Below are 57,671 nucleotides of genomic sequence, written 5' to 3' on the forward strand. Positions count from 1 at the left end.
CGAGAGGCGGCTCTGCGGAGCCGCACGCTCCTCGAATTCCCGATTCTCCACGTCGAGCCAGCCCCCGTTTCCGTCGACTGAATGGACCCTATCGAAAGGCTGTGAGGGTGAGGGCGGGTGGTACGGAGAACGCAATACAGGCGTCCGGAGCCGCAAGCGGCGGAGGGTTCGGAGCTCCCGTCGCCGCCCCAGGAGAAACGCAGCGCCTGCTCGGCTGGATCACGAAGCGGGCCCTGCCACGTCGGCGACGTCGTAGAACGCGATCGGCTGCCCGGGGCCCAGCGCCGCGAAGCCATCGAGACCGGTGTTCGCGTACATGCGCAGGGATGCCGCGCCACGAAAGCCCGCCATCGGTCCGAGTTCGTTCCCGAAGGCGACATCCATGTGTGCACCGTCGGGGTGAATCCGGCTCACCTGACCCGGGACATTCACCTCCGCGACTGACCCGCGGCGGCTGAGGCTCGCCGGATCCGACTGCTTCTCTCACGGCCATCCAGACGGCACCGACAACGTCTTGGACCACCGTGACGACGAGCGAGGCCCCGATCGCGCACCCACGCCTCGAAGGCGAGAGTCTCGATTAGGTGCCGCCGACCGGAGCGGGATTACCTGACTGGATCAGCGGCGATAAGCGTCGCGACGATGAACGACGGAGACGGCCTCGATGATCAGGCGCTCATCGACGATCCGATAGAGCACTCTGTATTCGCCCCGGCGAGCCGAGTAAAGCGGCGCCAAGGGTTCCCGGAGCGGCTTCCCTACTCGTCGCGGGTTTTCGCAGAGCGCGCCGACGATGAACTCGAAAGCCGCAGCCGCCACCTTCTCGAGAAGGTCGTGCTCGAGCGCGTGACGGGCGCTCCGAGTGAAGACGACCTCGCAACCGTCGCTCATGCAGAAAGGCGACCTCGCGCGCGCATCGCAGCACGCACCTCCGCAGCCGAGAAGACGTCTCCAGCCTCGAACTCGGCGAGACCACGCCTGATTGCATCGACCTCGTCAGGGCGACTCAGGACATCGACCGTCTCGAGCAGCGCGTCGTAGTCGTCCGCGCTCAAGAGAACGGCGACTCGGTCTCCGTTCTTGGTCACGTCGAAGCGCTCGTGGGTCGTCCGCGCCGACTCGACCAGCTTCGAGAGGTTGGCGCGTGCGTCGGCCAGCGAGAGCGTAGTCATGTACAGAATTATAGCGCACTCGCTTCGCGCCGCTGGGGTTGGGCGATGTTCCGCGCACGGGACGGCCGTCCATATCAACCGAGACACGCCCGGCGCCCCCGACGACCGCGGCCTCCCGCTCAGCCAGCCATAACGACGGAAGCGGCCCCCTGCGGGAGCCGCTTGCGTCGTTGCGGAGGGTGTGGGATTCTCCCCACCGCCCCTCCACGCGCCGCTGTGCGACGCGCGGAGCCTCCGGCGGCGTGGGCCCAACTCCGTTCGCCTCCCGCTCAGCCAGCCATAACGACGGAAGCGGCCCCCTGCGGGAGCCGCTTGCGTCGTTGCGGAGGCCACGCAATGGCTTTCGAACCCCTCCTGGGAGACAAAGCGGTTGCTCGACTGGATCGACTCCCGATCCGCTCGCTAGCCCCAGCGAAGGACTCCTAGGGGGTGTTTAGTGATCATGTAGACGCCTCGCCCTCAGATAATGGAGACTCGGCCCATGGAAAGCCTGAGCGTGCCGCGACCGCTATACATCGTCGCCTGCGATCTACCGGGCGCAATGGACCGACCACGCCAGCCCCTGCTGCTGACGGGCGAGGGGACACCGCTACTCGACGCCGCCGGAGTGTTCGATGAGGAACTCCTACCGGCACTCGTCGGCATCCGCTATGCGCTGCACCTTCCGAAGACGCGCTTCGAGACGCTCGACCTGCCACTCGCCGCTATCCAGGAAACCCGGGCCACCGCTGCCAAGCACCTCATTCTGCTCGCCCCGACGGAGCTTCTCGCCATCGATGACCACCTGGCAGCCCTGGCACAGCTTTACGACCTCGTCCTCACGATCTGCCCCCCTGAGGCTTTGACCGTGGCCCAAGAAGCTCATAGCAAGTTCACTTTCACTCTGCCACCTGTCGCGTTCGACCAGATATCTCAGGCCTCTCTCGACCAGCACTGGCTCGACCTGACCGATCGCTGGAAAGGCGAGTGGCCCGTGGGAGCGCCTCTGGACCCCGCAGCCCCAAGGTGGATGGAAGTGCCACTCACAGGCGGGTCGGACCTCTCATACAAGCGGCTCGCCCGACTAATGGGACATCCACACACGCAACCGGAGATGTACGACGACGTTAGTGCTGGCGCCCTCGATCTCCTCACGTTGAAAACCCGACTTCGAGCACTCGTTGAGCTTGAAGACGTCGAATTCGACCCGAAGGACCTTGCAACTCTGCTTCCCCAGACCGCGCGGAAGTTGGCCCCGTCGATGAGGTCGCAGCTATCCCTCGCGGCGCCTGGTGTAGCACCCGGTTACCGGAAGAAGATGATCGCGAACGCCAGCCGCCCGCCTGGCGACGGCGTATGGGACAAGGATCAGGAGGAGGTGTTCAGCCTGCTTGTCGCTCACGACGCCACCGCGACCGACGCCATGGGGGTGGTCTTGCCTCCGCTCAATGACGCCTTGTTCCATGGGCTTGCCGCATTGGAAAAGCACTGGGTCGAAGGGGCTCGTCCCACCGCCGTGAAGGCCCTAATGCGAAAGCTCAACACCGCGGCCGCCGACCTATGGTCTGGCTCGCTTCCCACGGTGCTAGCGCGCGCATCCGATATCCACGCGTTCACAAATTTCCCCCTTGGCCTCCTAACTCTCCCCGGTGACACCGCCCCGCTTGCGACGATCACACCGATCGCCTACCGGCCGATCAACCCGCTGACCCGGGCTCTGCAGGTCGAACTGAGCCCAGATGCCGAGGTCCTGATGGACGGCAAATTGCGAGTCCTAATTGCAGAATGCATCCCCGACGACGACCCGGTCGGCGCGGTGTCACGTCGCGCATGGGCCTTTACGGCGACCACGCTCTCCTCAAACGACATCGAGATTGACGTGAGGGAGACGCTGAATGCCAGGGCGCTTCGCGAGGCGATCGCAGAGGTGAGGCCCTCTGTGCTTGTCATCAGTGCCCACGGCTTCCAGCAGCCCGACGCGAACATTGCGGGCCTGATGATTGGCAACGAGCCGGTCATTGGACTGGAACTTGGCCAGATGCCCCCGCTAGTCATCCTCAGCGCCTGCCACACCGGTCCGCGTGGCGGCGGAGTGGTGGCGGTATCTGACATGATCGTCGCGTCCGGCGCCACGGCTGTCCTGAGCACCCTCGTACCGGTCGACGTATTTCATAACTCGACTTTTACGATGCGCTTCCTGTTGTACCTCGCAATGGCTGCCGCCGGCGAGGAACCGCAAACGAACGTACTGGAGGTCTGGCATCGGGTGCAGGCCAACTCAGTCATCCAGGACATCGCTTATGGCAACGACCAGCTCCGGGAATGGGCGCACCGGAAGGTGGGAGAGAAGTCTCCCATCGAGGAGTTCATGAGCGACGCTTCGCGGGGGCGGCTCCGTCGAGGTCATTCTTACCAGGACGCAGAAACAGTCATCTCTGAGATCGCAGATCGCCAGGGAGACGGCCAGAAAGTCCGTGCGTGGCTTAAAACCCCCGGGTACCTGCCCGAAACCATCATGTACACCCTGGTCGGCTACCCCGAGCTGATTCGCCTACAACCCGAGCACAGCGAAGACTAGTTGAGAGGGTAAAGATTCCACCCTTCGGACCTTCGGAAAGCTAGCCGAAGGGAGTGAAAATTCAAGCCTGAATCCAATCTAATTCGAGCGAAAAGACATGGGAACGAGCCAAACCATGTGAAGTTTCTGGGCTGTACTTCGTGGTGTATGGAAACAGCATGCTCGTCGGCTGATACCGTTCATCAGTCAGAAAGTACCAACCAAACCCAAGGACCTGCGTTTTAGGTCCGACGGGTGCCAGATAAAGATTGACCGGCCGGAGACTACGTTCGTCGCGCACGATATCCCGCAATGTCGCGGCCGTAACCCACGGATCGCTAGCCGCACAGTAGACGAAAGATCGGTCACTCAGCCGGGTTAACGATTCGTCAACCTCAGCCACTCGAAGTTGACTCTCTTGGTACATCTGAGGTTGCAGCCCAGGGAGCCCGAGAAGAATCTTGTGTTTCGCTCGCGCCCGACTCTTCGCCAGTTCCGCCACTAAGCGAGAGTCGTAACCGGCACCAATGATTAGCACTTCATCTGGAATACGCGCGTCGTGCGCACCCTCGAGGGCTGGCACCTGCGCCACCAAACACGCAGGTGGCCGGATGGGCGGGAAAGAACGCATGATCCCGAGCGCGAGCTACTCGTTAGGCGACCGCGCGCGGTGCCGATGGGGCCGCGGATGATCGCATAGTGGCTCTTCGCAAGACCCTTCTCAGCGTGAGCAACTCGCGCCGTTTGACAAACGCCAACTTGAGCTGTGCATGACTCTGAATCTCCGGCCCTCGGCTGCGAGCGAGAAGAACCACCCGCGACGAAGAGCGCATGACGATCGCGACCTTGTTCACCGCCTCCGCGAGCCCCAGCAGTTCGATGCCTGCCGCTAGGGGTCATCGCCCTCAACCACTACAAGGTCTACGAGTGGATGGAGGACTACTGCGACGAGTCTGTCCCCGCACCCGTGAAGATAACCCGCCATGAGCGCACCGAGCGCCACCCGGTCATGACACCGCGCCGCCGGAACAAGGGCATGAGAGCCGGCATTGGCATACTGATGCTGATGAACAAGCGTCTGGTCGCCGTGCTTCACAGCCTGCCCGTGACAGCAGGAGCCCGCACCTTGGACCGTGTTGATCTGGCCCGGCGCACACTCGGCTGCAGCACGGCAATCGTCGCCAACCTTTACCCCGCCACGCTCCGAAATGTTGGAGCGCTGCACGGGATCACTGCGAACGAGAAGGTGTGGCAGACAGGCAGGAGCGACATCCTCAACGCGCTGAACGGTGAGGCAACAGACGTCCTCTTGGGTTTCGGAGTTCAACTGCCAACCGGGCAGAACCGCGCCCTGTTCAAAGAGCAGCTTTATTGGCTGAGCACCGAGCTGGCGACCCGCGAGCTACGCGTGTGGGGCTTCGGTCGTCGGCCAAGTCATCCCTCTCGTTGGCAGCGACTGGTTCACCGGGAGCAGCCGGGAGGATCACTGGACGAGTTTGCTCACCAACTGCTCCAACCTCTGGCTACGGCGGACTATCTGCCTGCACGGCACGGCAGAGCTGCCCCAGGCGTGATAGGAATCACGTGAGAGCGCCGTCCCGCGAGAAGAGCACCGTGCAACCAGAACCCACCATGAACGTCGACAATGTGGAATCGGGCACCACCATGCACTTCGACGTACACCCGTCCGTACTGTTCAAACTCGGCGAAGACCTCATCACAGATGACGCCCAGGCACTGTCGGAGCTCATCAAGAACTCCTACGACGCGGATGCCCGCACGGTGCGCGTGACCATCGACACTCTCAACTGGTACTCGCTGGACACGGGAGAAGTCGTTGAGGACGGCGACAGCCCGAATGCGGTCCTGGGCATGCTGCGCGTGACGGATAACGGCACCGGTATGACGCTTGACGCCATTCGAGACGGTTGGTTGACTGTCTCGTACAGCCAGAAACGGGAGTTGAAGGCCGCCGGCGGGAAGACCCGCGGCACCCGCGTCCCCCTCGGAGACAAAGGCCTGGGCAGGCTCGGCGTCCAGCGCCTCGGACGAGCGGTGATGCTCGACACCGTCCCAGCCAGCCGCTACGACGACCCAGCCAAGCCCGGGGCCGTCGCGCAGGGATACGGCCGGGAACACCACCGGTTAATCATCGACTGGCACCGTTTCGCGCAGGCACAGACGCTCGGCAGCGTCAGCCTCGGCGTAGAGACGGAATTTTCCGACGAGCTGCCCTCAGGCAGCACAATTACGGTCCTCGGACTGGCCAGCCGTGGGTACTGGACGAGCCAGGCCGACGCCGACTTGCAGCGCGAGTTGGCGACCGTAATCTCCCCCTACCGCGGCGCGGCGGACCTCACTGTCAGCGTCAGCCGCGACAAGCGGGCCCTCGACGTGCGGCAGCAGGCTGAGGAGGTGCTGAGCAACGCGCCCTGGCACATGACGTTCTTCTACAACGCTGGCGCGCTGACCGTTCGAAGCGAGATGCGTCACTCCGTCCTCGGCGGCCGTAACGCCGCGGAACGGCGTGCGTATCGTGAACTCATCGTCGCTGACGGCGGCTTCTCCTTCGCCGAATCACTCCGCGCCACCAAGCCGAAACGCGCCGCCGAAGTCGGGCTGATGCTAGGCGATGACGAATACTTCCTGCGTTTTGAGAGGACCATCCAGCTCGCCGACGTGGCTCCCCAGGCATCGTTCGCAGACCCAGGACCGTTTCACGGGGAGATCAGCTCCTACTCACTCAGTGAAGGTAGCGCCGCGGAAGACCTCGACGGGCAGCCAAGCTTCACCCGCGCCGACTGGGCGGAGTTCGGGGCTGCGCTCAGCGGCATACGCGTGTTCCGCGACGGCTTCGGAATCCGGCTGCCACAGGACTGGTTGAACCTCTCCGCTCAACAGACGTCGGGGTCATCGTTCTATGGCCTGCGCCCCAAGAACACTGCCGGTTACGTGAACCTCACAGTCGAGCACAACTCCGGACTCGAGGAGACCAGCAACCGAGAGTCCTTCCGCGACACCCCCGCATGGCGGGCGTTCTTCGCCTTGATGACGGCCGTGACCAACGAAGCGCGCCGCTGCTTCGACTTGGTCCGCCGCGAGTGGAATGAACGCCGCCGCGACTACCTCACGCCCGCGCAGGTACCCGAATCGTCCACCCCGGCTGAGATCGTCGAGCACATCGAGCGTCAGCTGGTCGCCGCTCAGGGCGCACGACAGGCGAGCACGGGCGCCCGGGAGAGCGTGACCGCGCTGGCGAAGACCGTGGACCGGCTGGTCGCCTCCAGCAGAGAGTCCGAGGACTCGTTATGGGCGGATAGCGCGCTGCGCGGTGCCGTCGAACTGGTAGCCCAGGAGGTTCAGGGCGCCCGGGAACGCATCGACGCGTCGCTTCGTGAGGTCGATGCGACCTGGGCGATACTCCAAGAACTAGCGGGGTCCGCAGCTCTGCTGCAGCAGAAGCTGGACACCACCGAGCGACGGCTGGCCGGGGCCTGGGAGTCAGTCGCGCTTGGGCTGAGCGCCGAACTCCTCGCGCACGAAGTCGACAACATCGGCGAACGCTTGCGCGGCCGCGCCTACCAGATCACCGATTACCTGCGCAGTCTCGAACCGAGGGATCCGCGGACACTGGCTTTCGCCGAGCAGGTGCGCGCGTCCGCCAACGAGTTGCTCAAACAGTCCGCCCGGCTCAACCCCGCCCTGCAGTTCCGCCGCGACCGCAAGACAGTGGCCAACCTGTCTTCGTTGCTGACGCCCATCGTCGAGTACCACGCTGAGCGGCTCGCCGTGGCAGGCGTCGAGGTCTCCTTGACGGTGGCGCAGGACTTTCGGGTAAGAGCCAACGAAGGAAAGCTCGTTCAGGTCCTCGATAACCTCATCCTCAACGCCGAGTACTGGGTGAAGCGTTCATTGCAGCAGGAGAGGATCTCCGTCGGCCGCATCGAAGTGAGAGTCGCTGAGCCCCGCTTCACTGTCACCGACAACGGCCCAGGCGTCGACCCGTCCGTCCAGGACTCGCTCTTCGACGCGTTCGTGACCACGAAACCCGAACTGCACGGCCGGGGGCTCGGGCTCTTCGTAGTAAAGCAGCTCCTGGCTGCCGAAGACGCCAGCATCGAGCTCCTCGAGGACCCCGGCGCTCAAGGGCGGCCGAGCACGTTCGAGATCGACCTGCGCAACAGTGTGACCAGCGACGCTCCGGAGGAAGTGGCGAATTGATGGATCCAGCAGCTCGTGAGCAGGCGCAGCAGACCATGTCCGGGCTACTTGCTGCGCTCGGCATCCGGCGCGTCATCAGCATCGACGACTTCAACGCCGCCCAACTCGACGGCGAGCTGAGCCTTAGCGATGCGACTGGCGTCACCGGTCAGCTCCTTGCAGATGACGCCCTCCTGGAACCTGTCGTGCAGATCCTTAACAACAAGGAAGCGGACATAGGATTCGCCGCCGTCGACCCGGACGAAGTGGGCGAGGTGACGACCTACCTCACCGACAGCTGGGACGTCCTTCCTCGTTCTATTAAGCTCGCGCTCGTTCAAGCCACCGCTCTTCAACGCGACGGCCGCGACTCACTGGCCGAGGAGAAACTCGCCGACGAAGTAAGCGCCCCCGAGCTTCTGCGAGAGTTCCTGCGAGAGGTGTCCGACTTCAAGCAGTACTCCCTCACGGAGTGGCGGAAGAAGAGCGCTGCTGAACTGCGCAACACGACGCCCGTCCTCATCCTCATCGACCGAAATTTCGAACGCGAGCCGGCCGCAGGCGGTTCAGGTAATTCGGGCGAGCAATTGCTCGGCGATGTCTTGGCAGGCAGCGGCACACACGTGCACGCTGGCCTGTTGACGAGGGATGCCGTCGACGGTCAGTCCGAACGCGATTTCACCGATCTACTCCGCCAGAAGTTCGCCGGCAGCGCTGACCGGGTACTCGCCATCGGAAAGTTTCGCCTAAAGGACCCCGCTCAGTTTCCGGCAGCGGTGCGCACCCTGCTGCTCGTTGGCGAGATCCGCGAATACCGCGAGCTCGCGCGTCAGGCGCTCACCGACGCGCACCGGGAAGTGCTCGCCAGCTTCGAGGAGCTGGAGGATCACACGCTCATCGGGGCGGTTTCGGTTGCCCAAGGGGAAGGCACATACGAGCTGGAACACCCGCTGAGGCTGTCACAACGCAGGTACCAGGAGCTGCTCACCGCCGCCGTCAGGTCCGACAAAGCGAAGACACTGCTTCCCCGTCTCCGCAAGGGATCCGTCGCAAAGTACTTGAAGGCGGAGAAGCCCGGTGAACAGATCCGTGCTCTGCAGCATGCTGATGTGTTCGAGCCAACCGACGCCTTCAACACACTCGGACTGCCGTTGGAAGTCGGCGACATCTTCGAGCGCACCTGGGCACCGCAAGGCACCGACGTGGCGGTCGGTGAGGGCAACGGAAAGTACTATGTGCTACTTGCCCAAGCCTGCGACCTCTCCATCCGCCGCGGCGGAGATAGGCCGAACGTCCTCGAACTCGTCTTGCACCCGGTCGAGATCTATGACGAAGCGGAGTTCGAGGATAAGCCGAACAAGCGGAATCTCTACCACCGGCTCGGTGATCTCCATCAGGACGAGCGGGTGTGGGGCGTGCGCTACACCGGCAGCATCGTCGTGCCGGCCGAGGCGCTCGACGCCACGGTGTTCCGTGCCGATGGCAGGGCCATCCTCACGGTTCGCAAACCCGACGGGCGGCCGTACTCGGAAGGCTGGGGACAGCGCCAGAAGGTGCTCCTGAACTTCGCAAAGAAAGCCGTGAACAGCTTCACCGACGCCGAGAAACTCTTCCGGGAGGTCCCCGACGCCGCTGAACATCTGGCTCGCCTGGCGGCGTCTTATGGCCTCGGGAGTACAGACGAAGCACGCGGAGTCTCTGTGCGGATCGACACAGAACAGCGAACCCTCGAGTACGGGATGCGCCGGGTCGCCAGGGTTCGCTCCGATGTGGCCGTCAATGTCGCCGCCCTCGCCACCCGCTACGCGACACGTCCCGCATTCGAGCTGGAGAGTGTCCCTAGCGCTTGACCATCGTCAACAGGTGTTCGGTCGCCATCGTCGCACCCACACTGTTGCGCACCGGCATGCGTCGGCTTCGCGGGAGCTGGCGGATGATTGTCGTCACCTCGTCATGCCCGCTGGCTTGCAGGAACTCCGCCGTCATCCGTACCAGCGGCAGGGTCTCCCCGCCCACGCGGCGCTGCCCGAGGGTCCAGAAACTGAACCCTCCCGGCTTCAACGGTGTGCTCACCCTGCGCAGCGCACGCTCGTAGTCTTTCGTGAAGGCGAGCACCTTCTTCAGCAGGGGACGGGCACCCTCCAGTTTGACGAGGAAGTCACGCAATGCCGGCGACAGGCTCTCCAGGCGGTCACGCTCCTCCTGGTCCAAGGCGTTGCGGATCGACCCGCCCAGGCTTGCTGAGTCCAACCGGAGTGTAGAGCGCAGCAGGTCGGGGTCGAAGTCCTCGCCGAGGTCGTGGTGTGCGATCCATTGCAGGGGCAGGTAGCTGTGCTGGCCGTAGGGGACGGTGGTGTCGTTGTCGCCGTACGGCGGCGACGTCATCAGCGCGTCCGCCTGCAAAGGGATTCCGACATCGTCGAGGACGGAGCCGCGCACGATGCTGACGGCCGGCGTGGCCTGCTGGTCTTTCAGCTTTACCCAGTGCTCCCCCGCCCGGGTGGCGTTCGAGGCACCGATAGAGGAGAACATCTCCAGCGCCCTCGGCTTGCGCCGTTCCAGGTCCTCCGCCGCGTACACGTGGAGCTTGAAGGTGGAGGTGCGGGAGTTCGATGCCAGCCGAACGGTCTCCGCCAGGCACACCCACAGGAACCGCCGCGTCACCAGATCCTGCTCGGCGATGATGGCGCGCCGCAGTCGGGTGAGCTCGTGGGCGACGTCGTCCATGAACCACTTGTCACTGTTTGGGAAGATGTGGAGCTCGCCTTTGCGCAGCCGCTTCGCCCGTTCGACCACCCGGGTCACCGCGGCGGCCGCCTCCTCGCCCTGCGGCGGGTTCGCTTTAACCCGGCTGAGCAGTGTCGCCATCGGGTTGATGTCGGTTCCGAAGAACGACAACCCACGGTAGATCGATTCCAGCAGCACGGTGCCCGAACCCAAGAACGGGTCGTAGACGAGCTTCGTCTCCGGCGCTACCGACTGGAGCGCATCCAACAGCGTCCCCTGCAGCTCCGGCACCATCATCGCGGGATACTGAAAGAAGGCGTGGCTGCCCTGGCGCCCCCGGTTCTCGGAGAAGTCCCAGTATCCGGGCTGCTCGGCTTCGTAGCGCGCCAGTTCCGTCGCCAGCAGATGGGCTCGTGACTGCCCCGACTCAGCAGTTGCTGTCTGCACGAACCCTCCTTGCTGTCGTTGGATTCTATGACACCTGTGGCCGGGGCTCTGTCCACTACCGCAAGCGTGTTCCCACCCGAGTTCACCCGCTTGCCTCGCTAACCGCGAGGCGCTGAGCACCCCGCAGAGCAGAGGGCTGGTCCCTCCATTCGAAAGAACCAGCCCTCGCGCGGGCAGGAGCGTCAGACCTGCTGTCGACGTGTCCGACGGGCGATGATCAGGGCGGCAATGCCTCCGAGGATCAGGATGCTCGCTCCAACCCCCGCAGCCGCGGTATCGGTGCGGTCGAAGCCGGTAACTGCCAGGCCGTCGCTGACGGTAAGGGCTGCATACGCGGAACCGCTGGTTGCTCCGCGTACCTCGATCTTGTGTGCACCGACTGTCGTCCCAGAGGGGATGGTCACGGTCTTCGAGATCGTGCCGTCTGCGCTGGCGGTGGTGGAGAGCAGCTTGACTGGCGTGGAGTGCAGCCAGATCTCGACCGACTCGCCGGGTGCGAAGCCGCTGGCCTTGACCGTGACCTGGTTCCCCGGGACGACCGTGCTCGGCGAGAGCGAGATGACGATCGGCGTCGAGGTAGCGGTGGGTGAGGGGGACGTGGTGTCAGTCGGCTGCGGTGTAGGTGTCGCCGTCGGGGTGGCCGTGGGCTCGGGCGTCGGAGTCACCGTAGGCGTCGGCGTGGGGGTGGGGTTGACCTTCTCGGGCACGGTGAAGGTGTACGGCTCGATGATGTCTTTGGTGCCGAAGCAGTCGCAGTGTTGGACGAACGAGCTGGTGATGTGGCGCGTGTAGGTGCCGGGGGCGAGGGTGATGGTGTCCGTAAAGATTCCGGGGCCGTCGACGTTTGTCCACTGCGAACCGCTCGGCGGGTGGAACCAGGTCCGCTTACCGGCTTCGTCGTCGACGTAGGACTCGAGGAGCGCGCTGGCTCCCGTTTGTTCCACGTTGGGTCGGAGATCGTAGCCGAGGGTGAGGGTGACGTCGCCGCTGTCGTTCACGGTCTGCTCGGGGCCGCTCGTGATCATGACGAAGGTGTCGCCGTACGGCACCGCGATGACCGTGAAAGCCCCTTCGTAGAGAGGCCGAACGTCAGAGCAGTCCACGCCGCATTCGAACGAGCCCTCGATCTTCAAGGGATACGTTCCGGCGGGCAAGGACACGGTTTCCGAGAAGGTCCCGTCCTTGGTGAAGTGGACGTCCCAGGACTTCAGCGGAGGTCCGTCAGCCGTGGGGATCTGGACGAACAGGTTGGTCTCGTCCACGCCCGGCGTGATCTCATAGTTGAAGCTGATCGTGGCCGTCAGCGGAGTATCGATGTCGACTCCGACTCGGGAGATTGACGACCACGGCGTTCCGTTCGGCAGGCGAGCCTGGTCAGAAGACGCAGCCTCCACAGCAGTAGGGCTGGAGGTGGTCGACGCCTGCGCAGCCCCTCCTAAACCGAGAACGACTAGTCCGGAAGTGATGAGGACGGCGGCTACAGCGTGGCCCGCCCGTCTGGCATGGCGAGTGAGTACAGGTCGGGTCATGACGGTTCCCCCAGGGAAGAGTGCGCGGGCGGGTACGTGCGCTCAGCAAGTCGTCAGCGGATGCTGAGGCGACTTGAAGATATTTCACGCACCCTTCATTATGCATAATTTATCATCCACTGCACCTGCGGCGATGACGACCGTAGAGGAATGGCCAAACGCGTCCCTCCCGAGAAGTGGGCACCATACGTACGCGAACTCGGTCTGGAGCTTCACCGTCGACGCATCGAGGCAGGCCTGAGCCAGGAGCAGCTTGCGGCGGCAGCAGGGATCACAAGGGCGACGTACGCCCAGCTGGAGAAGGGCCTGTCTCGCCCGGACGTAGCTGCCAACCCGTCTCTCTATACGTTGGTGGCGCTGAGCAACGTCCTCAAAATGGAGGTAACCGACCTCATACCCCGAGGCGCGCCTGATGTTTCAGCGTGGCGCTGATACGTCAGGCGACAGCAGGTCCGACGCTCAATCCATTCGCAAGCAAGACGGGAGCGCATCATGGAGCCACCCAGCCTCGACCCATTCTCCATCTTCGTCAGCTTCCTCAAGGTGCTGACGGGGCCCTCAAGCGCCCTCGTGTGGGTCGTCGTCGGCCTAAACACGATCATTGCGTGGGTTTCTTTCACGAGAAGGACCGTGCGGGCGGCGAGCACCAGCGCAGATTGGCTCGCACGATACTGGTCTTATTTGCCACGCTTCCTACTAGTTGTGGCCGTTCAAGCAGTGTTCTCCGTGCTCGCTATCATGATTGCCCTGCAATGGGGTGAGATACAAATTCTAGACATCAGCCTGGGCGAGGGGCCGACATTTCTTGGCGGAGATTTTGAACTTGCGAAACAGTCCTTCATCTTCTGGATTCTGATTGCGTTCAATGTCGCTATCCTCGCCCTTGCGTGGACGGACCTGGACGAGTCTATTCTTGTCGCGGGCGGGTTTTATGCAGTAGGAACCCTCGTGGTGCTAATCGTCAATCACAACCCGATCTCCATCGCTATCCACCTGCTTTACGTGGTCGCGACAGCCGCGGCGCTTTTCGCGCCGAGGCTACTACTGGACGTGTAGCCCGCGACGATGACCCGTTAAACAGCGCACGTCTCGACAGCCACAATCCAGCTCGATCATGCCGCGATGATTCTCGGTGCAAATGCCGCTCGGACGCGCACTCCGCCCGGCGTCGCGGTGAGAGCCAAGTCGGGACAAAGCCGCTCCCCAGCACCCCTACAGGAATCGCACTTAGAACCATGCCTCGGTGATGTCGATGCGCTCCAGCTTGTTCGATCCGGGGAGCTGAACGGCGACGCTCCATTGCGGGCTCGTGCGTTGGAAGTCAGTAGCGATGACGACATCGTCTGGCTGGATTGAGATCATGTGCTTCCCCGTGATGAACGCCTCCTTGTCGAGGATCACCCGAGTGTGCGAGCCCGTCGTGCTACATGAGAAGGAAGCCGCCTTGAACGAGACAAGCTTCCGCACATCCACCTGACAGAGGTATGGTTGACCATCTTCGTCTCGGTGGTCGAGCTGAAACGCCCACGGATAATCGGTCGATGCGACCTGCTCGGCCCCTACCAGGTCACCGGAACCCAACCAATCAGGATCGACAGTCCCTGAGAGCAGCACCGATAGCGCACGCCCGGAAAAATTAGACCCTAATCCTTCTACATCTGGGCACACTGCTCGATCAGATTCCGTGAGGAAACACGGGTCGCGCAAAAAGTTCGCAACGAGACACATGCGAGCATCGGTGCGCGCTGAGCTATAAGAACGGGCGGCGCACTCCGCGTGAAGCCCGTCATCGCCGAGATCGGCGGCAGCTTCGATGTCGGCTTCGCTTGGTACAAACGTCTCGACAACGGTGGTCGACTCGGACTCCGAAAAGAGCGCCTTTACAAGGGGCGAGGCAACTACCACGGCGGCGGCGGCGAGGATGACGCCCCCAGCGACCAGAGCACGCGACATTCTTCTGCGAGGCGTCGTCTTGGGATTGGGGTCGACGACGGCAACAGACTCGCCCTCAGAATCGCGCGACGAGGCGTCCACGCCCTCCGGTTCAGCTACGACCGCATCCTCGTCACGAGACTCTTGCTGGAGGTCCAACCCTTGATCTACAGGGGACGCCACCCCCCGATGAACCCTCGTCAACAGAGGGGGCACGGGTGATCACCCAACCCTCCGGATCACCATTCGCGCGGTGCCAGTCCGGACGCCCGTCTGATAGAGCGTTCTGCCGTAGGTCCTCAAGCTGATCAGGGGTCAGCTTGGTGAACTCGACCTTCATAGCCGACCAGACTGCCGCAGCAACTTTTGGTAGCTTGGATCCCTTGCCTGATAGCGTCGTCCGGCTGCCATAGCGTGCCTCGCTCGCGGCTATCTCTTGCCGCGCGCCAATCTTGAACGTGCGAAACTTGTTTTTTCCTACGTTCTCTTTCGTCAAGCGCCCGCGAAGCGACTTTTTCGCCACCCCAAACGGCTCTTCTGGATCGACCGGATAGGCGTAAAAGCCCAGAAGGTGGCGCGCAGCGACCAAAGGAGGCTCGGCGGTCTCTTCGTCACCGGTCACGGCGGTACTCAATGCCCACCAGACGATACGCTCAGCTACCCAGTATTCATTAATACGGAACTGCTCTCTGGCGTAACTGGCTAGAGCCACTGACTGCGCTGCGTGTTTTGGCGCGAGGGGAGAACTAAGAAGCACATAAACATCCGCCTCCTCGACACTAAGACTCGAAGGTATGTCGATATTCCGCAATAACGTCCCCCAAACCTATTGACGATATATGCATTTGAATGTATAATATGCTGCGGGTTGGCCCCCAATTTCAAGGAGGGCCACCATGGGCCTAAGCGATCTGCAATTTACCACGCCAAGCATGCTCAGCTTCGAGTTCTCAGACTGGCTCGACAGCGATGAGTTCACCACCATCGTCGACGACTACCGAAGTAGCGGACAGGAACCGACCTGTCTGCTCGACATCATCACCCTCTGGGTGATGCGAACCGACGCGCTCTTGCGGTTCCCGACGTTCTCGTCGTTCTTGCTCACGGTCTTGGAGATCACGAACGAATGGCAGCGCGACCCCCAGGTGTACGCGAGCTCGTTCCTCTGGCCGCTCCCCCCAGGCAGTGACGAGGATGGTCTGATCATCACTTCGCTCGCCGGCCCCTGGGAAGGCAGGCGGTACAACAGGAACGTCACGAGTCACGACATCATGCGGGAGGAGAATTTTCTCCTCCGCCAGGCGGAGCTGCGCTACGAGCGCGACTCGATCCATCCGTAGTGGAACACCCCAGCACAATCAGCATCCATCAGGGCCCAACCTAACCCGCTCAGCAATGAGCGGGTTTTTCCTGTTCAGAGGCCATTTCTTGCTTGTGCCCGCTTGTGCCACTTTGTGCCAAACAGCACAGCACAACAACCTCAGCTCATTGGCTGGACGCCCGTGATCGTTGCGTGATTTCCTTTTCCTCCAGTCGCAGCAGAAGCACCACCGCGACTCAAAGCGGTTGGCGACCACATGGGCTACACGTGGCCGCCAACCATCCCAAACGCCGAGCGATCCAGCTACCAACTTCCATCTATCGGCGACCACTCCTAACCCAGAGAGGAACAGTCGTGGCGAATTCGACTGTACTGCCCAGCGCCGTACCCCAATATGGCTTCAACATCTACAAGGACGGCGTGCGCGTGCGCGAGCAGATCGTTGAGGCCACCAGCGCGGCCTTCGCCGAAGTCAGTGTGTGGCGTTACCTCAGACCCGACGAGTACCCCTGGTATTCAGTGCCGCGTCTTGTCGGAGCCGACGAGGAATGCCCGTGATAGATCCCGTTGTCATATGGAGCATCGTCGGCACCGCCTTAGGGAGCGCTCTCTCGGGCGTCATCGGTTTTGCAGTTGCACGCTTATTTCGCGGAGTTGACGAGCTATACCGAGAGGATGTTGAGGCCAAACGAGACCGGATTCAAGCCGAAATCCGTCATGGGGTCCTAGAGCTGGCAGCACAAGCTCGCCGTCAGGCCGATACTCCACTTCGCGGGGTAGTCAGCGACTGCTACCTCGCGCGTGGGGAACGTCCAGAGCAGTAGTAGCGATCTCTGGGTGACGCGAATGCGCTCGTTCGCGTCACCCAGAGCAATCAGAAATGGGGTTGACAACAATGCCCGAAAATTCATCCAGCACTACGAAAAAGATTGCCCTCTTCGGCTTAGCGGTGTTGTTCACCGCGTGGGCCATGACCGTCGCCGTCGACCTGCTCGTCAGCATTTGGTGGCAGCTGCTCGTAATCGGTGCCGTCCTCGTCGGCGTCGTTGTCGCAATTACAACATGGAAATCGCGTCGCTAATCCTCAGCTAATACTAAGGAAACGGAATGTCCGTTCGGTGTTGTGAAATTCGCGTTGAGCAAGCATTTCCCGTTTACCACAACACGCGTCTCCCTCATAATGGGTGAGGAATTCGCGAATCACATCATTCGGGTCGCGGAAATTGCATCGACTACGACCCAAACCCAACCTTCTCGATGCAGACCAATACATCAGGTACTAAGTCGGCGCTCCACCCACGGTGGGGGCAGATGTTCTTCGTTCGCCCTCAAGGGGAGCAGCGACAGGCATAACGACAGGCGAAGGGAGGGCATATGAACGAGCAGCGCGAGGAAAAGGTAACCGTAGTGAACGCGGAGGAGACGTCCGCGCGAGACGAGATGGCACTCCGAAAGGTGGCCCGCGCCGTTCTAGCCATCGCTCGTCGGCAACTTCATCAGGAGGCTCAGGAGGTGGAAGATGCCGAAGCCTAAGCCGTTCGTCTGGCGCGAGCTGATCGTGAAGCGCCCGATGAGCGAGACCGTGGCTGTCGAGATGCTGCGGCGAATCGCCAACGACACGTCACAGCCCCGCATTGTTCTTGAACTTCGCGGAGACGGCGACGGCCTACGACTTCTCCTGCGTGCTCGTGTCGACGTCGTTCCGCTACTCGATGCGGCTGCCGTCAGAACCCGTCCGCGGGACGCAATCTCGGTGGCATGGACGGTCAAGCCTCGTCCGGCGAACCGTGCATTCGCCTCAGACCCCTTGGAAGCCTCAACCAGCGAAATCTATCGAGCGGTGAGTCGCGCGCGGGAAGGGGAGACGGCCGCCCTGCAACTATTCATCGGGCCACGGCATCACGGTTCGACGGCCAACGACGGCGACGCGGTGGCAAGTCCCACCGTGGTCGACCAACTCTTCGGCATGAGGCCCTCACGACCAGAACGGGTCGTGACTGATCAGATCCACCAGAAACGTCACCAACCCGGCGTCGCCGCCGTCATTCGGATCGGAGCCAGCGCCGCAACTCCCGCACGTGAGCGAGCGCTTATCCGCGGGCTCCACTCCGCACTTCGACGCGCGGAAGCTCCCGGCGTTCATTTGATGGCTGAAGCAGCCTCGGGGTCGTCTTTCGACGAGGCGCGGGAGCCGTGGTGGTGGTCGACTCGACTCACGGTGCGCGAGGCCGCTGCCTTGAGCGGACTCCCCATCGGGGAGGAGCTACCGGGATTGCCGCCGCTTCATCCCGTGCAACTTGCACCAGTCGTTGACACGCCGACGGACATTCGTGGTCGCGTCGTGCTGGCAGAAGCGACGGCACCAGGAGTGAGGCTTCCGCTCTCGCTGAGCCCGGATGCCGTGCTCCGTGGCGTTCATCTGCTCGGACCCGTCGGCGTCGGCAAGTCTGACGCCACGGCACAGGTTGTGGTGCAGTGGGTAAACCAGGGCAACGCCGCACTGGTACTGGAACCCAAGGTCGATCTGTCCGATGCCGTTGCTTCGCGGATAGCGCCCGAACACCGCGACCGCCTGGTGTACTTCGACCTCCTCTCCGAAGAGGGGGTAATCGGGCTCAACCCGCTCCGGCTCGGAGACCAGTCCCCCGAGTTGGTCGTGGACAGCCTGGTCAGCATCTTCGCGTCCGTACTGTCGGACGTCATCGGCGTCACCACGCGCGACCTCCTGCAGGCGTCACTGTCCTCATTGGTTCAGTACCCGGGCGCGACGTTACTCATGTTGCCGTTACTGCTCTCAGACTTGAAGTTTCGCCGCAAGGTTGTGGCAAACGCGGCGGGCGACGTGTTTCTCCAGGCGTACTGGGCCGAGTTCGAGAATCGGAGCGAACAGGCGCGCTCACAACTTGTCGCCCCCGTACTCACACGCCTACGAGGTCTCATCCTTCGGCCTTCGTTTCGGCGCTGCCTCGGACAGGCTGAACCGAGATTCGATGTGCGGCAAGTTCTGGGCGCCGAGAAGCGGGTGCTGCTCGCGCCACTTCCAGAAGCGCAGCTCGGCAGGCAGGGCGTGGCGCTGTTGGGGGCGCTGCTCCTTCACGAGTCGTTCTCCGCGATCAGAGAACGCGCAATCTGGCCCCCCGAGCAACGGCACCCGGTCATGTTCGCCGTCGATGAGTGGCACCGCTTCACGCATGGCAACCAGGACTTCGCCGAAGCGCTGACCCTCTTTCGCGGGTGGGGAGCGGGCTTCGTGCTCAGCAACCAAGTGATGAGCCAGCTAAGCAGCGAGCTTCGCGATGTGGTCACCGGCACAGTGCGGAGCCGGGTGTACTTCCAGCTCGGGGCCGACGACGCCGTGGCCTTGTCGCGACACTCGCCAGAACTCGATGCCATCGACCTCATGCGCCTGGAGCAGTTCCACATCTACGCCGCGCTTTACGAGCAGGGAAGAACGCAACCCTTCGCGTCGGGCCGAACTATCCAACTGCCTGAGCCACTGATTGACCCCAAGCAAGTGCGCGCCGAGGGTCACCGCCGATACGGAATTCCTCCAGCAGAAGTGGACCGCGCAATCGCCGAACTCTACGGAGCCGACGCGACGGTGCCAGGGGATGAGGGCCGGCCACCACCCGCGATTGGTCGCCGCCCACGCACGACTGACAACAGCTAACTAGGAGACCTCTCGCAATGAACACCCCTTCAAAAAACGACCTGTCATCCAAACCCAACGTGACCGATCGGCCTACCGATCGGTCGCTCCTCAACCCCAATGAGCCCCGCTCAATCACTACCAACTCAGCCGATCAAGGGATCGACAGTCATGCCTCTGGCATGACGCCCAGCATCCGCCCGGGCCGGGTAGGGAAGCTTCGACTCGATCAACTCCGCATGAGCCTCACCGAGCGCGACTTCCGCATCATCAGGACCCTGAAGCAGCATCGATTCCTGAGCACCAACCACCTCGAACGCTGGCACTTCTTCGACCACGCCAGCCCCCTCAGCGCCGCGCGCAGCACGCGCCGGGTGCTGGCCAAGTTGAAGCGACTGGGCATTATCACGGCACTGCCGCGCACCCTGGGTGGAGTGAACGGCGGCTCCTCGCAGCACGTTTGGCACCTCACTCCCGTGGGAGAGCGCCTCGGTTCCAGCCGCACTGAGCGAAGAGTCCGTGAGCCGTCGACCGCCTTCCTCAAGCATGAGCTCGGGGTTGCCGGTATCCACCTGAGCCTCATCGAAGCCGAACGCGCCGGGAAGCTCAAAGTCATCGACTTCACGACTGAACCACGGTGCTGGCGTCCGTTTCTGGGCGCTGGCGGCAGTCTCGTCATGTTAAAGCCCGACTTCTTCGCGATCGTGGCGGCGCATGCGGACTGGGAGACGTTGGTCTTCGGGGAGTATGACCGCTCGACGGAATCACTCAAGACCATCGCAAAGAAGAAGGCGGACGCATACGAGGCCTACTGGCGGACCGGTATAGAAGACAAGCGTTCGGGCGGTTTCCCGCAGGTGCTTTGGATCGCGCCGGACAACGAACGAATCACGCGTATCCGCAGAGAGCTAGGGCGGACAGCGGGGGTCACGATGGCACTGCACGCCTTCACGACGCCCGACGACATCGTCAAGAAGCTCACCGCCGAGAACCGGGAGGCAGATCATGCCTAGTGAAGATCCAAGACTTCTCGTCGGCGATGCGATCAGCACGCTCCACACGCTGCCGCCAAACTCGGTCGACATGGTGCTCACCAGTCCGCCGTATGCCAACGGGCTCCGCGACTACGGGATGGACGGACAGCTCGGCAACGAGGCAAACGTCCAGGCGTGGGTGGACAACATGCTCAAGGTCGTTGCGCCGCTGAAGAGTGTTCTGAAGCCGACCGGCACCTTCTGGTTGAACGTCGGGGACAGTTACTCGCGGACGCCCGGAAATGGGGCTCCGAAGAAGAGTCTGCTGCTCGGTCCAGAACGGCTTGCTATCGCGATGGTTGACTCAGGCTGGGTCGTCAGGAACAAGGTAGCTTGGGCCAAGCCCAACGGGCTTCCCACGGCCGTGAGCGACCGCCTGCGCAATCAATGGGAAGTTGTCTACGTCTTCGCACTGTCATCGAAGTACTTCTTCGATCTCGATGCTGTACGTCGTCCTCATCTGACGCGCCCACCGAAGCGACGGGAGCACCTTCCTGCGCGCACCGGTCCAGATCCGTGGCAAGGAAAGCACGGCGACCGCGGCGACGGGCTGAAGCGAAACCGAGCGCTCGGACGGGTGGGTCACGATCTCGGAGCGAACCCCGGGGACGTATGGACCGTCCCCGTGAGCGCCTGGAAGGGCGATCACCACGCAACGTTCCCGGTGACTCTGGCTGAACAATGCGTGCGTGCCGGGTGCCCTGAAGGAATCTGCAAACAGTGCGGGGCTCCTTGGAAGCGCGGCGTGGTTCGAAAGCTCGGAGCTGCCGCTGTTCGCGGCGCATTACGGCAAACCTGCCAGTGCCCGGACGCGCTGCCTCAGCAGGGAGTGGTGCTCGATCCGTTCATGGGGTCGGGCACGACGGCGATCGCTGCCGAGAATCTTGGACGCGACTGGCGGGGTATCGAGCTGAACCCGAGCTACGCCCAGCTCGCCGTTGATCGGATCCAAGGCGCGCGGGCTGCCCGAGTGCAGACATTGCCCAGAAGAGGTCGGCACTGAATCGCATATGTATTCACTTGCATGAATATGCGTCGCGTGGTCCACTGACCACGACACCCAGCGAAAGGAGGTGAACATGCCCCGTAAGGATGCAAACCAAGACCCGACCGCGAACACGAAGGTGATCCGCTATGGTCACTCCACTCATCGACCGAAGCGCAAGGAGAGTGGGACCTTGATCCCTCGCTACGACGCCGCCACTCAGGGAGTCGCGGACGATCGCGGCTCGACCGACCCCAAGTGGCGTACAAGAAAAGGCTTGTACCAGGGCGCTCACACCGACCTCGTGCAGCGCCTCCGAAATGGGGAAACGCCGACGTCTGAACCGCTGCTCACACCGGCAGCGGAGGCCCAGAGGCAGCGTCGCGGCCGCGCTGCCGTCTACGCCCGGGTCAGTACCGAGGAGCAGGCCCGAATGGGTGGAGGCGAGTACGGACTTTCGATTCCGTACCAGCGCGAGGCCTGCGAGCGTTACGCCCGCGAGCACGACCTCGAAGTCGTTGACGTCTACATCGACCCAGGTCGAACCGGCACGACAATCAACCGCCCCGCCTTCAAGCAGATGCTGGCGGACCTCGCTGAGCGCCGCATCACGCACATTGTCGTTCACAAGCTCGACCGACTGAGCCGCTCCCCCAAGGTCGACTACGTCGTGGACGACGCCAGAGAGAAGACGAAGACCGCGCTCGTATCTGTCACCGAGTACATCGACGAGACACCGCAGGGCCTACTGAACCTCCAGTTCATGCGCGGGGTGGCCGCCTACTACTCCAACAACCTTGCGAGTGAGGTCCAAAAGGGGATCACGACGAAGCTGAAGGAGGGCGGCACTCCCTCCCAAGCGCCCCTTGGCTACATCAATAAACAGCGCAAGGAAGGCCGCGCCGACATCCGGTGGGTGGAGATCGACGAGCGCCGCGCTCCCCACATCAGGTGGGCATTCGAAGAGTACGCGACCGGCAACTGGAGCCTTCAGAATCTCTGCGCTGCACTCGAAGCGCGCGGTCTCGTCAACCGAGGCGCGCATAACCGACCGGAACGACCGATCGCAATCTCCACCCTGAACCGGATCCTGTCGCACCCGTACTATGTCGGCATCGTCGTCTATAAAGGCGGCTTCTACGAAGGCGCGCACCCGTCACTCATTCCGCGCGAACTGTGGCTCCGCGTCCAGGACGTGCTGGCATCCCACAACTCGTCCGGCGAGAAGGATCGTCGACACCCGCATTACCTGAAGGGCACGATCTTCTGCGGCGAGTGCGGCAACCGCCTCGTGTTTACCCGCAACAAGGGACGGCTGGGCGCTTACTACGACTACTTTTTCTGCCTCGGACGACGAGCCAAGGCTGCACCGTGCACGAGAAAGTACGTCAGCGTTGAGGCGGTGGAGAAGGGGGTCGCAGACTTCTATCGACAGCTTCGTTTCACATCGGAACGCATAGAGGCGATCCGCCGAGTCGTCCGCGAGGAACTGGCGAACAGCCAGGCCGATGCGCGCTTCACTCTCGATGAGGCGCGCCGACGACACCGGGCGCTGAAGAACGAACAATCCGCGCTCATGAAGGCTCACTACGCCGGGGCTGTTCCTCTCGACATCCTCAAGAGCGAAATGAACCGGATTACTCGCGAGGTAGATGCCACCGAGCATCAGATCGCCAGTTCCGAGCAGGCGCTCGAACAACTGGACGACCAGCTTGAACGCGCACTGGAGGTCGCTCGCCTCTGCCACGAGCAATACGTCAACGCCATCCCTGCCGAGCGGCGGCTGCTCAATCAGGGGCTGTTCACGAAGCTGTTCATCGGCCAGGACGGCTCGGTCGAGGACGCCGAAGTGCAGGAGCTGTTCGCGGGGCTGCTGTCCAAAGATTCGACGCTCGCCGTCGAAGCCCGCGAGGTCGCCGTGGTACCGGTTCCACTTCAACTGGACGCCGCACACAGCGCTACAGGAACGGACGGAGCGCTCGTGCCAGTCCGAGAGTGGGGGAACCGTCCAGAGCGTCGCTGGAGCCCGTCCGCAGTGCTCCTCAGCTTTCAGCGGGACGAAGAAGGCTTCCAAGTAAGAACCCCGCCCAAACTTTCATTTGGGCGGGGTTCGAATAAGCACCATCTGGCGGAGGGTGTGGGATTCGAACCCACGGGACATTGCTGCCCACTGGTTTTCAAGACCAGGTCCATCGGCCGCTCGGACAACCCTCCCGGTCGTCCGAGTCTACCGAGGGCGCGGCGGACCGCGCGTCCAGCCCCCGTCGCCGTTGCGAAGCCGTGAGTAGCGTCGAGGGTATGGCGAAAGCAGTGCGCGGGTCGGTGGCATCCCTCTTCCTCCGTCTCGGGCGCCAGGTGTGGGTGCGCGCGGCGATCTTCACCGTGATCGCGGTGCTCGTCGCGCTGGCCGCGCGGTTCCTGGGACCGCTGCTGCCGTTCTCGCTCTCGATCGACCTCGGGCAGAACGCGGTCGGATCGCTCCTGCAGATCATCGCCACGGCGATGCTGACCGTGAGCACCTTCTCGGTGACGGCGATGGTCACGGCCTTCTCCTCCGCGACGACGACGGCGACCCCGCGCTCGACCTCGCTGCTCATCGCCGACCCGACCTCGCAGAACGCCGTGTCGACGTTCGTCGGCGCCTTCGCGTTCTCTCTCGTCGGAATCGTCGCGCTCTCGACCGGGTACTACACCGACCAGGGCCGGACGATCCTCTTCGTCGGCACGATCGTCATCATCGCGATCGTCGTCGTGACGCTCCTGCGGTGGATCTCGCACCTCGCCACCTTCGGGCGCATGGCCGACGTCATCGACCGCGTCGAGAAGGCGGCGACCGCCTCGCTCGAGGTGTTCGCCGCCTCCCCCGCGCTCGGTGCACGTCGAAGCACCGGCATCCCGGCGGATGCCGAAGCCGTGGTCGCTGAGGAGGTGGGCTACGTCACGCACGTCGACATGGCCGGCCTCGATCGACTCGCGCGCTCCCATGACGTCGACCTCCACGTGCACGCCGCACCGGGGCGCATCGCCGACGCACGAGTGCCCCTCGTGTTCGTGCGCGGGACGATCGACGACAGCCTGAGATCCGGCATCCGTCGCTGCTTCCGGATCGAGCACCACCGCACCTACGAACAGGATCCCCGGTTCGGGGTGATCGCCCTCACCGAGATCGGCAGCCGCGCGCTCTCGGCCGCGACGAACGACCCGGGCACGGCGATCGAGGTGATCGCGGCCCTGCAGCGCGTGCTCACCCGCGCCTTGGTCACCGAGCCGACGCACGATGTCGAGTACGAGCGCGTCTTCGTGACCCCGCCGACGTGGGAAGACCTCGTTCACGACGCCTTCCGTCCGCTCGCGCGCGACGGGGCGGCCGACATCGAGGTCCAGGTGCGCCTCCAGAAATGCCTCGCCTCACTCGCGGCGACCGCACCGGCCCGCGCCGGAGTGTTTCAGGATGCCGCTCGCGCGGCGTTCGACCGCAGTCGCCGCGCTCTCGACCGGAGCGATACGCGGGTCCTGCGCGCGGCGATGCGCGAGGCCTGGGGGTGGTCCGGCATCCGTTCCTGAGCGAACGCTAAGCCGCGGATATCGGTTCACCCAGCGCCGTCCACCGGCGCTTGAATCCGCCGGACGGCAGGCGTAGACCGAGAGAAACAGCCCACCGCCCTCCGCAGCGGGCCTTGTTCGACAAGGAGGGGAACCCCATGCTCATCGTCTTCGCACTCATCTACGCGGCATCCATCTGGGCCACCGTCGTCACGATCCGCGACGCGCAGGTCTCCGTCGGGCTCAAGGCCACGTGGGCGACGGCACTGCTGCTCCTGCCGCCGTTCGGGCTTCTGGCGTGGCTGGTCGCGAGCGTCGTGAGCCACCGTCCGGGGCACGCCGCGCACATCTGAGAGCTAGAGAGCGCGCAGCACCGCGGCGACGCCGCCCTCGGTCACCGAGAGGCCGACCTCGCCCGCGGCCGCGTGCACCTCGGGCGGGCCCTGGTGCATCGCGATCGCGCGGCCGCCGTTGCGGACGGCCCACTGCATCATCTCGATGTCGTTGCGACCATCGCCCATCACGAGCACACGCTCGGGCGGGATGCCGAGCCACTCGCGCACGAGTTCGAGAGCGGTCGACTTGTCGACGCCCTGCGGGGCGATGTCGAGCCACGCCGTCCAGCCGATCGCGTACGACACCTGGCTCAGGCCGATGCGCTCCACGAGCTGGAGGAAGTCCTTGTCGGTCTTCTCGGGAGCGACCACGACGACGCGGCACACCGGCTGCTCGGACAGCTGATCGAAGGTCACCCGGTTGGCGCCCTCGAGGTTCCAGTCGTCGAGGTAGTCGGTGAACAGGCGCGAGCCGTCGGGAAGCTCGACCAGGAAGTGCGCTCCGGCGAGATGCTCGCCGAGGAGGGTCAACACCTCGGTCGGATCGAACGTCTCGACGTGCGCGCGCTCGTAGGGCGCGGCATCCCCTTCTCCGATGCGACGCATCACGATCGCCCCGTTCGAGCACACCGCGTACTCGGGACGGATGCCGAGGCGGTCCATGATCGTGTGGGTGCTGTCCCAGCTGCGACCGGTCGCGAGCATGACCTCGTGCCCGGCGGACTGAGCGTCGGCGACAGCCTCGACGACGCCGGGGCTGAGGGTGTCGTCTTCGAGCAGGACCGTCCCGTCGATGTCGAGCGCGATCAGCATCCGCTCGACGGGGGCGTCGGCGAGGTCGGCGACGGCGTCAGCCGCCTCCTGCTTCGGCGCGCTCTCGACGGCGCCGGTGTCGGGGAGAGCGGCCTCGTCGGTCACGCGATCGGCTCCATGATCTCGAGCCCACCCAGGTACGGGCGGAGCACCTCGGGCACCGTCACCGAACCGTCTTCGCGCTGGTGCGTCTCGAGGAGGGCGACGATCCAGCGGGTGGTCGCGAGCGTGCCGTTGAGCGTCGCGACCGGCTGCGTCTTGCCGCCACCCTCGGGGCGGAAACGCGTCTCGAGCCGGCGCGCCTGGTAGGTCGTGCAGTTCGAGGTGCTGGTCAGCTCGCGGTAGGCGTCCTGCGTCGGGACCCAGGCCTCGATGTCGAACTTGCGCGCGGCGCTGGAGCCGAGATCGCCCGCGGCGACGTCGATCACGCGGTACGCCAGCCCGAGGTCTTGCAGCATGCCCTCCTGCATCGCGACGAGACGGTCGTGCTCGGCCTCGGCATCTGCCGGGTCGGTGTAGACGAACATCTCGAGCTTGTTGAACTGGTGCACGCGGATGATGCCCCGGGTGTCCTTGCCGTAGGAACCGGCCTCGCTGCGGTAGCACGTGGACCACCCGGCGTAGCGCTTCGCGCCGCGCTCGAGGTCGAGGATCTCGTCCATGTGGTAGCCGGCGAGCGGGACCTCGCTCGTGCCGACGAGGTAGAGGTCTTCCTTGTCGAGGTGGTAGACCTCGTCTGCGTGCTGGCCGAGGAAGCCGGTGCCGCGCATCACCTCGGGACGGACGAGCGTCGGGGGGATCATCGGCGTGAACCCGGCCTGCAGCGCCCGGTCGAGGGCGAGGGTCATGAGCGCGAGCTCGAGACGCGCGCCGATGCCGGTGAGGAAGTAGAAACGACTGCCCGACACCTTCGTGCCGCGCTCCATGTCGATGGCGCCGAGCTTCTCGCCGAGCTCGAGGTGATCGCGCGGCGCGAAGTCGTAGGTCGGGATCTCACCGTGCGTGCGGAGGGTGACGAAGTCTTCCTCGCCGCCGGCGGGGACTCCCTCGAGCACGATGTTCTCGATCTTCGCCAGCGCCTCATCGGCGGCGGCCTCGGCCTCGCTGACCTCGTGCTGCGCGGCCTTGACCTGCTCGCTGAGCTGCTTGGCCTCGGCCACGAGGGCGGCCTTCTCGTCTTTCGGCGCCTGCGCGACGCGCTTGCCGTGCGCGTTCTGAGCGGCGCGCAGCTCTTCGAATTCGGTGATTCGGGCGCGCCGCAGCTTGTCCGCCTCGATCGCGTCGTCGACCGACGCGGGCGATTCCCCGCGGGCGATCTGGGAGCGCTTCACGAGCTCGGGATCTTCACGCAGCAGAGTCAGGTCGATCACGCGTCCATCCTACGGTCGGCGCCGACTGCGAATCCGCGCCCGGACGGCACGCACCGAGCTCGGGGACCCCGGGCGCGTCGCGACGGCTATGGGCCAACGGCATCCGGTCGTCAAGCCCGGACGATTCGCCCGTTCCGCAGTGGATCGCGGTCCTATGGTTGACGCATGGCCGCCCCTGACGAGCCGCGTGACGACGCGGAGTCCCCCGAGAACGTCCCCTCCGACGCGCCCGACGAGGTGAAAGCCGACGCGGCCGCGGCCGACGGCTCCCACGAGCACTTCGACGCCGCTCGGTTGGGCGACGACGTGGCCGATCATCCGCGCAAGGACGTCCCGCATCCGAAGGACGCCGCAGAGCCCGACGACACCATCCGTCAGCCGGAGGACATCGCCCCCGACACCTCGGACGAGATGCCAGGCAAGACCCAACGCGTCGACGCGCAGGGCGACGAGGCTCCGATGGACGCGGAGCCCACGCAGAAGAAGCGCGCTGCTCTCGTCTACAACCCCACGAAGGTCGAGCCCGAGGTGCTGCGCGCCCGGGTGGCCGAGCTCGCCGCCGACGCCGGGTGGGCAGAGCCGCTGTTCTACGAGACGACCGTCGACGACCTCGGCGATGACGCGACCCGCGCCGCTCTCGACGAGAAGGTGGATGCCGTGCTCGTGGCGGGCGGCGACGGTACCGTGCGCGCGGTCGCCGAGGCTCTCACCTCCACCGGCGTCCCGCTCACGATCGTGCCCAGCGGCACGGGGAACCTCCTCGCGCGCAACCTGAACCTCCCGCTGACCGACACCGACGCGATGATCCGCGCCACCTTCGAGGGCGACATCCATTCCATCGACACCGGGCTGGCTCGCATCCGCCGCGCCGACGGCGAGGTCGAGGAGCACGGGTTCTCGGTCATGGCCGGCATGGGCCTGGACGCCGCGATGATCCAGAACACCCGCGACGACCTGAAGAAGCAGGTCGGCTGGGTCGCGTACGTCGACGGCGCCGCCCGCTCCCTCGTGAACGCGAAGCCTTTCCGCGTGATGTACCAGTTGGACGAACACCGCCTGCACTCGGCGAAGGTGCACAGCGTGCTCTTCGCGAACTGCGGCGCCCTGCAAGGCGGCGTGGCCTTGATCCCCGATGCCTCCATCGCCGACGGTCGCCTCGACGTGGCCGTGCTCCAGCCGACCGGAGTGCTGGGCTGGCTGGGCGTGTGGAGGAGCATCGTGTGGGATAACTCCGTTCTGCGCCGCTTCCGCGCCGGTCGCCGTGTGCTCGAACGCCGAAAGGACACGTCGGTGCGGTACCTCCGCGGCACGGGCATCGAGCTGGCGACGGCACCGGCACAGCCGATCGAGCTCGACGGCGACGAGTTCGGCGAGGCGACGCGCATCTACACGCGCATCGTGGCGGACGGTCTCGTCGTGGCACTGCCGAAGGGGCACGACGTCTCGACGCTCTGACGGGGCCGGCGGGCCGATCGCGCGGGCGGGTGTCAAGCCCGGACCGACGGATGCCCCGGTGGATAGCGTCGAGGGATGGCTTCGCCCTCGATCGTGTGGTTCCGTGACGACCTCCGACTGACCGACAACCCCGCGCTGCGCGCGGCCCTCGACCGCGGGGAGCCGATCGTGGCGCTGTACGTCCTGGACGAGGAGTCCGACGGGGTGCGCCGGATCGGCGGGGCGGCCCGTTGGTGGTTGCACGGGTCTCTGGCATCCCTCGGCGAACGTCTCGAAGAGCGCGGCGGTCAGCTGGTGCTGCGTCGAGGCCGCGCGGCCGAGGTCGTACCGGCCGTCGTCGACGAGGTCGGTGCGGGGGCGGTGTTCTGGAACCGGCGCTACGGCGGAGTGGAGCGCGAGATCGACGCGGGGCTCAAGGAGAAGCTGCGCGACGACGGCGTGACCGTCGCGTCGTTCGCGGCGAACCTCCTCTACGAACCGTGGACGGTGCGCACGCAGTCCGACAAGCCCTACGGCGTGTACAGCCCGTTCGCCCGCGCGGTGCAGAAGCTTCCCGCGCCGCGTCCGCCGATGCCGGAGGCGCGCAAGGTGCCGGGGTTCGACGGGCACGTCGACGGCGACGAGCTCGGCGCCTGGGACCTGCTGCCCACGAAGCCCGACTGGGCCGGCGGTCTACGCGAGACGTGGGAGCCGGGCGAGCCCGCCGCGAAGACACGGCTGCGGGAGTTCCTCGACGACGACCTCGGCGACTACTCGACCTATCGCGACGAGTTCGCGGGAGGCGCGACCTCGAACCTCTCGCCGCGCCTGCGCTGGGGCGAGGTGAGCCCCTACCAGGTGTGGCACGACACGATCGAGCACCGCGGCTCGGGAGAGCACGCGAAGAGCGCGAGCGGGTTCCTGTCGGAGCTCGTGTGGCGCGAGTTCGCGTGGCACGTCACCTACCACTCCCCCGACATCGCGACCGTGAACTGGCGCCGCAACTTCGACGCGTTCCCCTGGCCGCGCCTGAACCGCGCACACCTCGAGACCTGGCAGCAGGGCAGAACGGGCGTCGCGGTCGTGGATGCCGGGATGCGTCAGCTGTGGAAGACCGGCGTCATGCACAACCGGGTGCGCATGGTGACGGCATCCTTCCTCATCAAGAACCTGCTGATCGACTGGCGACACGGGGAGCAGTGGTTCTGGGACTGCCTCGTCGACGCGGATGCCGCGAGCAACCCCTTCAACTGGCAGTGGGTCGCGGGATCCGGCGCGGATGCCGCCCCGTACTTCCGCGTGTTCAATCCGGACACGCAGCGCAAGAAGTTCGACCCGCACGACGAGTACGTGCGGGAGTGGGCGCCGGAGTTCCTGAGCGAGAATCCGCCGGAGCCGATGGTCGATCTGAGCGAGACCCGCAGGCGCGCGCTCGACGCCTACGCGCACGTCCGGCACGGCGGCTGAGCCGAGCCTCCTTCGCCGTGGCGTCGCGGCCCCGGACGGCCGGTCGCTCGACGTCGCGGCATCCGGGCACGCGAAAGGGGCGCCGCCTCTCGGCGACGCCCCTTCTCACGATGGATGTCAGTTGACGCGAGCCTCGTCGGCGTCGTCCTCGTCGTCGTCGCCCGGGATGTAGACGTCGACCACGGTCACGTTGATCTCGGCGACCTTCATGCCGACGAGCTCGGTGATGGCCTGGTGCACGGCCGCGCGGACGTTCGACGCGACACGCTGCAGCTGCTCGGGGTAGTCGACCTGGATCGCGATGTCGGCGGCGACCTCGGTCTCGCCCACCTCGACGCTCACGCCCTGGGCGTAGTCCTTCGCGCCGACGGCCTGGCGGATGTTGCCGATCACGCGGGCCGCACCGCCCCCGAGGGCGTGGACGCCGGGAACCTCGGCCGCGGCGATGCCGGCGACCTTTGCGACGACGGCGTCGACGATGACGGTCGAGCCGCCGTCCTTCGTAGCGGTGGTGGGGGTGGTGGTGGGGGTGGCCATGTCACTTTCCTTCCGTCGTCTCCGGGACCGTGTGTCCCGCGATGTCATAGATGAGACGAGGCGGGAAGCGGATTCGTCACGAGGATTTCCTGAGAGAAAGCTGGGGATGGATGCCGCGGGTTCAGGCGTCGAAGAATCCGCCGTACGGGTCGTCGGAGTCGCCGGTGTCGCGCGCGTCGTATGGGACGGTCTCGACCGAGAGGATCGCGCGCGAATGCGCGGTGAAGAGGGCGCTCACCTCGCGGTTGCCGACGACGACGAACGACACGAAGCCGCCGCCCGCCTGGACCGCTTCCTCGATTCGCGCCTTCAGCGCGACGAGGTCCTGCCCCTGCGCGAGGAAGAACGATGCCTCGTCGATCGCGATCTGCGTCCGCACCATCGTGTGTCGGTCGGGCTGCATGTCACCTGCCTGATCGTGGCTCATGCCGGGAGGCTAGGCGGCTCGGGTGAAGACCGCGAGGGGGGTTGCCGTGTGCACGACGACGGAATACACAGCGCCTCCGCGGGGTTCTCTCCACCGTGATGCCCTCCCTCTCTGTTCTCGACCTCGTCCCGGTTCGTGCGGGACAGACCAGCGCTCAAGCCGTGGCTGCGGCCCTCGACTTGGTGGAGCGCGCGGACCGCCTCGGCTACCGCCGGTACTGGTTCGCCGAGCATCACAACATGCCCGCTGTCGCGTCGACGACTCCCCCCGTCCTGATCGCCGCTGCCGCCGCTCGCACCTCGCGCATCCGCGTGGGGTCGGGCGGCGTGATGCTGCCGAACCACTCGCCGCTCATCGTGGCCGAGCAGTTCGCCGCACTCGAGGCGATCGCCCCCGGCCGCATCGACCTCGGGATCGGCCGCGCGCCCGGCAGCGACCCGGTCATCACGCAGCTGCTGAACCGCTCGGGCACGACGAGCGACGTCTCCCGCTTCCCCGACCACGTGACCGACATCATGGCGCTCACCTCACCCGAGGGGGCGACCGTCCGGTTCACCTCGGGCACCGAGTATCAGGTGAAGGCCACGCCGTCGGCATCCGGGATGCCACAGGTCTGGCTCCTCGGTTCGAGTGACTACTCCGCGCAGCTCGCGGCTTCGTTCGGTCTGCCGTACGTCTTCGCCAACCATTTCTCGGGCGAGGGACTCGATCACGCCCTGCGCCTGTACCGCGACCAGTTCGTCCCGAACGAGTCGGGCGAGGGACCCCGCACCTTCGTCACCGCCAACGTCGTCGCCGCGCCCACCGCCGAAGAGGCGGAGGAGCGGGCGATGCCGCAGCTGCGGATGATGGCGCGTCTGCGCACGAACCGCCCCCTGACGCCGCTCGAGACGGTGGAGCAGGCGAAGGCCGATCCGTTCGACGCGATGGCGGAGTCGATCATGGCCTCGACGCGGCAGAAGTGGTTCGTGGGCACGGGTGCTGACGTTCAGGGGCAGCTCGCCGCGTTCGCTGCGCAGCACGGCGTCGACGAGATCATGGTGTCGCCCGTGGCGGGCGCGTACGACGGCGAGGGTTCCGAGGGGCGCGCGCAGACGCTCGAGCTCATCGCGGCGCCGGCGGCCGTGGCGGCCTGAGGGTTCGCGGCCGGGGCCGATGGCCTGTGGCCTGTACCGTCGGGCGGAGTCCGTCTCCGACACGCCGGGGCACGGCATCCTGAACCGGCGTGCCCCGCAGAAACTCCGCCGGACGGTACGGCCGGCAGGGGTCGGCGGAAGGGCCGTCAGGCCTCGGGCTCGCCGCTCAGCAGGCCGCGGAGCCAGTCGCGGGCCTCGACGAAGACGTCGTCGCTGTACCGCTGCGGGTAGCGGACGATCGCGCGGTCCGCACGCGCGTACGAGCCGAGGAAGATCACCTTGGGGCTGAACCGGCGAAGGCCGAGGAGGGCATCGGCCATGCGCTCGTCCTGCACGTGTCCGTCGGCGTCGATGACGAAGCGGTAGCGGCCGAGTGCGTCTCCGATGGGGCGGGATGCCAACAGGCTCAGGTTGATGCCCCGGGTGGCGAACTGCTCGAGCAGTTCGAGAAGCGCACCCGGGTGGTCCTCGGGCAGTTCGACGATGAGCGAGGTCTTGTCGGCGCCCGTCGGAGGAGCGGGGGCCACGGTGCGGCTCACGAGCACGAAGCGCGTCACCGCGTTGGGGTTGTCGCCGATGTTCTCGGCCAGCACCGCGACATCGTGGTGGGCGACGATACCGGGGGCGGCGATCGCGGCATCAGCGGCGCTCGTCCCGTCGAGCACGCCGAGCGCGCTGGCGACGTTGCTCTCGGCGGGCAGGTGCGCGTGGGCGGGAACGTGCTCGCTCAGCCACTTCAGGCACTGGCCGTACGCCACGGGATGCGCGGCGACGAGCGAGACGTCGGCGAGGGTCGCGCCCGGACGCCCCACGAGAACGAAGTTCACCGGCACGAGGTACTCGCCGACGATGCGCAGGCCCGGCACCGTGGCCAGGGCGTCCTGCGCGGTGGAGACGCCCCCGTCGACCGAGTTCTCGATCGCGATCATCGCGGCATCCGATCGCCCCTCGACGACGTCGGCGAGCGCCTCGCCGACGTTGCGGACGGGCCGCCAGATCTGATCGCGCGCCTCCGGCACCTGAGCGAGCGCGGCCTCGGTGAAGGTTCCGGCCGGGCCGAGGTAGCTGTAGGTACGGCGGGCGAGGGTGTGATCTGTGTCGGGCAGCACCGGCTCAGCCTAGTGCGCCGGGATCGAGCGGGGTTCCGCCGACCCCCTCGGTCGCGGCGACCCCTTCGGCGGCGGGGCTCGGCATCCGTTCGCAAACCACCTGAATCGGTGGGCGAACCGACCGTGCCATCGACGACGAACGAGGACGATACGACGTAGGCGTCGACCCCCACCGATGCCTGCCCGGCGGGACCCGACCCGCCGGGCACTCGCTCGAAGGCCAGCCACCATGCCCGAGAAGACCATCGTCGTTCCTCCTCGCCGTCAGCGCGGAACCGACCGCGACGCGACACCGCAACCGGTCACGCACACGCGCCCCTCCGCGCAACGCATCGCCCGGGCGCGCCTCGCCGTGGTGCTGTGCGCGCTCATGTGGGTGCTGTACTGCGCCACCGTCGTCGTCGCCCTCTCCCGCGGCGGGGCGCTCGTCGACGCCGCCCAACTCATCACGACCGCGGTGTTCCTCGTCTCGGTCACGTTCCTCACCCTCTCGGCGTGCATGCACCTGCTCGCGCGCTCCGGCGCCCTGCCGCGATTCGCCGCCCACCGGCGGACGCGCCGCATCGTGCTCGACGAGCACTTCGCCGGCCGCGAGCCCCGGCTCACGGCGCTGCTGCCCTCGCGGGCGGAGGATCCCGCGCTCGTGCGGATGGGGCTGTGGTCGGTGGCGCTGCAGGAGTTCCCCCGCATCGACATCGTGCTGCTGCTCGACGACGACCCCTCGCCCGTCGACGACGACGCTCGGGCGGGGCTGGAGGGATGCCGTCGGCTCACCGGCGAGCTCACGGCGACGCTGCGTCCCGTCGTCGACCGGGTCGAGGCTGCCGCTTCCCGGATCCGGGACGAGGCGGTCGGCGACGCGGAGGCGTCCGAGGTCGTCATGCGCGAGCACGCCGCGTGCGCCCAGTGGCTGCGGGCTCGCGCCGCGGAGGAACCCACGACGACGCACGTGGAGGTGTTCTTCGTCGAACAGGTCCTGAGACGCCTCGCCGACGAACTGGATGCCACGGCCACCGCGCTCAAGGAGGCCGCCGAGGCCGGGGAGCCACCGCTCGCCGTCGAGCGCGCCCGTCACCTGATGGATCGGCTCGTGCGGATCTTCGGCTTCCGAGCCCGGACCTTCGAACGGCGCCGGTACACGAACCTCCCGCACACGGCGAACAAGGCCATGAACCTCAACGCGTACCTCGCGCTGATGGGCGGCCGGTACCGCGAGCAGGCGGGGGTCGGGGGTGTCGCCCTCGAGCGGGTCGACGAGGGCCCCGCGGATCTCGACGTTCCCGAGAGCGACTACGTGCTCACCCTGGACGCCGACTCGATGCTGCTGCCCGGGTACTGCATGCGTCTGATCCACGCCCTCGAACAGCCCGAGAACGCCGGCGTCGCCGTGATCCAGACTCCCTACTCGGCGTATCGCGGAGCACCGACGCGCCTGGAACGGCTCGCGGGGGCGACCACCGACCTGCAGCACATCGTCCACCAGGGGCTGACCGCCTTCGACGCGACCTTCTGGGTGGGGGCGAACGCGATCCTGCGGTGGGAAGCTGTCCGCTCGCTCCGGCGTGAAAGCCGGGAGGACGGCATCCGCATCGTCCGGTTCATCTCGGACCGCACCGCGATCGAAGACACCGAGTCGTCGATCGACATCGCCGCGCACGGCTGGTCGCTGCTGAACTACCCGGAGCGGCTGAGCTACAGCGCGACGCCTCCGGACTTCGGGACGCTGGTGATCCAGCGGCGACGGTGGGCGGACGGCGGACTGCTCGTGCTGCCGAGACTGCACGCGTTGGCGCTCCAGCGTCGGCGCGAGGGGCGGCCGCTGGGGCTCGCGCAACGGCTGCTGAGGATGAACTACCTGGGCTCGGTTTCGTGGGTGACCCTCGGGCTGCTCGCGGTCCTCACCCTGTACCCGATGGACGGGCAGTTGGTCACGCTGCTGCTCCTGCTCATCGCGGTGCCGTACTTCACCGAGATGGCCTCCGACCTGCACGCGCTCGGCTATCACCGCCGGGACGTCGCCGCGATCTACGGGCTGAATCTGCTCCTGCTGCCCGTGAACCTGGCGGGAAGCGCCGCCTCTCTCGTCCAGGTGCTGAGCGGTCGACGAGCCCGATTCGCCCGCACGCCGAAGGTCTCGACGCGAACCCGCGTGCCCGCTCTGTATCTGCTCGCTCCGCTCGCGATCGCGGGCATCGCGATCGCGGTGGCCGTCCGATCCGTGTTCACTCAGGCGTGGGGGACGACGGTGTTCGCCGCCTTCACGGCGCTCGCGATCCTGTGGGCGATCACGCGGTTGATCGGCATCCGGCACACGGTCTCGGACCTGTGGTTCGCGTGGCTCGACTGGATCTGGGTCACCCCGGTGGTGCCGGCGCCCGCGCCCGATCTCGGTCGCGCGCGCTGGGCGGCCGTGCTCGACGACGGCCCGCTGGACGCGACCGGAGCAGTCGCGTGAGCCCCGTCATGGCACCCGCCCGCTCGCGCTTCGCGGGGCGACGCCTGTCGTTCGGGCGGCTCGCGTTGACCGTGCTCGCGGCTCTCGCCGTCGTCGGGGTCGGGGCCGCGGCCGCCGTCGTGCCCGTCCTCACGACGCCTGCCACCGCGCCGGGCTCGGACCGGTGGTTCGCCGGCTACTACGACGTCACCCTCGACAGCGGCGAGCATCTCGCGCGGAGCACCATGGCCGAGGGACCCGGCGGGATCGTGCTCGCGTTCGTCGTGGCCGCCGGAGCCGCCGACTGCACGCCGACCTGGGGCAAGGCCTACACGCTCGACGACGCGGCATCCCGATTCCAACTCGACCGCCGCGTGGAGCGTCTGCGCCGCGAGGGGCGTCCGCTCGCCGTGTCGTTCGGGGGCGCGATCAATACGGAACTCGCGTCGGCCTGCTCCACCGTGGACGACCTCGCCCGCGCCTACGGTCTGGTTCTCGACCGGTACGGCATCGACGTCGTCGACCTCGACATCGAGGGCGACGCGCTTCGCGACACCGCGGCGACGGCGAGACGGGCGGCCGCGGTCGCCCAACTCCAGCGGGAGCGCGCCGCGGACGGACGCCCGCTCGACGTCTGGCTCACCCTGCCCGTGGCCCCGAACGGACTGACCGACGACGGTCTCGCGCAGGTGTCGTCGTTGATGGATGCCGGGGTGTCGATCGCGGGGGTGAACGCGATGACCATGAACTTCAACGCCGACGACCGCTCGGTGTCGATGGCCGACCTGTCGATCGGCGCGCTGCGAGCGACCGCCGCGCAGCTCGAGACCGCGTGGAACGAACGGAAGCTGCCGCTGCCCGCCGGAGGGGCGTGGTCGCTGCTCGGAGCGACGCCGATGATCGGGCAGAACGACGTCGAGCACGAGGTGTTCAGCCTCGACGACGCGCACGCTCTCGCGGCGTTCGCCGACGAGGTGGGTCTCGAGCGCATGTCGTTGTGGTCGGTGAATCGCGACCGTACCTGTGGCACCAACTACCCGCATCCGCGGACCGTGTCGGTGTCGTGCAGCGGTGTCGAGCAGGCGGGAGAGACGTTCTCGGACGTGCTGGGCGCCGGGCGCGACGGCACCCCCTCGGGGCGGATCGCGCCCGAAGACGACTCACCCGTCATCGCGGACGATCCCGAGACCAGCCCCTTCCCCGTCTGGTCGTCGCAGTCGTTCTACTCGGCGGGCGTCTTCGTCGTGTGGCACGGATCGGTCTACGTGTCGAAGTGGTGGAACGAAGACGGCGCGGTCCCGGATGACCCGACCCTGGATGCCGCCGCCTCGGCCTGGACCTACGTCGGTCCCGTGCTGCCCGGCGACAAGCCCTACGCCCTGCCTCAGCTTCCGGCGGGGACCTATCCCGAGTGGGTCGCGGGCGACCTCTACAACCAGGGCGACCGCGTCATGTACAACGGCAGCGGGTACGAGGCCAAGTGGTGGTCGCGGGGTCAACGCCCCGACCGATCCGTGACGGACCGGGACTACTCGCCCTGGAAGCTCGTGACCGAGCCCTGAGCGGCGCCCTCAGCGGCCCCGTGAGCGGCATCCTCGAAGAGGAGCGGCCGTCCGTCGATCGTGACGCTCGCCACCGTCTGTCTTCCCGGCGGAAGGAGCCGACCGACGACACTCCGCTGCGCCTGGGCCACCGCGTCGACCATCCAGGTCGTCACGGCGCGGATGTCGGTGTCCGACAGGCTCTGGTCGCTGTCGTCGAGCAGGACCACGTCGACGCCGCGACCGCGCGCCGCCGCGACCGCTCCGCGCAGAGGCTCGCGAGACAGAGCGCCCGCGCGCAGGCCGTCGCGCAGGGCTCCTTCGAGCGCGGCGTACTCCCGCCGGTCGGCGTCGGACACCGGGTGCCCCTCGCCGATGCGCGAGAGTAACGGGACCACGGTGCGCGCGAGATCGTCGGTGCGCTCCCGCAATTCGGCGCGCGCACCGCGCGACCAGCTCTCCTGCTCCGCCGCCGTCACGGCCTGGTGATGGAGCGCGGCGATGCGCCGTTGCATCCGTCGGACGACCAGCAGCATCACCGTCGCGATGACGACGATGAGGGCGGGGCGGGTCGTCAGCGCGAGGATCTGACCGAGGGAGGCACCGTCGACCAGCCCACCGGCGATCACGATGGCGATCACGACCGCTCCGGCCACGAGGGCGGTCGCATATCTCCCCCGGATCGCGAGCCCGACGAGAAGGAACGCGAGAGCCACGACGGGCCAGAGATCGCCGTACGTGGTGGGAGCGGCGACGACGGTGATGACCGCACCGAGCACGGCGGCCGCGACGACGACGGCCGTCCGCCCCAGGCCGGGGACGAGTCCCGGAGACCGCCGCAGCGCTTCCGCCGCGATGACGACGACGAGGAGGATCGCGAGCTGGCGCGGCCACGACGACGGGTCGGCGACCACCATGACGATGGCGCACGCCACCTGTACGACGACGAAGCCGGCCCCGATGAAGGCGGCTCCGCGCCGCAGAGACCGCCGATCGCCGGGCACGGCGACCTCGACGGCGTCCTCCGGGACGTACGACAGGACGACACGCGTCCCCTGCCCGGGCGCGGATTCGACGCGTGCAGCGCCGCCGGGGATGCGCGCCATCCGACCCACGATGCTCTGACGCACACCGAGACGATCGTCGGCGATGCGCGTCGGGTCGAACCCCTCGCCGGTGTCGGCGATCTCGACGTCGACGGCCCCGCCGCTCACGCGCACGGTCATCGAGCGCGATGCCCCGGAAGCGTGACGTCGGGCGTTGTCGAGGGCCTGGCGGGCGGCGCCGAGAATCGCCTCCCGCGCCGCCGGCGGCAGCGGCGGCACACTCGACGTGGGAGGGGTGTACTCGGCGCCGAAGGCGCGGGCTTCGGAGGAGAGGGCGGCCTCGAGGGGCACCACGCCACCGGCGTCGTCATCGACGAGGCGCGTGAGCATGTCGACCGCGCGCCGTGCCTGCGCGGCCAGTCGGTCCGTGGGCACCGGCAGCGGCGACGCCGCCAGCGCGAGCGTCGCGAGGGCTTCGTCGTGCACGAGCGCCGCCGTGCGTGTGCGCGCCGCGAGTCGACCGCGCTCGGCGTACTCGCGTGAGCCGGCCTCCCGTCGGGCGGCCGCTGCCTGGTCGAGGCCGGCACCGACCGAGAGGACGTACCCGCCGAGGACGCAGATGACCGAGGCGGTGAGCACTGCGTGCGCGTCGTTGATGACCCCATCGACATCGAAGCCGCCGAACCCCAGGCGATAGAACACCCCCGCCGTCGCCCCGAAGAGCACGGTCGCCCAGCCCCACCGGACCCCTCCCGCGACGAGAGCGGCCGCGACGGCGGCACTGGACGCGGTCAGGAGCCATGGCATCCGCTCCACATGACCGACGTGCGCGGCGAGCGGGAACAGGGCGACGAAGATCAGGTACGTCGCCAGCGCCACAGCGGCTCCGGTGCGCAGGGGGGGCGCCGGGAGCAGCGGCGCGATGAGCCCGACGAGGAGCGTGATCGCGCCCGCGCTCGTCCCGAGCGCGTTGTACCAGAGGGGGAATCCCTGTTGCTCGCCCTGGCTGAGGAACCCCGCGTTGACGACCGCGACGACGACGATCAGGAACGCCGACGCCCGGATGACGACGAGGCGGGCGGCGCGCAGCCCCGACCGCTCGTCAGACACGGCGCGGGCCCGGCACGAACCCGTCTTCGATGCCGCGCTGATAGAGCTCGACCTTGGATGCCGCCGGCCGTCCGAGCAACTGGTAGACCGCCCGGATGCGTCGCAGGTGATCGTTCACGGTGTTCTCGGAGATGAAGAGCTGGGCCGCGACCTCTCGCGCGCCGAGGCCGGACGCGTAGAGGCCGAGCACCTCGCGCTCACGCTCGGTCAGGGGCGCGCCCTGCAGCAGCGGATCGGCATCGACAGCCGAGGCCCACTCGGTCGTCGCGACGTGCTCGCCCGCGACGGCCGCGGCGATGGCCTCGAGCAGGGCGGCCGGAGGGGCGGATTTGCGCACGATCCCGGCGACATCGGCCCGTGACGCGGCGCGCACGAGGAAAGGGTCCTCACCCGACGTCAGCACGAGAACGTGCGCGCCCCACCTGCGCAAGGATGCGACGTTCTCGTCCGGGGTGGAGCCGTCGCGCAGGCTCAGGTCGAGGAGCACCAGGTCGGCGTCGAGGGCGCGGGAGGTCAGCGCCTTCACGGTGCCGGCGTGCCGTGCGAACGTCAGGCCCTCGGCATCCGCGAGGAGGTTCCGGACCGCGAGGGCGACGAGTTCGTGATCGTCGACGATCGCCACGCGCGCGTCAGTCCCGGCACCCATGGCGATGAGTATGACGTATTCGCGTGCATGGGGTGAAAAGCATTTCGACACGGATTCCCTTGGATTGTGTCGTCGCGTGTGCGCATGTCGGATACAGCGGGCAGACTGGGCGCATGAGCAGTCGCGCAGGGCAGCCCGCAGAGGCATCCGATCTCATCGACATCGACGAACTGATCGCGGCGTACTACGACCGCAGACCGGATGCCACGGTCCCGGAGCAGCGCGTTGCGTTCGGCACCAGTGGTCACCGCGGATCGTCGCTGAGCACGAGCTTCAACGAGGACCACATCCTCGCCACGACCCAGGCGATCGTCGACTACCGCGCGGCGCAGGGCATCACCGGACCGCTGTTCCTCGGGCGTGACACGCACGGCCTGTCGCTGCCCGCCGAGCGCAGCGCGATCGAGGTTCTCGTCGCGAACGGCGTCGACGTGCGCGTCGACTCGCGCGACTCGTGGGTGCCCACCCCCGCGCTCAGCCACGCGATCCTCACCTACAACCGCGGCCGCGCTCTCGACGACCCGGGCCGTTCCGACGGCATCGTCGTCACCCCGTCGCACAACCCTCCGCGCGACGGCGGCTTCAAGTACAACCCCCCGCACGGCGGCCCCGCCGACACCGACGCGACCGGCTGGATCGCCGATCGCGCGAACGAGCTCATCGCCGCGGGTCTCGAGGGCGTGAAGCGCACCCGTCACGCCGACATCGACCTCGACGGCCTGGGCCAGTACGACTTCCGCGACGCGTACGTGCGGGATCTGGCATCCATCATCGACGTCGACGCGATCAAGAGCGCCGGAGTCCGCATCGGCGCCGACCCGCTCGGCGGAGCGTCGGTCGAGTACTGGGCGCTCATCGCCGAGGTGTACGGCCTCGACCTCACCGTCGTGAACCCCGAGGTCGACCCGACGTGGAAGTTCATGACGTTGGACTGGGACGAGAAGATCCGCATGGATCCCTCGTCGCCGTCGGCCATGGCGTCGCTCGTCGCCGCGCGTGACGAGTACGACATCCTCACCGGTAACGACGCGGACGCCGACCGCCACGGCATCGTCACCCCCGACGCGGGGCTGATGAACCCCAACCACTACCTCGCGGTCGCGATCGACTACCTGTTCTCGCACCGTCCGAACTGGCCCGCCGACGCCGCCGTGGGCAAGACCCTCGTGTCGTCGATGATCATCGACCGGGTGGCAGCGTCGCTCGGGCGGCAGTTGCTCGAGGTTCCGGTCGGCTTCAAGTGGTTCGTCCCCGGGTTGCTCGACGGCTCCGTCGCCTTCGGCGGTGAGGAGTCGGCCGGCGCGTCGTTCCTGCGCAAGGACGGCACCGTGTGGACCACCGACAAGGACGGCATCCTGCTCTGCCTGCTCGCCGCCGAAATCCTCGCGGTCACCGGCAAGACGCCGTCGCAGCGGTACGCCGAACTCGAGGCCGAGTTCGGCGCCTCGGCCTACCAGCGCGTCGACGCCCCCGCGTCGCCCGCACAGAAGTCGGCGCTGTCGAAGCTGTCGCCGGATGCCGTGACCGCCACCGAACTCGCGGGTGAACCGATCATCGCGAAGCTGTCGCACGCGCCCGGCAACGACGCCGCGATCGGCGGCCTCAAGGTACAGACCGAGTCCGCGTGGTTCGCCGCACGCCCATCCGGCACCGAAGACGTCTACAAGCTGTACGCCGAGTCGCTCCGCGGCGAGGAGCACCTCCGCGAGGTGCAGGAAGAGGCCCGCGCGGTCGTGTCGGCCGCGCTCGGCCAGGCGTAACGCTCTCGTCGAAAGCGGCGTCGCCCTGCGGGGCGGCGCCGCTTTGGCGTGTCGGGGGGGGGGCGGGGCGCGGGCCGGGCGCGGGCCGTCAGGCGGAACCCGAGAGAGACACGCCGATGGCCGCGGCCCGGCACACGGCGTGTCGCCCACGAACTCCGCACGACGGCACGGGGACAGGGATGCCGCGGACCCGACGACCCGAAAACGTCGAGGCCACGGCATCCGGAACCGCGAGCCGTCAGGCGGAATCCGTGAGAGACACGCCGGCGGCCGCGGCACGGGTCGCGGCGTGTCGCCCACGAACTCCGCACGACGGCACGGGGACAGGGATGCCGCGGACCCGACGACCCGAAAACGTCGAGGCCACGGCATCCGGAACCGCGAGCCGTCAGGCGGAATCCGAGAGAGACACGCCGGCGGCCGCGGCACGGGTCGCGGCGTGTCGCCCACGAACTCCGCACGACGGCACAGGGCAAGGGATGCCGCGACCCCGGCGACCCGGAAACATCGAGGCCACGGCATCCGGAACCGCGAGCCCTCAGGCGGAATCCGAGAGAGACACGCCGGTAGCCGCGGCACGGGTCACGGCGTGTCGGGCACAAACTCCGCACGACGGCACAGGGCAAGGGATGCCGCCGCCCCGGCGACCCGGAAACATCGAGGCCACGGCATCCGGAACCGCGAGCCCTCAGGCGGAATCCGAGAGAGACACGCCGGTGCCCGCGGCACGGCACACGGCATGTCGCCCACGAACTCCGCACGACGGCACAGGGCGAGGGATGCCGCGGCCCCGACGCTCGAGGGAACGTCGGGGCCGTGGCATCCGGAGCCGGGGTCAGGCGGGGGCGAAGGTCTTCGCGTCGATGACGAAGCGGTAGCGCACGTCGCTGTTCAGCACGCGCTCGTAGGCTTCGTTGATCTGGTCGGCCGAGATGAGCTCGGTCTCGGGCGCGATGCCGTGCTCGGCGCAGAAGTCGAGCATCTCCTGGGTCTCGCGGATGCCGCCGATCGACGAACCGGCGAACGAACGGCGGTTGGTGAACAGCGTGAAGACCTGGATGGGCAGGGGCTCCGGCGGGGCGCCGACGTTCACCATCGTGCCGTTGAGCGTGAGCAGGCCGAGGTACTTCCGCAGCTCGAGCGGGGCGCTGACCGTGTTGATGATGAGGTCGAAGCTCTTCTTGAGCTTCTCGAACGTCTCGTCGTCCTTCGTGGCGTAGTAGTGGTCGGCGCCCATCTTCAGGCCGTCGTCCTTCTTGCTGAGCGTCTGCGACAGCACCGTGACCTCGGCACCCATGGCGTGGGCGATCTTGACGGCCATGTGGCCGAGTCCGCCGAGACCCACGACCGCGACCTTCTTGCCGGGGCCGGCGTTCCAGTGGTTCAGCGGCGAGTACGTCGTGATGCCGGCGCAGAGCAGCGGAGCGGCCTTCTCGTAGGGGATCGACTCGGGCACGCGCAGCACGAAGTGCTCGTCGACGACGATTCTCTCGCTGTAGCCGCCCTGCGTGATGGTGCCGTCGACGTCCTTACCGGCGTAGGTGCCGGTGTTGCCCTTCTCGCAGTACTGCTCCTCGCCCGCGAGGCAGTTGTCGCACTCGCGGCACGAATTGACCATGCAGCCGACGCCGACGCGATCGCCGACCTTGTGCGAGGTCACCTCGGAGCCGACCTCGGCGACCGTGCCGACGATCTCGTGGCCGACGGTCAGGGGGTAGGGCACGTCGCCCCACTCGCCGCGGATGGTGTGGATGTCGGAGTGGCAGATGCCGGCGTAGGCGATGTCGATGAGGACGTCCTTCGGGCCGACGTCACGACGCTCGATGGTCGTGGGCTCGAGGGGCGAGGTCGCGGACGACGCCGCGTAGGCGTTGACGTGCATGGGTCTCCTCAGGAGGGTCGATGCGGATGCATCCATCCTCCTCCTCGCCGCGATTCCCGGCGCGGGCTTGCACGGATGTGCGCGAACTGTCACGGACGCGGCAGCGGCGCTCGCGCAGTGTGCCGTCAGGCGGAGTCGGTGGGCGGCGCGCGGGCGGGGACGGGGCCTGGGCGGCGTGTCGGGGACGGAGTCCGCGCGACGGCCCGGGGCCTCGCGACTCGTCTCAGTCCCTTCGACGAGCTCAGGGACCTCGCGAGCGGGCAGGGGCACGGTCGACGGCGCTCTCGGCGCACGGCGCGCTACGGTGAACCCGTGCCCTCCCTCTCTCCGCGTGCCCGTCGAGCACCCGTGATCCTCGCGCTCGCCGGGGTGATGTTGTCGATTCTCACGGCGTGCGTTCCGGATGCCACGCCCTCGGGCGATGCAGCTCGGACCACCCCGCCGACCGTGGCGGCCGCCACCCCCACCCCGAGCGTCAGCGCGACCACCGATGCGCGTCTCACGGCTCCGGCCTCCGCGCGCGTGGCCCCGACGTGCGACAACATCATGGATCCGGCATCCGGGAAGACGGTGCGCGACGTCGTTCTCCCCGAGGGGGCCGTCACACTCCCGGACTACCCCGCGATCGCACAGGGTCCCAGATGCTCCACCGATGGGTCACCCGCCGGCGACTACTACACGTGGTCGCCGGCGTCGCGGACGGACTGGGACGCCCTCGTCGCTGAGCTCACCACCGACAGCGCCTGGTTCACCGAGGAAGGCCCGCGCGGCACCTACCTGACGTACAAGATCGACGGCCGTTACAACCAGACGTTCCTCTTCACGGGCGACGCCGTCATCCTGGCCCCGTGGAAAGCCGCGACCGACTTCGTCATCGGCCCGCCGCTCGCCTGAGGTGACGCTCTCCCGCTGGACCTCGGCCCGCTGAACGCGACCGGACACGGCGACGCCCGCGTCGAGACGGGTCAGCTCGGAAGTCGTCTCAGTCGGAGCCTCGGCGCGCCCCGGAGTCGTCCAGGGAGTCGCCGTAGGTGCGAAGCGTCAGGGCCGCCCTCTCGTGCCCCGCCGCGAGGCGAGCCGCGGGATCGCCACCGCGAGCGCGCGCCGCGAGATACCCGCCGGCGAAGGCGTCGCCCGCGCCGACGGCGTCGAGGACCTCGACGCGAAGAGCGGGGACGAACGTGCGCTCGGCGCCCGCGAACACGGTCGCGCCGATGTCGCCGTCCTTCACGACGAGTTCCGGAACGTCGGGGAACAGGGCGCGGACGTCGACGTCGCGGGGTGTCTTCCAGAGGGTCTCGGCCTCGTCGCGTCCGACGAAGACGACGTCGGCGCGGGCTGAGAGGTCGGCGAGCACGGGGGCAGCCTCGGCCGCCGACCAGAGCGCCGACCGGTGGTTCACGTCGAAGCTCACCGTCACGCCCCGCGACCGGGCGCGGGCCATCGCCGCGACGAGAAACCCACGCGCGGAGGTCGAGATCGCCGCCGTGATCCCCGACACGTGCAGCACGGAGACGTCGTCGAGGGCGAGGACCTCGGCATCCGTCGACGAGAGGGCGGATGCCGCGGACCCGCGCCGGTAGTACCGCACACCGCGGCCGGGGTCTTTGACGTACAGCCCTGTCGGGCGCTCGACGTCGCGCACGACCCCCGCGGTGTCGACACCGCGGGCCGCGACCTGCCGCAGCACCCGATCGCCGAGCGCGTCGGCGCCGAGCCTGCTGAACCAGCGGGCCGTCATTCCTCCGGCGGCGGCATGCGCGGCGACGTTCGACTCCGCGCCGCCCGCGTCGACGAGGAAGTCCACGGCATCCGCCACTCCCCCGCCGTCGGCGGGAGCCAGCATCGCCATCGTCTCGCCGACCGCGAGCAGCACGGAGCCTTCCGCGGGCGTGCGAGCGTCGTCGGGCGTCACGGCCGCCATCAGCGCAGGTCGGTGATGGGCGCGGCATCCATGTCGTCGAAGGCCTGGTTCTCGCCCGCCATCGCCCACACGAACGAGTACGCGGCCGTGCCGACGCCGGAGTGCAGCGACCAGCTCGGCGAGATGACGGCCTGGCGGTCGCCGACGATGAGGTGACGCGTCTCGTCGCGCTCGCCCATGAGGTGGACGACGCGGGCATCCTCGGGGACGTCGAAGTAGAGGTAGCACTCGGTGCGGCGGTCGTGGGTGTGCGCGGGCATGGTGTTCCACATCGAGCCCGGGTGCAGCTGCGTCACACCCATGACGATCTGGCAGCTCTTCACGCCGTTCTCGTGGATGTACTGGTTGAGCGTGCGACGGTTGCTCGTGAGCTGGTCGCCGAGCTCGCGCACGGTTCCCTCGCCCGGAGAGACCAGGGCCGCGGGATAGGCCGTGTGCGCGGGGGCCGAGAAGAGATAGAACTGCGCGTCGTCCCCCGCGAACACCACCTCGCGGATCCCCCGGCCGAGGTACAAGCAGGCGCCGGTGACGAGCTCGAACACCTCGCCGTCGGCGGTGACCGTGCCCGGTCCCCCGACGTTGACGATGCCGACCTCGCGGTGCTCCAGGAAGTACTCGCTGCGGATCTCGGGGTAGCCGGTGAGCGGCAGGTCGCGGCCCGCGGGGACCGCACCGCCCAGCACGATGCGGTCGTGGTGCGTGTACGTCAGGCGCACCTCTCCGGCGACGAAGACGTCGTCGATGAGGAAGCGTGCGCGCAGGTCGGCGGTGTCCATCCCGGGGATCTGCTCGGGGTGGGTCGCGTAGCGCTGGGGGATGGAGGCGGTCATGCGGTTCTCCTGGGTTCGGGGCCCGGCGGGCCGGGCGGGTCGGGGCGGCGCTCGGGTGGAGTGCCGAGCGGGGGCGGTGGGGGCGGCGCTCGGGGTCGAGCGCGGGGTGTGGGTGGAGCGCGGGATGGGAGTGGAGCGCGCGGCGCGGCGCGGCGGCGCGTCGGCGGGGTCGGCGCGGCGGCGGGTCAGCTCACCGCACCAGCCACCCGCCGTCGACCGGGATCACCGCCCCCGTGACGTAGGCGGCGGCGTCGGATGCCAAGAAGACGAACGCCCCCTGGAGGTCGGCGGGCGTGCCCCAGCGCCCTGCGGGGATGCGCGCGAGGATCGAGGCTTCGCGGTCGGCGTCGGCACGGATGGGCGCGGTGTTGTCGGTGGCCATGTAGCCCGGCGCGACGGCATTCACGGTGACGCCCGAGGCCGCCCACTCGTTCGCGAGGGCCTTGGTCAGCCCCGCCACCGCGTGCTTCGAGGCGGCGTAGCCCGGGACGAGGATGCCACCCTGGAACGACAGCATCGAGGCGACGTTGACGATGCGCCCCCACCCCTGCGCGATCATGCGCCGCCCGGCGGCCTGCGAGAGGTGGAACACGGCGTCGAGGTTGACCGCGAGCACGTCGTCCCAATCCTGGGCGGGGTGATCCGCGGCGGGCGCCCGGCGGATGGTTCCCGCGTTGTTGACGAGGATGTCGACGCGCCCGAGCACCTCGGCGGCCTCGTCGATCGCGGCGGCCAGCTCGTCGCGGGACGCCGAGACGAAGTCGCGGTGGATCGTGTGTACGCGCCGGCCGAGGGCGCGCGCGAGCTCGGCCGTGTGCCCCGCGTCGCCGCGGTCGATGAGCACGAGGTCGGCCCCGGCCTCGGCGAGCGCGAGGGCCGCGCCCTGGCCGAGGCCGCGGCTGGAGCCGGTGACGACGGCGACGCGGCCGTCGAGGCGGAAGGTGTCGAGGATCATGCCGAAGCTCCCGGGGGTGCGATGAACGTGGTGGTCAGCTCGCCGATGCCGGCGACGCGGACGGTGACCGCGTCGCCGGGGGCGAGCGGGCGATGGGCGTCCTGCGCGGCGGCGAGCTTCTGGGGTGTGCCCGTGGAGATGACGTCGCCGGGCTCGAGCGTGACCACCTGGCTGAGGTAATGCACGACGAAGGCGACCGAGAAGATCGTCGTCGCGGTGGACTGCGACACGGTGACCTCGCCGTCGCGCACGACTTCGACGAGCAGGTCCTGCGGATCGATCTCGTCGGCGGTCACCAGCCAGGGCCCGAGCGGCGCGAAGCCGTCGAAGCACTTGCCGAGCGCCCACTGGCTCTGCCGACGCTGCCACGAGCGATCGGACACGTCGTTGAGCAGCGTGTACCCCGCGACATGAGACAGCGCGTCGTCGAGGGGGACCTCGTGGGCGCGCCGACCGATCACGACGGCGATCTCCCCCTCGTAGTCGACGTCGTCGGCCACGGTCGGCACGACGACCGGATCGTTCGGCCCACCGAGGGTGTTCGGCGTCTTGACGAAGACGTCGGGGGTGGCGGGGTCGTCCGCCGTCGGGTCGACCCCGTCGGGGACGTGCCCGCGGTAGTTGTACCCGAGGCAGAGCATCGTGCGCGGCACGACGGGGGCCCGCAGCGCCGCGATGTCCAACGGCGGGAGGGCGTCGGCATCCGTTCTCTCCACCAGATCCCGGATGCCGTCGAGCTCGGCGAACAGCTCGGGCAGGGGCCGCGGGCCGAGGTCGAGCGCACGATCACCCGCCGCCCCCGCCAGCACCGCGACCGAGCGATCGCCGACGCGCGCGAGCCTCACCACGCCGGCCGCCACTCGGGCCGCGCCGCGCGGGCCAGGGCCTCGAAGTAGAAGTAGTCGCCCCAGAGCGTCCCCTCGTCGACGCCGACGTTCTTCGGCAGGTCGTAGACGCTGTGCAGCAGTACGGTGTCGGCATCCGCCGCGGTCGCCGGCGTGTAGTGGGCGATGAGCGAGGCGAGGATGCGATCGGCCGCGGAACGCCACCGCTCGGCGTTCTCGGTGTCGACCTCGGCCAGCTCGTAGAGACCGCACACCGCGATCGCGCCCGCCGAACTGTCGCGCGGGGCGTCGGCCCCGTCGTTGTAGACGAGGTCCCAGTACGGCACGTCGTCGGCGGGCAGGTGCGCGAGGAAGTACTCGGCGCAGATGCGGGATGCCTCGAGCAGGTCGGGGTCGCCGGTCGCGCGGTGGTTCATCGCGAAGCCGTAGATCCCCCAGGCCTGTCCGCGCGCCCAGCACGAGTCGTCGAAGGCGCCCTGCTCGGTCGCTCCGCGCACGGGCTCGCCGGTTTCGGCATCCCAGTAGAAGGTGTGGAAGGTCGAGCCGTCGGGGCGCAGGATCTGTCGGCGCAGCTCGGCGGTGTGCCGGGCGACGACGTCGCTGTAGCGCTCGTCGCCGGTCTGCTCGGCCGTCCAGGTGAGCAGGGGCATGTTCATGAGGCTGTCGATGATCGTGCGGCCGCGCTGCGCGGGGTCGGCGAGGTCACCCCACGCCTGGATGATCCCGGCCGACGGCAGGTAGCGGGTCATCAGGTGGTCGGCGGCGGCGAGCGCGCTGGCGCGGGCGTCCTCGTCGCCGAGCAGTCGCGCCGGGGCGACGCACGACAGCGTGTAGAGGAAGCCGAGGTCGTGGGTGTCGAGATCCTCCCCCTCGCGCACGCGGCGACCGAAGTCGGCCGCGTGGGCGAGGGCGGCATCCCGGTACACGTCGTCGCCGGTGAGCTCGTACGCGATCCACTGCATGCCGGGCCAGAAGCTCGTCGTCCATCCGCGGTTGGCGCCCTCGGCGAAGCCGGCGACGGCGGGCCGCAGCGCGTAGCGGTTGTCGCGGGTGGTGTCGTCGGGGTACCGCGTGCCGAAGGTATCGATGTTGGCACGGACGGTGGCGAGCACCTGCGCGATGGCCCGGGCGGTGTCGACGCGTGCAGGGTCGACGCGGGCGGGGTCGACGCGGGCGGGGTCGACGCGGGCGGTGCCCGCACCGGTGGTGGGAGGCGAGGTCGTCATGCGGGGGAATCCTTCGGATCAGACGGCGGCGACGGTGACGTCGGCCGGAAGCACGGGGCGGAGGGTGTAGCGGGCGTTCGCCCAGATCAGGTACAGCGCGGGTGCGGCTGTCAGGCCGAGCGCCAACGCGGGAGAGGCCACGAACAGCGCCGCCTGACCGGCGAGCACGAGCAGGCTCACCGCGCTGAGGTACCAGCGGCGGACGGCCAGGACGGCGCCCGTCGACAGCAGCACCCGCAGCGGGGTGGCCGGAGCCTCGGCGAGCGCGGTGAGCGCCACGGGAGCTGCGGCGAGAGCGAGCAGCGCGATCGTGGCGCAGAGCGGGACGACGAGGACGGACCAGGATGCCGCCGACACGGCGCGCACGTCGACCAGCACGATCGCGAGCACGACGGCCACGATCGCGCCGACGGCGAGGGCTCTGAGGGCCGCGCGACGCCAGCCGGCCACGAAGGCGCGGACAACGCGTCCCTCCCCCAGGCCGTGCGCGCGGAAGGCGGTGAAGGCCCCGACGAGCGCGGGCCCGCAGAGCGGCGTCGCGATCAGCAGGAGCGGCCACGACGCGGCAGGGTCGGTGGTCACCAGCAGGAGCACGAGGGGTGCGCAGCCGACGAGCAGCAGCACGTTGACCATCAGCCCCAGGTAGACCGTCGAGAAGATGCTCGCGTAGGTGTCGTGGGAGATACGGCGCACGGCTCAGCCCTTCATTCCGCTGGTCGCGATGCCCTCGACGAAGTACTTCTGGCCGAGCAGGAAGACGACCGCGATCGGGACGACCGACATCGTGAGTCCGGCGAACAGCAGCGCGTAGTTGGCGTCGTAGAGGGTGCTGACGAAGCTCTGGAGCCCCAGCTGGATGGTCCAGAGGTCGGGGTTGCGCAGGTAGATGAGCGGGCCGAGGTAGTCGTTCCACGTGCTGACGAAGGTGAGCATGGTCAGGCTCGCGATCGCGGGGACCGAGAGCGGCAGCATGATGCGCGCCCAGATGCCGTACTCGCTCAGGCCGTCCAGGCGAGCGGCCTCCGACAGATCCTCGGGGATGGTGTCGTAGTACTGCTTCATCAGGAACACCCCGAACGCGCCGAACGCCTGGATGAGGATGATCGCCCAGAGGGTGTTCGACACCTTGAGGTTCGACAGCAGGATGAACTGCGGGATCATGTACGACTGCCACGGCACGGCGATCGTGCCGATGTAGACGAGGAACAGCACGTCGCGACCGGGGAAGCGCATGCGCGAGAAGCCGTAGGCGGCGAACGAGCCGGTGAGCACCTGCAGGAACGTCACCACGACCGCGAGCACGAGCGTGTTGCGGATCCAGGTGAGCATCCCGGACTGCGTCCAGATGTCGACGTAGTTGCTCCACACCCAGGTCTCGGGGAACCACTTCACGGGGGCGCTGAAGACGTCGTTCGGCGTCTTGAGCGAGCTCATGATCATCCAGAAGAACGGCAGCAGCAGGGCCGCGGCGGCAAGGATCATCACGGCGTAGCCGATGACGCGGCCCACGCGCCGGGCGGGGTGGGCGCCGGCGACCGGGCGGCGGCGCGGGGGCTTCGCGCCCGCGGTGACGAGCGTGCGGGTCGCGTCGGGGACGAGGAGATCGGTCATCAGGCGTCTCGCTTCTTGTTGATGAAGAACTGCACGAGCGTCACGACGATGCACAGGAGGAACAGGACGATGGATGCCGCGGACGCGTACCCGAACTGGTTCTCCTGGAAGCCCTTCTGGTAGATGAACTGCGAGAGCACGAGCGTCGACTGGCCCGGTCCGCCCTGGGTCATCACGAGGATCAGGTCGAAGATCTTGAACGAGTTGATCGTGAGCATGACCGTCACGAAGAACGTGGTCGGGCGCAGACACGGCAGGGTGACGTTGACGAAGCGCTGCCACACGTTGGCTCCGTCGACGCGGGCCGCCTCGTGCAGTTCGCGCGGCACGGTCTGCAGCCCCGCGAGGAAGAGGATCATGTAGTAGCCCATGTCGCGCCAGGTGCTGATGATGACGACGGCGGGCATCGCCCACTCCGACGAGGTGAGCCACCCGGGCGGGTTCTGCAGGCCGAAGAAGCGCAGGATCTCGTTGATCGGGCCGTACTCGGGGCTGAAGAGCAGGTTCCACACCACGGCGATCGCGACGATCGAGGTGATGTAGGGGAAGAACGCGGCGGTGCGGAAGAACGCGACCCCGCGCAGCTTGTTGTTGAGCAGGAGCGCGAGCCCCAGCGCGACGACCATCGTCAGCGGGATGTGCAGGACCGCGTAGTAGAGCGTGTTGAGAAGGGCGATGCGGAAGCTGCCGTCGCCGAGCAGGCGCTGGAAGTTCGCGAGGCCCACGAACGCCGACGAGCCGAAGACGTTCCAGTTCGTCATCGACATGTAGAAGAGCGTGACGACGGGCACGAGCGTCAGCGCCGCGAAGCCCAGGAAGTTGGGGAGGATGAAGCTCCACCCGATGAGGGTGCTGCGAAGCGTCAGGCGCGACCGGCGGCGCGCGGGGCGGGGCCCGCGGTCGCGCCCGGTCTTCGGCGCCGTCGGGCGCGTGTCGGCGATGGTCGCCATGGGGTCTCCAGATCGTGAGGGGATCTCAGGGGCGGTCGGCCCGGGACGGTGCCCGGGCCGACCGGTGAAGGGGCGTCAGCCGACGCCGACCTCGCTCTTGACGCGGTCTTCGGCGGTCTTGATCGCGTCGTCGATCGACGTCGATCCCGACATGACGGCGGTGTGCAGGTCGAGAAGGATGTTCTGCACGGCCGCGGTCTTGGCCGAGGTGGGGTTCTCGGGCTTGGTCTCGTGCGTCGACCACGCGAACGACGACAGCTCGTCGGTGGGCGCTCCCTTGACCGCGAAGTACGTCTTCGCGACCGCATCGCTCGTCAGTGCGGGGGTGATCCCGAGACCGGCGAGCACCTGCGCGCCTTCTTCACCCGAGGCGAAGGCGAGGAACTTCTTCGCGGCGGCGAGCTTGGTGGCATCCGCTGCCTTGTTGATCGCGAAGCCGGTCGGGTCGCCGAAGGTCACCGGGGTCTTCGAGGTGCCGGTCGTCGAGGAGTCGTACTGCGGGATCGGCGCGAAGCCCCACGAGAAGGCGTCGGCCTCACCCTTGGCCTGCTGGGCGATGAGGGTCGCGACGTACCAGGTGCCCATCGGCATCATTGCCGCCTGCTGCTTGCCGAACTCGGCCTGGTAGGTGAGCTTGTTGGCGGTGACGGTGTTGTACTCGACCTGCGCGCCCGCGCTCTGCAGCGCGAGAGCCCGCTCGTAGTAGGGCTTCAGGTAGCCGTAGTCGCCGTCGAGGATGTTCGCGTCGGGGCTCTGCGCGTTCGCGAAGCCCTGCACGGTCGACTGCCAGCTGTGCTCGTAGGTGCCGAGGGCGGCGGAGCCGGCGGCACCGAGCTTGGTGGTCAGCTGCTCGGCGGCCTTCTCGTAGTCGTCCCACGTCCACGACCCGTCGGGCTCGGCGACGCCGGCCTTGGTGAAGAGGTCCTTGTTGTAGAAGAGCACCCAGGAGTCCTGGCGGTACGGCACGGCCCAGGTCGACCCGTCGACCTTGTACGCGTCGGCGCCGCCGATCCCGTCGGGAAGGGTCACGTCCGAGACGTCGGCGAGCTGGCCGCCGGCCTGGTACGTGATGAAGGTCTTGAGGTTCTTCTGGGTGATGATGTCGGGACCGGTGCCCGCGGCCAGGTCGGCCGTCATGAGGGTGTCGTAGTTCGCGGAGTCGTACTCCTTGACCTCGATCGTGACGTCGGGGTTCTCTTCGTGGAACTTGTCGGCCAGGGCCTGGAACTCGGGGGTCGTGCTCAGGCTCCACCCCGACATCGTCAGGGTGACGGGGCCGCTGCTGACGGCGTCGGACGATGCGCCGCTGCAGGCGGTCAGCGACAGGGCGGCGACGATGCCCACCCCGGTCGCGATGACGATCTTGCGCTTCATGCGTGCTGCTCCTTTGCGATTGCGTACGGGACACCGGTGCGGGCCCGAGAATGCCGGTGCGCCCATCGGGAGGCTCCGGAGTCTGTGAGAGGGGTGCGTGTCGACCGGCCGTCGGGCCAGGTGACGACGGCGACGGACTCGTCGCCCTCGAGCTCGAGCGAGGCACGGGCGTCGAGGGCGGTCGCGTCGCCGGTCAGGGTGACGAGGGCCGTGAACGGCACGCCGACCTCCGCGTCCCACGTGAGCACCGGCACGGCCGCGATCTCGCCCAGCGGGCTCGCGTTGCGGCGGACCACGACGCTCGAGACCGCCTCGGGACGAAGGGCCCGGATGCCGGAGACCCGGCCGTCGAGATGCACCTCGGCGCTCCCCGTGTCGGTGCCGTGTCGCGGCTCGTCGCCCGCGAGGGGCCAACCGCCCACGCGCAGGCGCAGACCCTCGAGCTCGACGCCGACGGCGAGGTCGTCGATCGAGGTGAGACGCACCTCCCAGGGGCCGCGGACGAGCGAGCGCACGGTCACGCGCGCGATGTGGCGCACGGTGCCAGCGAGCCCCGCGCCGTGGCGGTGCGTCGTGGGAGCCACGTCGACCACGTGCACGTCGGAGGTCGAGGCCGCGATCCCGACGCCGTCGACGACCTCGGCGCCGAGGGGCGTCAGAGCGGTGCGATGGGTCGCCCGTCCGCTCGCGTCGACGAGGGTCACCGCCTGCTCGAGAGGATCGGTCCACGCGAGGTCGTCGAGCAGCGGAGCGGTCGCCGTGGAATAGCCGATGCGCGCGTAGAGGGGCGAGTCGGCGGTGTGGTCGCCGGGCCGCGCCTTGTCGGTGCCGTGGTTCACGACCCGGACGATCCCGTCCGCGCGAGTGCCCGAGACGATCCATCCGGCGGCGGTGATCGCCCGCAGGTCGTCGGCTTCCGCGATCGGGAGAGGCTCGTCGACGGCGCTCCAGACGGGGTGGTCGGCCGGGAGCACGATGCCCATCAGGCCCTTCACCGCCCAGTAGGGCGAGCCGGGGCCGGAGTACGACTGGGCGAGAGCGGGCCACTCGCCGTGCCACCCGAGTGTCAGGACGCCGTCCGCGTCGGGGGCGCCGTGCGCGACGAAGTGGTCGACGATCGCGCCCGCCGCGTGCCGCAGTCGTCCCATCCCGGTCGACGGGGCGCCCGCGATGATGCCGGCCCAGAACGGGGCCGCGGCGGCGAACCGGTAGATGAGGCTCCGGCCCTGGAGGAGCGGCGAGCCGTCGACGCCGATGAGCCGCACGGCATCCTGGAGGAAGCGGTCGAGGCGAGCCACGTCGCCCGCGGTGCGGTGGCCGACGAGATCCGCGGCACCCGTCATGCGGGGCCAGAGCACCGGATAGACGTGGAGAGCCCAACCGACGTAATGGTCGAAGGCGCGCTCCTCACCGTCCGAGAGCCACCCGTCGGCGCGGACGAAGGAGTCGTGGCGAGCGAGGTCCGCCGCGATGTCGTCGGCCGACCAGGGGCCGCCGACGGAGCGGAGGAACGTCTCGACGACGATGCGGAACCACACCCAGTTCGTGCGGGGGTAGGTGTCGTCACCCACGACGGGAGCGAGGTAGGCGATCACCCGTTCGCGGGTCTGCGTGTCGAGGGCGTCCCAGATCCATTCGCGCGTGAGATCGAGGGCGAGCGCGAGGGAGGCCGCTTCGACCTTCGCCTGAGCGTGCTCGTCCATGCGCGCCCACCGGTCGGCGGCATCCGGATCGACGCCGGTGCGCACCCCGTCGGCGAAGAACGCGATGAGCTCGTCCACGCCCTCGCCGCGCGCGCCGGCGATGCGGAAGCCCGCGAGGAGGAACACTCGAGCGAAGCCCTCGAGGCCGTCCACCGCCGCGCCGTAGCCTCCCTCGGCGCCGGGGAACACGATGCGTCCCCGGCCGGGGGTGGCATGCCGCTGCGCCGCCGAGAGGAGCGCGTCGGCGACGGCGAGCCAGTCGCTGCGCTGTCCGCCGGCGAGGCGGGGAAGGGCGGGAGTCGCCACGGATTCTCCTTTGAAGACCGTTATCTCACCCGAATCGGACGGGTGAACGTTGGCGAGCGTATCAATCAGAAAACAACATCACAACATCTTTTCTGAATCTTCATGATCGTTTATGATCGATTTAGGCGGGAGAAGCCCGCTCGAAGGAGACCGATGTCGTTCCCCACCGCCCCGTTCTCGGGGCCCCTGGCCGCCCACCTCGGCGGCATCGCCGTGCGCTCTCGAGACGACGCGCTCCCGGTCGCCCCGGCATCCGATCGCTCCGTCTGGGACCGTCGCTCGGGGACCGCGGACCGGGTGGGCATCGAGGCGATCATCGCCCGCGCCGAGGCCGAGAGACCGACCCCGTGGCCGCACCCGCGCGCGAGCGACGCGGCCCGCGTGCACCGCGACGGCGACCGCACCGCGTGGGAGGACGCCGCCTTCGAGAGGCAGCGCCGGTTGAGCCGCGCGACGATCGCCGCGGCCGCCACCCTCGACGACGCGTGGATCGACGAGGTCGTCGACGGCGTCGTCCTGCTGTGCGAGCAGAGCTCGTGGTGCTGGCCCGCCCACGACGACACCCTTCGCGCGCACGGCGCGGTCCTCGCGACCGTGACCGATCCTTACGTCGATCTCGGCGCGGGCGAGGCCGTCGCGCAGCTCGCGTGGATCGATCACCTGCTCGGTGCGCAGCTCGACGCGCGCGCTCCCGGCGTGCGCGCGCGTATCCGGCACGAGGCGCGGGTGCGCGTCTTCGAACCCTTCCAGCGCCGGCGCGACTGGCACTGGATCGGCCTCGACGGCGACGTGCACAACTGGAACCCCTGGATCCACGGCAACGTCATCGTCGCCGCCCTCGGCCTGCTCGACGCTGCCGACGAGACGGTCGAGCGCGACCGCGTCATCGCCCTCGCGATCGAGGGGCTCGATCGTTACGTCGCCGTCCTGCCCGCCGACGGCGCGATCGACGAGGGCTACGCCTACTGGTGGAACGGCGCGGCGCGCGCGCTCGAGGTGCTCGACGTCCTCGCGCACGCGACCGACGGGGCCGCCGATGCCACCGCGGTGACGTCGCTGCGCGAGACGGTCGCGTTCCCCCACCGCTCGCACCTCGGCGGAGACTGGTTCGTGAACCATGCCGACGGGCAGGCGAAGCCCCCCGTCGACCAGCCCTGGCACGCCCTGCACCGCGCGGCCCGTCGCCACCGCGACGTCGCGGCCGAAGCGTTCGCCGCGTCGCACCGCCGCCCGGGCGCCCCCGCCGCCACCGAGCGCGAGGGCCTCGGCCGACTGCTGCGCGCCCTCACCGATCCGGCCTGGGTCGCGGCATCCCCCGCTCTCCCGCCCCTCCCGCGCGATGTCTGGCTCGCCTCGACGGAGGTGTTCCTCGCGCGCGGGAGCGCCGGGTCGAGTGACGGCCTGACCCTCGTCGCGAAGGGAGGCCACAACGGCGAGCACCACAACCACAACGACGTCGGCTCGTTCCTCGTCGCGGTGGACGGCGTCCCGGTGATCGTCGACGCCGGCCGCCCGACCTACACCGCGGCCACGTTCGGCCCCGACCGGTACGACATCTGGACGATGCAGAGCGCGTGGCACAATGTCCCGGTCGTGCGCGGACGCACCCAACCCGCGGGGAGGGATGCCGCCGCCCGCGGTGCCACCGCCGAGATCGGGGATGACGCCTCGACGTTCACGGCCGACCTCGCGGCCGCCTACCCCGACGCGGGCTTGGACCACTGGCGACGGCGAGCGCGACTCGATCGCGTGGCCGGACGGGTCGAGATCGACGACGCGTGGCGATTCGCGGACGACGCCCCCACCGGCGACGACACCCTCCTGC

The 57,671-nt window shown here is 67.7% G+C and carries 47 protein-coding genes, 1 tRNA gene and 1 pseudogene (2 of these 49 cut by a window edge); 22 read left to right on the forward strand and 27 right to left on the reverse strand.

Annotated elements, in window-relative coordinates; translation table 11 throughout:
- The 4 genes from ACMW4R_RS00250 to ACMW4R_RS00265 all read right to left on the reverse strand — a co-directional run.
- Nucleotides 1-51: the start of an OpgC family protein gene (locus ACMW4R_RS00250; protein WP_418298787.1), read on the reverse strand. It extends 2,433 nt beyond the left edge of the window; 51 of the gene's 2,484 nt are visible here — the first part of the coding sequence; it begins with the start codon at nucleotides 49-51; its stop codon lies beyond the left edge, outside the window.
- Nucleotides 52-219: 168 nt separating this feature from the next.
- Nucleotides 220-384, reverse strand: a complete 165-nt coding sequence (locus ACMW4R_RS00255) for a hypothetical protein (protein ID WP_418298788.1) — start codon at nucleotides 382-384, stop codon at nucleotides 220-222.
- Between the two features lie 234 nt (nucleotides 385-618).
- Nucleotides 619-891, reverse strand: coding sequence for a type II toxin-antitoxin system RelE family toxin (locus ACMW4R_RS00260; protein WP_418298789.1), 273 nt, complete (start codon nucleotides 889-891; stop codon nucleotides 619-621).
- A complete protein-coding gene (locus ACMW4R_RS00265) occupies nucleotides 888-1,172 on the reverse strand; it encodes a type II toxin-antitoxin system Phd/YefM family antitoxin (protein ID WP_418298790.1) in 285 nt (94 codons plus the stop codon). Before ACMW4R_RS00265 ends, ACMW4R_RS00260 begins: the two co-directional genes overlap by 4 nt.
- 481 nt (nucleotides 1,173-1,653) lie before the next feature.
- Here ACMW4R_RS00265 and ACMW4R_RS00270 point away from each other — a divergent pair, with 481 nt between their 5' ends.
- The 4 genes from ACMW4R_RS00270 (at nucleotide 1,654) to ACMW4R_RS00285 (ending at nucleotide 9,758) form a co-directional block, all read left to right on the forward strand.
- Complete coding sequence (locus ACMW4R_RS00270; protein WP_418298791.1) at nucleotides 1,654-3,729, forward strand: CHAT domain-containing protein; 2,076 nt, start codon at nucleotides 1,654-1,656, stop codon at nucleotides 3,727-3,729.
- A gap of 910 nt (nucleotides 3,730-4,639) precedes the next feature.
- Entirely contained in the window at nucleotides 4,640-5,296 is a 657-nt protein-coding gene (locus ACMW4R_RS00275) for a hypothetical protein (protein WP_418298792.1), read from the forward strand.
- A gap of 44 nt (nucleotides 5,297-5,340) precedes the next feature.
- Entirely contained in the window at nucleotides 5,341-7,929 is a 2,589-nt protein-coding gene (locus ACMW4R_RS00280) for an ATP-binding protein (protein WP_418298793.1), read from the forward strand.
- Nucleotides 7,929-9,758, forward strand: coding sequence for a hypothetical protein (locus tag ACMW4R_RS00285; RefSeq protein ID WP_418298794.1), 1,830 nt, complete (start codon nucleotides 7,929-7,931; stop codon nucleotides 9,756-9,758). The genes ACMW4R_RS00280 and ACMW4R_RS00285 overlap by 1 nt, the downstream gene beginning before the upstream one ends.
- Here ACMW4R_RS00285 and ACMW4R_RS00290 read toward each other — a convergent pair.
- Nucleotides 9,748-11,082, reverse strand: a complete 1,335-nt coding sequence (locus ACMW4R_RS00290; protein ID WP_418298795.1) for a hypothetical protein — start codon at nucleotides 11,080-11,082, stop codon at nucleotides 9,748-9,750. The two genes, ACMW4R_RS00285 and ACMW4R_RS00290, sit on opposite strands and share 11 nt — an antisense overlap.
- 182 nt (nucleotides 11,083-11,264) lie before the next feature.
- Nucleotides 11,265-12,611: a hypothetical protein gene (locus tag ACMW4R_RS00295; protein WP_418298796.1), complete on the reverse strand. Its 1,347-nt coding sequence runs from the start codon at nucleotides 12,609-12,611 to the stop codon at nucleotides 11,265-11,267.
- 150 nt (nucleotides 12,612-12,761) lie between these two features.
- Between ACMW4R_RS00295 and ACMW4R_RS00300 the strand changes: the two genes are divergently transcribed.
- Nucleotides 12,762-13,043: a helix-turn-helix transcriptional regulator gene (locus ACMW4R_RS00300; RefSeq protein WP_418298797.1), complete on the forward strand. Its 282-nt coding sequence runs from the start codon at nucleotides 12,762-12,764 to the stop codon at nucleotides 13,041-13,043.
- A 60-nt stretch (nucleotides 13,044-13,103) separates the two neighbouring features.
- A complete protein-coding gene (locus ACMW4R_RS00305) occupies nucleotides 13,104-13,667 on the forward strand; it encodes a hypothetical protein (protein ID WP_418298798.1) in 564 nt (187 codons plus the stop codon).
- A 171-nt stretch (nucleotides 13,668-13,838) separates the two neighbouring features.
- On the opposite strand, the gene ACMW4R_RS00310 is transcribed toward ACMW4R_RS00305, so the two are convergent.
- Nucleotides 13,839-14,702 carry a hypothetical protein gene (locus ACMW4R_RS00310; RefSeq protein ID WP_418298799.1) on the reverse strand — a complete coding sequence of 288 codons (864 nt, stop codon included), beginning with the start codon at nucleotides 14,700-14,702 and terminating at the stop codon, nucleotides 13,839-13,841.
- The gene (locus ACMW4R_RS00315; RefSeq protein WP_418298800.1) at nucleotides 14,677-15,165 is read right to left on the reverse strand and encodes a hypothetical protein; all 489 of its coding nucleotides are present in this window, start codon (nucleotides 15,163-15,165) and stop codon (nucleotides 14,677-14,679) included. Before ACMW4R_RS00315 ends, ACMW4R_RS00310 begins: the two co-directional genes overlap by 26 nt.
- A 310-nt stretch (nucleotides 15,166-15,475) precedes the next feature.
- On the opposite strand from ACMW4R_RS00315, the gene ACMW4R_RS00320 reads away from it, so the two are divergent.
- From ACMW4R_RS00320 to ACMW4R_RS00345, 6 genes and pseudogenes are all read left to right on the forward strand, one after another.
- Nucleotides 15,476-15,883: a hypothetical protein gene (locus ACMW4R_RS00320; RefSeq protein WP_418298801.1), complete on the forward strand. Its 408-nt coding sequence runs from the start codon at nucleotides 15,476-15,478 to the stop codon at nucleotides 15,881-15,883.
- Between the two features lie 335 nt (nucleotides 15,884-16,218).
- Entirely contained in the window at nucleotides 16,219-16,422 is a 204-nt protein-coding gene (locus ACMW4R_RS00325; RefSeq protein ID WP_418298802.1) for a hypothetical protein, read from the forward strand.
- A gap of 961 nt (nucleotides 16,423-17,383) precedes the next feature.
- Nucleotides 17,384-19,534, forward strand: a complete 2,151-nt coding sequence (locus ACMW4R_RS00330) for a hypothetical protein (RefSeq protein ID WP_418298803.1) — start codon at nucleotides 17,384-17,386, stop codon at nucleotides 19,532-19,534.
- 218 nt (nucleotides 19,535-19,752) lie between these two features.
- On the forward strand, nucleotides 19,753-20,526 hold the full coding sequence (locus ACMW4R_RS00335) for a replication-relaxation family protein (RefSeq protein WP_418298804.1): 774 nt from the start codon (nucleotides 19,753-19,755) through the stop codon (nucleotides 20,524-20,526).
- On the forward strand, nucleotides 20,519-21,550 hold the full coding sequence (locus ACMW4R_RS00340) for a DNA-methyltransferase (protein ID WP_418298805.1): 1,032 nt from the start codon (nucleotides 20,519-20,521) through the stop codon (nucleotides 21,548-21,550). The genes ACMW4R_RS00335 and ACMW4R_RS00340 overlap by 8 nt, the downstream gene beginning before the upstream one ends.
- A 415-nt stretch (nucleotides 21,551-21,965) precedes the next feature.
- Nucleotides 21,966-22,901, forward strand: a pseudogene (locus ACMW4R_RS00345) (recombinase family protein); the annotation flags it as partial.
- Nucleotides 22,902-23,658: 757 nt separating this feature from the next.
- On the opposite strand, the gene ACMW4R_RS00350 reads toward ACMW4R_RS00345, so the two are convergent.
- A tRNA-Ser gene (locus ACMW4R_RS00350) sits at nucleotides 23,659-23,746 on the reverse strand.
- Nucleotides 23,747-23,830: 84 nt separating this feature from the next.
- Here ACMW4R_RS00350 and ACMW4R_RS00355 point away from each other — a divergent pair.
- Both ACMW4R_RS00355 and ACMW4R_RS00360 read left to right on the forward strand, forming a co-directional pair.
- The gene (locus tag ACMW4R_RS00355) at nucleotides 23,831-25,096 is read left to right on the forward strand and encodes a DUF2254 domain-containing protein (protein WP_418298806.1); all 1,266 of its coding nucleotides are present in this window, start codon (nucleotides 23,831-23,833) and stop codon (nucleotides 25,094-25,096) included.
- Nucleotides 25,097-25,233: 137 nt separating this feature from the next.
- Nucleotides 25,234-25,428: a PLDc N-terminal domain-containing protein gene (locus ACMW4R_RS00360; protein WP_058614517.1), complete on the forward strand. Its 195-nt coding sequence runs from the start codon at nucleotides 25,234-25,236 to the stop codon at nucleotides 25,426-25,428.
- A 3-nt stretch (nucleotides 25,429-25,431) separates the two neighbouring features.
- Here the strand turns inward: ACMW4R_RS00360 and ACMW4R_RS00365 are convergent, their stop codons facing one another.
- Both ACMW4R_RS00365 and serS read right to left on the reverse strand, forming a co-directional pair.
- Complete coding sequence (locus ACMW4R_RS00365) at nucleotides 25,432-26,328, reverse strand: HAD family hydrolase (protein WP_418298807.1); 897 nt, start codon at nucleotides 26,326-26,328, stop codon at nucleotides 25,432-25,434.
- Nucleotides 26,325-27,593: a serine--tRNA ligase gene (gene serS / locus ACMW4R_RS00370; RefSeq protein WP_418298808.1), complete on the reverse strand. Its 1,269-nt coding sequence runs from the start codon at nucleotides 27,591-27,593 to the stop codon at nucleotides 26,325-26,327. Before serS ends, ACMW4R_RS00365 begins: the two co-directional genes overlap by 4 nt.
- Nucleotides 27,594-27,758: 165 nt before the next feature.
- On the opposite strand from serS, the gene ACMW4R_RS00375 reads away from it, so the two are divergent.
- Nucleotides 27,759-29,048, forward strand: a complete 1,290-nt coding sequence (locus ACMW4R_RS00375) for a diacylglycerol kinase family protein (RefSeq protein WP_418298809.1) — start codon at nucleotides 27,759-27,761, stop codon at nucleotides 29,046-29,048.
- 75 nt (nucleotides 29,049-29,123) lie between these two features.
- Nucleotides 29,124-30,494 (forward strand): cryptochrome/photolyase family protein, encoded by a 1,371-nt coding sequence (locus tag ACMW4R_RS00380; RefSeq protein ID WP_418298810.1) that lies wholly within the window; start codon nucleotides 29,124-29,126, stop codon nucleotides 30,492-30,494.
- 117 nt (nucleotides 30,495-30,611) lie between these two features.
- Here ACMW4R_RS00380 and ACMW4R_RS00385 read toward each other — a convergent pair whose 3' ends face one another.
- Both ACMW4R_RS00385 and ACMW4R_RS00390 read right to left on the reverse strand, forming a co-directional pair.
- Nucleotides 30,612-31,031, reverse strand: a complete 420-nt coding sequence (locus ACMW4R_RS00385) for an Asp23/Gls24 family envelope stress response protein (RefSeq protein ID WP_058595325.1) — start codon at nucleotides 31,029-31,031, stop codon at nucleotides 30,612-30,614.
- Between the two features lie 121 nt (nucleotides 31,032-31,152).
- Entirely contained in the window at nucleotides 31,153-31,458 is a 306-nt protein-coding gene (locus ACMW4R_RS00390; RefSeq protein WP_058629819.1) for a hypothetical protein, read from the reverse strand.
- 98 nt (nucleotides 31,459-31,556) lie between these two features.
- Here ACMW4R_RS00390 and ACMW4R_RS00395 point away from each other — a divergent pair, with 98 nt between their 5' ends.
- A complete protein-coding gene (locus ACMW4R_RS00395) occupies nucleotides 31,557-32,594 on the forward strand; it encodes an LLM class flavin-dependent oxidoreductase (RefSeq protein WP_058595323.1) in 1,038 nt (345 codons plus the stop codon).
- Nucleotides 32,595-32,740: 146 nt separating this feature from the next.
- Here the strand turns inward: ACMW4R_RS00395 and pheA are convergent, their stop codons facing one another.
- On the reverse strand, nucleotides 32,741-33,703 hold the full coding sequence (gene pheA / locus ACMW4R_RS00400) for a prephenate dehydratase (protein ID WP_418298811.1): 963 nt from the start codon (nucleotides 33,701-33,703) through the stop codon (nucleotides 32,741-32,743).
- 229 nt (nucleotides 33,704-33,932) lie between these two features.
- On the opposite strand from pheA, the gene ACMW4R_RS00405 reads away from it, so the two are divergent.
- Both ACMW4R_RS00405 and ACMW4R_RS00410 read left to right on the forward strand, forming a co-directional pair.
- Nucleotides 33,933-36,158 (forward strand): glycosyltransferase family 2 protein, encoded by a 2,226-nt coding sequence (locus ACMW4R_RS00405; RefSeq protein WP_418298812.1) that lies wholly within the window; start codon nucleotides 33,933-33,935, stop codon nucleotides 36,156-36,158.
- Nucleotides 36,155-37,699, forward strand: coding sequence for a chitinase (locus ACMW4R_RS00410; protein WP_418298813.1), 1,545 nt, complete (start codon nucleotides 36,155-36,157; stop codon nucleotides 37,697-37,699). Before ACMW4R_RS00405 ends, ACMW4R_RS00410 begins: the two co-directional genes overlap by 4 nt.
- Here the strand turns inward: ACMW4R_RS00410 and ACMW4R_RS00415 are convergent.
- Nucleotides 37,666-39,834, reverse strand: coding sequence for a sensor histidine kinase (locus ACMW4R_RS00415; protein WP_418298814.1), 2,169 nt, complete (start codon nucleotides 39,832-39,834; stop codon nucleotides 37,666-37,668). The genes ACMW4R_RS00410 and ACMW4R_RS00415 overlap by 34 nt on opposite strands.
- Complete coding sequence (locus ACMW4R_RS00420) at nucleotides 39,827-40,480, reverse strand: response regulator transcription factor (protein WP_058595318.1); 654 nt, start codon at nucleotides 40,478-40,480, stop codon at nucleotides 39,827-39,829. The genes ACMW4R_RS00415 and ACMW4R_RS00420 overlap by 8 nt, the downstream gene beginning before the upstream one ends.
- 113 nt (nucleotides 40,481-40,593) lie before the next feature.
- On the opposite strand from ACMW4R_RS00420, the gene pgm reads away from it, so the two are divergent.
- Nucleotides 40,594-42,240 carry a phosphoglucomutase (alpha-D-glucose-1,6-bisphosphate-dependent) gene (gene pgm / locus ACMW4R_RS00425; protein ID WP_418298815.1) on the forward strand — a complete coding sequence of 549 codons (1,647 nt, stop codon included), beginning with the start codon at nucleotides 40,594-40,596 and terminating at the stop codon, nucleotides 42,238-42,240.
- Between the two features lie 835 nt (nucleotides 42,241-43,075).
- Here pgm and ACMW4R_RS00430 read toward each other — a convergent pair.
- Nucleotides 43,076-44,122, reverse strand: a complete 1,047-nt coding sequence (locus tag ACMW4R_RS00430) for an NAD(P)-dependent alcohol dehydrogenase (RefSeq protein WP_418298816.1) — start codon at nucleotides 44,120-44,122, stop codon at nucleotides 43,076-43,078.
- 312 nt (nucleotides 44,123-44,434) lie between these two features.
- On the opposite strand from ACMW4R_RS00430, the gene ACMW4R_RS00435 reads away from it, so the two are divergent.
- Entirely contained in the window at nucleotides 44,435-45,016 is a 582-nt protein-coding gene (locus ACMW4R_RS00435; protein ID WP_418298817.1) for a hypothetical protein, read from the forward strand.
- Nucleotides 45,017-45,104: 88 nt separating this feature from the next.
- On the opposite strand, the gene ACMW4R_RS00440 is transcribed toward ACMW4R_RS00435, so the two are convergent.
- The 10 genes from ACMW4R_RS00440 to ACMW4R_RS00485 form a co-directional block, all read right to left on the reverse strand.
- Nucleotides 45,105-46,046: a sugar kinase gene (locus tag ACMW4R_RS00440; RefSeq protein ID WP_418298818.1), complete on the reverse strand. Its 942-nt coding sequence runs from the start codon at nucleotides 46,044-46,046 to the stop codon at nucleotides 45,105-45,107.
- Nucleotides 46,046-46,876 (reverse strand): 5-dehydro-4-deoxy-D-glucuronate isomerase, encoded by an 831-nt coding sequence (gene kduI, locus ACMW4R_RS00445; protein ID WP_418298819.1) that lies wholly within the window; start codon nucleotides 46,874-46,876, stop codon nucleotides 46,046-46,048. Before kduI ends, ACMW4R_RS00440 begins: the two co-directional genes overlap by 1 nt.
- A gap of 190 nt (nucleotides 46,877-47,066) precedes the next feature.
- A complete protein-coding gene (gene kduD / locus ACMW4R_RS00450) occupies nucleotides 47,067-47,831 on the reverse strand; it encodes a 2-dehydro-3-deoxy-D-gluconate 5-dehydrogenase KduD (protein ID WP_418298820.1) in 765 nt (254 codons plus the stop codon).
- A complete protein-coding gene (locus ACMW4R_RS00455) occupies nucleotides 47,828-48,679 on the reverse strand; it encodes a fumarylacetoacetate hydrolase family protein (RefSeq protein WP_418298821.1) in 852 nt (283 codons plus the stop codon). Before ACMW4R_RS00455 ends, kduD begins: the two co-directional genes overlap by 4 nt.
- On the reverse strand, nucleotides 48,673-49,902 hold the full coding sequence (locus ACMW4R_RS00460) for a glycoside hydrolase family 88 protein (protein ID WP_418298822.1): 1,230 nt from the start codon (nucleotides 49,900-49,902) through the stop codon (nucleotides 48,673-48,675). Before ACMW4R_RS00460 ends, ACMW4R_RS00455 begins: the two co-directional genes overlap by 7 nt.
- A gap of 18 nt (nucleotides 49,903-49,920) precedes the next feature.
- Nucleotides 49,921-50,595 (reverse strand): ferredoxin-NADPH reductase, encoded by a 675-nt coding sequence (locus ACMW4R_RS00465; RefSeq protein ID WP_418298823.1) that lies wholly within the window; start codon nucleotides 50,593-50,595, stop codon nucleotides 49,921-49,923.
- Between the two features lie 3 nt (nucleotides 50,596-50,598).
- Nucleotides 50,599-51,513 carry a carbohydrate ABC transporter permease gene (locus ACMW4R_RS00470; RefSeq protein ID WP_058596181.1) on the reverse strand — a complete coding sequence of 305 codons (915 nt, stop codon included), beginning with the start codon at nucleotides 51,511-51,513 and terminating at the stop codon, nucleotides 50,599-50,601.
- Nucleotides 51,513-52,463: a carbohydrate ABC transporter permease gene (locus tag ACMW4R_RS00475; protein WP_058596182.1), complete on the reverse strand. Its 951-nt coding sequence runs from the start codon at nucleotides 52,461-52,463 to the stop codon at nucleotides 51,513-51,515. Before ACMW4R_RS00475 ends, ACMW4R_RS00470 begins: the two co-directional genes overlap by 1 nt.
- 75 nt (nucleotides 52,464-52,538) lie before the next feature.
- Nucleotides 52,539-53,837 (reverse strand): ABC transporter substrate-binding protein, encoded by a 1,299-nt coding sequence (locus ACMW4R_RS00480; protein ID WP_058614852.1) that lies wholly within the window; start codon nucleotides 53,835-53,837, stop codon nucleotides 52,539-52,541.
- Nucleotides 53,834-55,846, reverse strand: a complete 2,013-nt coding sequence (locus ACMW4R_RS00485; protein WP_418298824.1) for a DUF2264 domain-containing protein — start codon at nucleotides 55,844-55,846, stop codon at nucleotides 53,834-53,836. Before ACMW4R_RS00485 ends, ACMW4R_RS00480 begins: the two co-directional genes overlap by 4 nt.
- A gap of 153 nt (nucleotides 55,847-55,999) precedes the next feature.
- Here ACMW4R_RS00485 and ACMW4R_RS00490 point away from each other — a divergent pair, with 153 nt between their 5' ends.
- Nucleotides 56,000-57,671, forward strand: partial view of a heparinase II/III domain-containing protein gene (locus tag ACMW4R_RS00490; RefSeq protein ID WP_418298825.1) — the 5' portion only. The gene runs 251 nt beyond the window's last position; the window shows 1,672 of its 1,923 coding nt (coding positions 1-1,672); it begins with the start codon at nucleotides 56,000-56,002; the stop codon falls past the right edge of the window.

This window comes from Microbacterium sp. S1037 (genome assembly GCF_048381605.1).
In the GTDB taxonomy this organism is placed as follows: Bacteria; Actinomycetota; Actinomycetes; order Actinomycetales; family Microbacteriaceae; genus Microbacterium; species Microbacterium testaceum_B.

Bases quoted from the DNA above. Each gene is read 5' to 3' on its own strand.
- ACMW4R_RS00405 (WP_418298812.1), top strand. From the start codon at position 33,933: ATGCCCGAGAAGACCATCGTCGTTCCTCCTCGCCGTCAGCGCGGAACC.
- pgm (WP_418298815.1), top strand. From the start codon at position 40,594: ATGAGCAGTCGCGCAGGGCAGCCCGCAGAGGCATCCGATCTCATCGAC.
- ACMW4R_RS00275 (WP_418298792.1), top strand. From the start codon at position 4,640: ATGGAGGACTACTGCGACGAGTCTGTCCCCGCACCCGTGAAGATAACC.
- ACMW4R_RS00430 (WP_418298816.1), bottom strand. From the start codon at position 44,122: ATGCACGTCAACGCCTACGCGGCGTCGTCCGCGACCTCGCCCCTCGAG.
- kduD (WP_418298820.1), bottom strand. From the start codon at position 47,831: ATGATCCTCGACACCTTCCGCCTCGACGGCCGCGTCGCCGTCGTCACC.
- ACMW4R_RS00480 (WP_058614852.1), bottom strand. From the start codon at position 53,837: ATGAAGCGCAAGATCGTCATCGCGACCGGGGTGGGCATCGTCGCCGCC.
- ACMW4R_RS00390 (WP_058629819.1), bottom strand. From the start codon at position 31,458: ATGAGCCACGATCAGGCAGGTGACATGCAGCCCGACCGACACACGATG.
- ACMW4R_RS00330 (WP_418298803.1), top strand. From the start codon at position 17,384: ATGCCGAAGCCTAAGCCGTTCGTCTGGCGCGAGCTGATCGTGAAGCGC.
- ACMW4R_RS00470 (WP_058596181.1), bottom strand. From the start codon at position 51,513: ATGACCGATCTCCTCGTCCCCGACGCGACCCGCACGCTCGTCACCGCG.
- ACMW4R_RS00460 (WP_418298822.1), bottom strand. From the start codon at position 49,902: ATGACGACCTCGCCTCCCACCACCGGTGCGGGCACCGCCCGCGTCGAC.
- ACMW4R_RS00395 (WP_058595323.1), top strand. From the start codon at position 31,557: ATGCCCTCCCTCTCTGTTCTCGACCTCGTCCCGGTTCGTGCGGGACAG.
- ACMW4R_RS00305 (WP_418298798.1), top strand. From the start codon at position 13,104: ATGGAGCCACCCAGCCTCGACCCATTCTCCATCTTCGTCAGCTTCCTC.
- ACMW4R_RS00295 (WP_418298796.1), bottom strand. From the start codon at position 12,611: ATGACCCGACCTGTACTCACTCGCCATGCCAGACGGGCGGGCCACGCT.
- kduI (WP_418298819.1), bottom strand. From the start codon at position 46,876: ATGACCGCCTCCATCCCCCAGCGCTACGCGACCCACCCCGAGCAGATC.
- ACMW4R_RS00440 (WP_418298818.1), bottom strand. From the start codon at position 46,046: ATGGCGGCCGTGACGCCCGACGACGCTCGCACGCCCGCGGAAGGCTCC.
- ACMW4R_RS00380 (WP_418298810.1), top strand. From the start codon at position 29,124: ATGGCTTCGCCCTCGATCGTGTGGTTCCGTGACGACCTCCGACTGACC.
- ACMW4R_RS00285 (WP_418298794.1), top strand. From the start codon at position 7,929: ATGGATCCAGCAGCTCGTGAGCAGGCGCAGCAGACCATGTCCGGGCTA.
- ACMW4R_RS00270 (WP_418298791.1), top strand. From the start codon at position 1,654: ATGGAAAGCCTGAGCGTGCCGCGACCGCTATACATCGTCGCCTGCGAT.
- ACMW4R_RS00340 (WP_418298805.1), top strand. From the start codon at position 20,519: ATGCCTAGTGAAGATCCAAGACTTCTCGTCGGCGATGCGATCAGCACG.
- ACMW4R_RS00260 (WP_418298789.1), bottom strand. From the start codon at position 891: ATGAGCGACGGTTGCGAGGTCGTCTTCACTCGGAGCGCCCGTCACGCG.
- ACMW4R_RS00255 (WP_418298788.1), bottom strand. From the start codon at position 384: ATGGATGTCGCCTTCGGGAACGAACTCGGACCGATGGCGGGCTTTCGT.
- ACMW4R_RS00375 (WP_418298809.1), top strand. From the start codon at position 27,759: ATGGCCGCCCCTGACGAGCCGCGTGACGACGCGGAGTCCCCCGAGAAC.
- ACMW4R_RS00360 (WP_058614517.1), top strand. From the start codon at position 25,234: ATGCTCATCGTCTTCGCACTCATCTACGCGGCATCCATCTGGGCCACC.
- ACMW4R_RS00265 (WP_418298790.1), bottom strand. From the start codon at position 1,172: ATGACTACGCTCTCGCTGGCCGACGCACGCGCCAACCTCTCGAAGCTG.
- ACMW4R_RS00420 (WP_058595318.1), bottom strand. From the start codon at position 40,480: ATGGGTGCCGGGACTGACGCGCGCGTGGCGATCGTCGACGATCACGAA.
- ACMW4R_RS00355 (WP_418298806.1), top strand. From the start codon at position 23,831: ATGGCGAAAGCAGTGCGCGGGTCGGTGGCATCCCTCTTCCTCCGTCTC.
- ACMW4R_RS00335 (WP_418298804.1), top strand. From the start codon at position 19,753: ATGAGCCTCACCGAGCGCGACTTCCGCATCATCAGGACCCTGAAGCAG.
- ACMW4R_RS00320 (WP_418298801.1), top strand. From the start codon at position 15,476: ATGCTCAGCTTCGAGTTCTCAGACTGGCTCGACAGCGATGAGTTCACC.
- ACMW4R_RS00385 (WP_058595325.1), bottom strand. From the start codon at position 31,031: ATGGCCACCCCCACCACCACCCCCACCACCGCTACGAAGGACGGCGGC.
- ACMW4R_RS00280 (WP_418298793.1), top strand. From the start codon at position 5,341: ATGAACGTCGACAATGTGGAATCGGGCACCACCATGCACTTCGACGTA.
- ACMW4R_RS00300 (WP_418298797.1), top strand. From the start codon at position 12,762: ATGGCCAAACGCGTCCCTCCCGAGAAGTGGGCACCATACGTACGCGAA.
- ACMW4R_RS00475 (WP_058596182.1), bottom strand. From the start codon at position 52,463: ATGGCGACCATCGCCGACACGCGCCCGACGGCGCCGAAGACCGGGCGC.